Consider the following 57671-nt stretch of genomic DNA (forward strand, 5'->3'; position numbering starts at 1 on the left):
TTTCACTTGACGGTTACAGATATGATTTATTTATCATGTTTAAATGATGAAATAGTATTTTATAATATAAAATAAAAGTTTATTTCGTAAAGAAAATAAGACTGTGCTCTCCGTTTTAATAGTTGACTTCGGAGCTGAAAATTATTGTTTTTTTACTTAAATTGAAAATAAAGCGATTTCATGGTTCTTGTAAGCGGTAAAAATGGGAAAGCAATGAAGGATGAAGTTGATAATAAAAGAGTTGCAAACTCCAGCAGGCTTAAATGGAGATTAATAGAGTATGAGCACCTTTCCAAGTAAGTTGAAAAAATCGATGAAGTTTATATTCAAATGATGAAAAAGTGCAATATGTGGCATTTCTAGTTATTGTACTGGACAACCTGCCGATAAGATTTTCACCTGGAAGATTAGAGAAAGGAAAAGGATTTTTCCTCACCACTTAGTTTGTTAAATGAATAAACTAAGGTGTTAAACAGTAATTGTTTTCGATACAATCTCTGTCGAGGACCGGATTTCAAGGAAATACTGAATTACTACAGTTCAAATCTATATGCAGCTGGTAAAAAAAGAACATAAACGAATTCTTTCTGTATTAAAAACGAGAGGATGATGATCAGATGAAAATTCAAAATCCAGTATTAAGAGGTTTTAACCCGGACCCGAGCATCTGCCGGGTGGGGGATGATTATTATATCGCCGTATCTACCTTTGAATGGTTTCCCGGGGTTCAAATCCATCATTCAAAGGATCTGGTGAATTGGCGCCTTATATCACGTCCATTAAATCGGGTTTCCCTGATCGATATGAAAGGAAATCCCAATTCCGGGGGGGTGTGGGCTCCATGCTTAACTTACGCCGACGGAAAGTTCTGGCTTATTTATTCGGATGTCAAAATGCATGCGGGAGCATGGAAGGATACACACAATTACTTGACCACCTGTGACACCATTGATGGTGAGTGGAGCGACCCAATCTATTTGAACAGTTCTGGCTTCGATCCTTCCTTATTCCATGATGCGGACGGAAGAAAATATATCATTAATATGCTTTGGGACCAAAGAACGTATAAACACTCTTTTGGAGGAATCGTTTTACAAGAGTACTCCCATGAGGAAAGACGTTTGATTGGAAAGCCAAAAGTGGTTTTTGAAGGAACAGATATTAGGCTGACAGAGGGACCTCATTTATATCAGATCAACGGCTATTATTATCTGCTGACAGCGGAAGGCGGAACAAGATATGCTCATGCTGCCACTCTGGCAAGATCGAAAAATATTGAGGGACCTTATGAATTGCATCCCGATAATCCTTTGCTCACTTCCTGGCACGACCCTCGAAATCCATTGCAAAAATGCGGACATGCCTCTATCGTTCACACCCATACAGATGAATGGTATTTAGCGCACTTAACTGGCAGACCATTGCCTCACGAAGACAAACCGGTACTGGATTATCGTGGTTTTTGTCCGCTGGGAAGAGAGACTGCCATTCAAAAACTTGAATGGAGAGACGGCTGGCCATATGTTGTTGACGGGAAACAGGGGTCTGTTGAAGTAGAGGCGCCTAAAATGGAAAAAGTGAAATGGGAGCGGGATTATGACGAGGTTGACCATTTTGACAGCACAGCCTTGAACCATCATTATCAGACATTACGTATTCCCTTAACCGGGGACATTATGTCTTTGACTGACAGGCCGGGGAATTTGCGCCTTTATGGGAAAGAGTCACTAACATCTTGTTTTACCCAGGCATTGGTCGCGCGCCGCTGGCAGTCATTACACTTTGATGCTGGCACAGCCGTTGCTTTCCAGCCAAATACATTCCAACAGGCTGCAGGCCTGGTATGCTATTACAATACCGAGAATTGGACATCTGTTCAAATTACCTGGAATGAAGAAAAGGGCAGGATGATTGACATTGTAAGCTGTGATAACTTTGCTTTTTCACAGCCGCTGCAGGGTTCAGAAATCCAGGTTCCGGAATCGGCCGAATATGTTCATTTAAAAGTGAAGGTCAGGGCACATACTTATCAATTTGCTTATTCTTTTGATAACGAAACCTGGACTGATATTCCGGTAACTTTTGAATCTCATAAGCTGTCGGATGACTATGTCCGGTTAAACGGATTTACCGGGGCGTTTGTTGGCATGCATTGTCAGGATACTAGTGGAACGGGTCAACCTGCTGATTTTGACTATTTTACCTATAAAGAACTAAAGTGATTTTCATTTGAAAGGAAGGACTCTTTAAAATCAGTTTTCTCTTTTACGTCTATATTCATAAAAAGCTTTTTATCGTAAATTTAAATTTTTTTGGGGATATAATCTGGAAGCACAATCATTATTTTTGTGCTTTCCTTTGTTTTTTTAGAAAAGGTTTATTTACTGGTGAAACTACGTTTCGCGTTTTTCGCACGTTTTGCCCGGTGCATTTTAAAAGGATAGAATAAAGAAATAAGCAAAGAAGAAAGCTTCTCCATGATTATCCGGAAAAAAACTTCTGGAGAAAGGCTTTATAAAGGAAAACTGCTATATAATAGGAGCAGGTATTTTTTTATGATAATTGGCCGGCATAAATCTAGGAGATTTCTAGTATGGAGGGATTAGATGAATAATGCAGCAAATCGAGCCTACGCTGCTACGGAATGGATCGCAAAATTTGCATACATTAACTTATTATGGATTGGTTTTTCTTTGATAGGTCTGATTGTCCTTGGGTTTTTCCCGGCGACGATTTCAATGTTTACGATCATTCGCAAATGGCTGATGGGAGACACCGGCATTCCGATTTTTCGAACCTTTTGGGCTACCTATAAATCGGAGTTTATAAGAAGCAACGGTTTAGGATTACTCATAGTGATTGTAGCGGGACTTATTGTACTTGACTTGGTTTTTATGAAGAATTTGGAGCACAGTTTTATAAGCGTTATTCAAATTCCTTTATATATAATGATGTTTGCAGCAGTCCTGACTATGTTCTATCTGTTCCCGGTCTATGTTCATTATGAGTTAAAACTGGGGCAAATGATCAAAAATTCATTCTTAATGATGCTTATTAACCCGCTTGAAAACCTTACGATAATTGCTGGAATTGTTGCCGTGTTCTTTGTAGTGAGGTTCCTTCCAGGCCTGGGCTTTTTTTTCGGGGGCAGCCTAACAGCAGCTATTATAATGGCTGCATGCTATTCTGTTTTTGAAAAAATGGAAAAAAAGCGGCAGACCCATTCTTAGGCAAAGTTTTTTAAATAAATTCGTCTTAAATAAAATGAATCCCATTTTAGCAGTCTTATGAATAGAAGGGATAACAAAAAAGACAGAAAGGGAAGTTTCGCTTTGAAAAGGAAACTTCCTTTCTGTCTTTGACCTGTGTCCCGCTAATCGGCGAGTTTTCTTTCAATCGAATTAACCTTTTACAGAACCAGCTGCCATTCCCTCAACAATCTTATTGCTTAGGAATAAGAAGGTGAGAAGAATCGGGACAATACTGATGACTAAAGTGGCGCCAATCGCACCCCAGTCTGTTAAATATTGACCAACGAAGTTGTTAATTCCAACGGTCAATGTTTTCCACTGGTCAGAACTGATGAATGTATTAACAAATACGAATTCATTCCAGTTGTAAATCATGTTAATGATCGCTGTTGTTGAAAGAACCGGTATGGTCATTGGGAGCGTAACCTGGAAGAAAATCCGGTGTACCGAGCATCCATCCATAACAGCCGCTTCTTCAATTTCACGAGGAAAAGCTTTATAAAAACCTAATAAAATCATAATAGTTAACGGTAAATTAAAGGTTGTTTGAGATAAAATAATCGATAATGGATTATCAATTAAACCTACAGTGTTATAGAAATTAAACAATGGAATTAAGGTTGAATGGAGCGGAATCATATATCCTACCATGAATAATCCAAGAACAAGTCCACTTAATTTCCAGTGCATCCGAGTAATGGCAAATGTAACAAAGCTAGCCAAAATAACTGTTAGGAATACAGATAAAACCGTCATCCATACACTATTAAAGAAGTAAACTCCAATGTTTCCTTGAGTCCATACTTTCACATAGTTTCCCCATTGCGGGTCCTGAGGCAAAGAGAAAGGGGACATGCCAAATACTTCTTGATTGTTTTTTAATGAAAAGAAAACCAGCCAAATCAATGGGTAAATCTGGATAACAGCGAAGATACTTAAGATTAAGTAAAGAAGACCATATCCTAATTTACTCCAATAAGATTTTTTTGATCCTTCGCCCGCAGAAAGGTTCGGTGTTGTTCGTCTGTCTGTCGCAAGCTCGCTCATCTTAATTCCTCCCCTTTTAGTATTGAACATTGTCATTAGATTTCGTTAATCTTGAAGTCAACCATGTCATTGCAAGACAAATGACCAATAAACCAAAGCCAACTGCACTTGCATAACCAAAATTGTTAAGTTCAAACGCTTCTTTGTACATATAAGAAGCCATTACTTCACTCGCACCGTTTGGACCTCCGCCAGTCATTACATAAATTAAATCAAAATACTTTAAGGAACCGACGAGGGAAAGCATAATCGTAACTTTAAATACAGCCGAGATCATAGGCAATTTAATTTTTAATGCGATTTGAAGTGGGGTAGCTCCATCAATTCTTGCAGCTTCGATAATTTCCTCCGGGACATTTTTCAAGGCTGCGTAATAAATAAGAATGTAAAAACCTGCATACTGCCAAACAATTGGAACGAAAATAGCATATAAAGCAGTGTTTGGATCTGCCAGCCAAACTGGCGTATTTTCTACTCCAAACATCTCAAGCAATTTATTTAACATCCCATTCGAAGGGTCAAAAATTTTCAGCCAAAGCTGGGCAATGGCAACAGATGACAATAGCATGGGAATTAAATAAATCTTTCTGAAGAAGTCTGAACCTTTTATTTTACTAACTAAAACGAGTGAAACTGCTAAATAAAGCAGCAGGCTAAGCACGGAGAAAATCCCTAACAAGAAAGAGTGGCCTGCACTGGCCCAGAACTTTTCATCTTTCATCAAGTTTGCATAGTTTTCCAACCCGATAAACTGCATTTGGCCTATTCCGGTCCAATCCATTAAACCGTAATATCCTGATAAAGCAATAGGGACATAAATCAGAACAAGAAGAAGAAGTAAAGCCGGGAGTGTATAAAGGGTAATAATGTATTTATTGGACATAACGCTTCTCATGTTTTATTTCACTACCTTTCTATGAAGAAGAGGGCATATTCAGCAATATGCCCTCTCTATTACAAATTCTATTTCTCTTCAGCAGCAAGAGCTTCTTCTTGAGCTTTAACAAATTCTTTAGGGGATATCTCGCCGCCATATAATGCCTGAATCTGATTCAAGTGAACATCCGCTACCCTGGCAGACATTTGAACATCTGCGTATAATGTAATATTTGAAGCATTTCCTAGATCATTCAGAATATCAATGTACATTTGAGCAAGTTCTGTATTGGCAGTATCCACTTTTGTAGCTGGAATAACACCGGCTTCTGTTACGGAGCGCTTGCCCCATTCGTCAACTAAGTATGAAACAAACTCTTTTGTTTCATCTTTCACTTTAGAAGCTTCAGATACAAACAACCCAACTCCAGGTCCGCCAACAAAGCTGTCGATATTTCCTTTTCCGCCTTCATATGCAGGGAATTTGAAGTAACCAACTTTATCTTTAAATTCCTGTGCAACATCAGGGCTTGTTGTATAGTTTGGCAATTCCCAGGTGCCCATCATATACATAGCTGCCTGTTCATTCATAAAGTAGCCTTTTGCTTCATCATTTGAAAATCCGTTATACCCTTTAACAAATGCATCCATGTCAACCAGTTTTTTGAGTTCCTCGCCAGCTTTCACCAGAGCTGGATCTTCAAAGCTGCCTGTACGGTTAATTGCATTATTTAATGTTTCAGGTCCGCCAATACGATCGGCAAGATACATATACCACATAGAACCTGTCCAGCGGTCTTTGTTTCCTACTGTAATTGGAGTAACGTCGTTATCCTTAAGAGTCTTAACTACGTTTAAAAACTCATCGTATGTTTTTGGCACTTCAAGGTTATGCTTTTTAAAGATTTCCTTATTGTAATAAATAGGTGCGATGTTCAGTTCAAGAGGTAATCCGTAAGTCTTGCTATCCGTTTGGAAAGCTTCGAGAGTACCTGGAACAAATTGCTCCTTAAGCCCGCCGTCAAGAACATCATCTAATGGTGCAAACATATTACCTTCTACGAATGGCTGCATGTAACCAGCTGCCCAGGTGATCCCAAGGTCTGGAAGTTCATTTGATGCTGACAAAACCTTGATTTTTTCTTTATATTGTTCATTTGCTAAAATTTCTGTTTGGATATCTATATCAGGATTTTCTTTTTCATAAGTCTCGATGATATCATTCACAATAGTATACTGTGCCTTTGCACTTCCTTCAGGCCATAAATGCATCATTTTGACAACTGTTTTGTCACCGCCAGAACCATTTCCCTCTGATGTAGATGTATCAGAGGATGAAGAACAACCTCCTAAAACCAACCCGCTTAATAATGCTAAAGACGCCGCAGCAGTAAACGCTTTCTTCTTCATTTAGCAAAGCCCCCTTAATTTGTGTTTGTCTATCCTTACAACTAAGTCTACCATCGAGGGCATAATAAAAAAAGGAACTGTGATTAGGTAAAATACTATTATTTTTAGAAAGCCCTTTCATTATTCGCTTTTCGATATGCGCTTGGTGTCATTCCCTCAATTTCCTTAAAGATTTTAATAAAGTATTTAGATGTCTTATAGCCGGCTTCTTCAGCAATTTCATTTATCGGAAGATTGGTTGTAATCACTAATTCCTTTGCACGCTGAATCCTGCGTCTTGTAACATATTCACTAAAATTCATGTTCACTTGCTCCTTGAACAACACGCTAAAATAACTTGAATTTAAATGCACATGAGCAGCAACGTCTTTTAGGGTGAATTCATCCTTTAAATGCTGGTCAATATAGCTAATGGCCTTGCGAATGGTATCTTTGGCTGAATCCACTTTGGTGTTGGCATCGACTATTTTTTCATCCACTACTTTTTCGATCATCCCAGCCCGTACTTGCTTTTCCATAATCTTAACGGCTTCTTCAACCGCTTCAATCAGCTTCTTTTTTCCGATCGGCTTTAAAAGATAATTCACCACACCGAGTCTTAACGCTTCCTGAGCATACTCAAACTCGGAGTAAGCGGAAATAATAATGACCACTGGAGACATTCCTTTTTCTTTTAACGTTTTTAATAGTTGTAAACCAGTCATTTCGGGCATCCGGATATCGGAAAGCAAAATATGAATCTTTTTTTCCTCTGCAATCCGGAGGACATCCTCACCGCTTTCCGCAGTAAGGATGGTAAAGTCACCGTTATTCCAACTTTCCAGTGTTCTTTGTAAACCTTGTCTTGTTCTTGGTTCATCATCAACGATTACGATATTTTTAGAATACATTTTATTCCCCTCCATCAATTGGCAGTTCAAATGAAATCCTTGTCCCCTCGTTGACTTTACTCTCAATCAAAAGGTCTGAATGTGAAATTCCTTTGTAATATAGCTGCAGGCGCTTATAGACATTCGAAATAGCCATTCCTTTCCCGTTTACGGAGGATGTCCCGCCAGTTTTCATGGCTTGAATGATCCATTCAAGCCGCTCTTTATCCATCCCGGAACCATCATCCTGTACAGAGATGCGAATTCGTTCTTTACCTTCTCGTTTAACCGGTTCAACTGTCACAGAAATTTGGCATTTTCCAGCTTTTTTTCCGGCTCCATGCAAGGCTGCATTTTCTACCAAAGGCTGTATGATCAATTTTGGTATTCGTACAAACTCATATTTTGCAGGAACAGAGATATGCCATTGTAACCTTTCATCAAAGCGCATTTTCATAATTTCCATATAGTCACCGATATGCTTGATTTCGTCTTTCAAGAACACCCAGTCGTCATCGGTTTCTTTTGTAATGGTATAACGGAATAAATCAGACATGGCTATAACAAGCTCAGCCAGTTCCTCCTCCTCCTTTTCTTCAAGTGACCAATGAAGCGCATCCAATGTATTAAAAAGAAAGTGCGGATTTATTTGTGATTGAAGCGCTTTCAACTCACTTTGGCTGCGTAAAATCTCTTTTTGATAAACCATCTGGATCAAATGATTGGTTTCTTTTACAAGCTGATTATACGTGCTGTTCAATTCAGTAATTTCATTTACCGAAGAAATATCAGGATTCAGTGTTAATGAACCTTCTCCGGCACGCTGCATGGTTTTCGTTAATCTTATTATCGGTCTTGTAATGATCGTTGAAAGGAAAAAAGAGCTAATGGTAAAAATGAATACGCCAACAACTCCCGAAAAAATAATTCCTGTTCGGATCCCTGACATTCCTTCCGTTAGTTCACTTACGGGGGTTAAAATAAGAACGGTCCAGCCTGTCAGGCCGGAAGATTGCTTTGTCACCATATAATCCTGCTGATTTAATTCAATAATGCTTTCATTGTTTTCAATAATGCTTGTTATATCTCCCGTGAAATTCTGGATAATCGGCTTTTCGTATTGATCTAACAGAATGGAGTATTGATCGTATCCATACTTTTCATTCGCAAAGTTAAAATGATCGCGGTTAATACTAATTAAAAGATAACCGCCATTGCTGTACTGCCGTTCTATTAAATTGACTCTGCGGATGGCCAGAAAGTGGTTTTTATCGTATGGATCTTCACCGATCCAAACCATTCGTCCTCTTGCTTGATTCGCTTCTTCAATCCACCTGTCACCAATTCGGTTTTGTAACTTGTCTTCACCAAGAGGAAGAACACGTTGATGCTTTCCGGAAAAGAGTTGAAAGGAGAAGATTCCATCTGTATTCCCCATAATTCTGTCAATATATCTCGTTAATTTTTGACGGTCATTAAAGGTTACTTGTTTTCCTTCATAGACATTCGTTAAAACACGCTGGACCTCTTCATTGGTAGTTACAAGCTTTGAATTTATATTGATTTGCTCGTAAAGGGATTCAATTCGTCCGTTTCCTTCAATAGCTACCTGCTGAATTTGCTTTTCCGCATTATTTTTCAACAAAGAGGAAACTTGTCCCAGTGTAAGAAGACTGACAATCAATAAAACTATGATCATAACAAGTAAAAAAATAAACAAAATCTGGTTGCGTAATGTATTCCATTTTTTTAGCTGCTTCCGCATTGATTGTTCGCCTTTCTAAAGTGAAATAATATCCATTTTTTGTTAGTGTTAAAAAAGAACAGAGGCTTAGACTAGTACTATTTTATCTTATTTTCGGAAGTATTTATATACTCTTGTGTGTAAAACGCCAGAACCTTACTAATACGTTAATAAAGTTTTAAAGAAAAAAATTGAGCGGGCTATTGGAATTAATAACTTTTCCTGTTATTACAAAAAAGGAGCTGCCTTCATAACTTGGTGATAGTTACTATAAATTTTATATTAGATAACCTGTTTATTACTGTATTAAAAATAATTCAGTACTTTAAATGAATTATTTTACTATTTATACTGAATAACAACTTGGTTGCTTTGAAATCCTATAAAGCAATAAAAAGCGAAAGGACTACTTAAATATTATTTGTTCAACTTATATAATAACTTTTTAGTTATTCATTTCTTCCCTGAGAACAATATTTGAGAAAACAAACAAAATTCACAATAGGAGTGTTTAAAATGAAATATCGTCGTTTGGGCAGCAGCGGATTAAAAGTTAGTGAAATTGGACTTGGGAGCTGGCTGACTTATGGAGAAACGGTAGGAAATCAAAACGCCATTGACTGTATCCACCAGGCTTATGAGCTTGGTATTAACTTTTTCGATACTGCAAACGCATACAATCAGGGCGAAGCCGAAAAAGTGGTTGGTGAAGCTTTAAAATCATTTTCCAGATCAAGCTATGTACTTGCAACAAAAGTATTTTTTCCTATGGGAGATGGGCCAAACGAGCGAGGCCTTTCACGGAAACATATCATTGAGCAATGCGATGCGAGTTTAAAGCGGTTAGGTGTTGATTATCTGGATCTTTATCAATGTCACCGATTTGATGAAGAAACGCCAACGGAAGAAACATTACGTACATTGGATGATTTAGTTCAGCAGGGAAAAATCTTATATTACGGTGTTAGTGAATGGACTGCAGCCCAGATTATTGATGCTGTTCATATAACAAAAGAAAAAAATCTCCGGCCGCTTGTTTCAAATCAACCGATCTATAACATGCTTGTACGCTATATCGAAAAAGAAGTTTTACCGGTTTCTGAAAAAGAAGGAATTGGGCAAGTTGTTTTTTCTCCCCTCGCACAAGGGATTCTTACAGGCAAATATAAACCGGGACAGGAGATCCCTTCTAATACCCGTGCAGCAAATGAAAACATTAACCGCTGGATTAAAAGCTACTTAAATGATGATGTTTTAAACCGAGTTGCCCGCCTGGAAGGAATTGCGAATGATCTGGGTATTACATTATCCCAATTAGCTGTTGCCTGGATCTTAAGACAGCCCGGTGTTAGTTCTGCAATTGTCGGAGCAAGCCGTCCGGAACAGGTAACAGAAAATGTGAAAGCTTCTGAAGTTAATCTTTCTAATGATGTATTAGCTGAAACTGAATCTATTTTAAAAGAAATTGATGAATTTGTACCTATCTGGTAAAAGGGTGAACGGACTGGCATTGCTTCTAGTCCGCGTCCTCTTTTCAGGTTTAAATAAAATACTATATCAGGAGGCTGGAATAAATGGAATATCGTTATCTAGGGAAAACGGGTTTACGGGTAAGTGAGCTTTGTCTTGGAACAATGACATTAGGCCGTGAAACGAGTGAAAAGGACAGCTTCAGTATTTTGAACCGTTATGTTGAAGCAGGAGGAAATTTTATTGACACGGCCGACGTCTACACTCGGGGTGTTTCTGAAGAAATTGTCGGTAAATGGTTAAAGAATCAGAATCGTGATGACTACGTTGTTGCAACAAAGGTTCGTTTCCCGATGGGGGAAGGGCCAAATGATGCCGGTCTGAGCAGAAAACATATTATCTCCGGTGTTAAAGAAAGCCTGCACCGCCTTGGAACTGATTATATCGATCTTTATCAGGTTCATGCGTGGGATCAACGAACACCTTTAGAAGAAACGTTAAGCACGTTAAATGATCTTGTTCGTGAAGGACTTGTACGTTACATTGGAGCAAGTAACTTTAAAGGCTGGCAGCTTCAAAAAGCAGTAGATTTAAGTAAACAAAAAGGATGGGAACAATTTGTCTGCCTGCAGCCTCAATATAATTTGCTGTGTCGCGCGACTGAATACGAATTAATGGATGTTTGTGAGAATGAAGGGTTAGGAGTTATCCCATGGAGTCCGCTTCGCGGAGGGTGGTTAAGCGGGAAGTTTACACGTGACATGGTTAAGCCGCCGGAAGATTCTCGTATATCTGTTGCTGAAGAAAAAGGCTATAGTGAGACATGGGACAAATATAACAATGATTTTACCTGGAATTTGTTAGATACGTTATATAGTGTTGCAGAAGAAGCGGGCAAGACCCCAGCCCAGGCGGCAATCAACTGGCTTCTAAACAGGCGCGGTGTTACGGCTCCGATTATCGGTGCGCGCACAATGGATCAGCTTGAAGCTAACCTGGGTTCTGCTGGATGGTCTTTAACAAATGATCAACTGGAACGCTTAACTCAAGCGAGTGAATTGTTTATAAGCTATCCTTATGATATCGATGCAATCAATCAGCGCAATAGAGGCAGAGAGTAAAAGGACGCAGGGACAGGTTTCCTGTCTTAAAACAAATGTAAGGGATAGAATTATTCTAAACCCTTGATATATAAAGATTTATTAGCAAATTGAAAAAAATTTGCTGACAGTAAGAATAATTAACATAGGCTTCTCATAAGTTGAACAAACTTATGGGAAGTTTTTTTATTTCTTAGGCTTTGTTATACAGTACTCTTGATTTTCGCTTTAGGTATTCTCTTTCTTTTTATGCACAGTGACAGGATTGTTGGCGGCCCATGCAGAAAAAAACGTATATTTTTATTTATATTTGACAATGATAATCATTATCAAATATAATGATAACTACAAGTGATAATAATTCTCATTTGCTTCTTGCAAACAGAACTTGGTATCCCCCCTCTTTTATCGAGTTCAAGCGGCTGTTTCTTATTACTTCTTTTATCGAAGTAGTAAGAAGCGTGCTTTAAGAAAATGCACGCTAAACAGGATAGATGTTAGAAAGGCAGGAGAGGAACAGTGGAATTTATTGTTTGCCAGTGGTGTTTTTTATATCTATGCACAAGAACTGGCTGAAGGTGAGTATGCTGTTAATGAGGGCTGCTGTCCTTGTTGCGGTTTGGGGGAGCTTGAAAACCAATTCCTGCTTTAAATGAAAATGAACTTGGAAATGAATGGATCACACAATAAAAATTACTTCTAAGGGGAGGGCAATATATGCCTAATTACTATATTGCAGTGCAATCATTTCTTCATCAAATTGATTGCTCTTGTCCGGATAAAGAACATTCAGATACAGTAAAAATCGATCAGGGAGATATCATTAGTGTTTATTATGAGCGCACACATACCACGGTAGACGGATGGTTTGTCCTGATCGAAGTGAACCAGCGCCGTTTTTACATATCTATAAATGATTTAGAGCGATATTATTCACAGGGCTTCCTATTTTCAGGATTGGACATAGAGCTTCAATTGAATTATCTCAAATTTCATATAGATGAGTCGCTTGACCATGCTGATGAAGGAAAATTCAAAGAGACGTCAAAGAAATGGACAGAAGCAAAAATGTATAACGAGAAGCTGGAAGCAGCGGCGAAAAGCAGTATGGAAGTTTCTTTGTAATCATCGTAAGTCTGCAGTCTTTGACTTTATCAAAAGGTAAATGAACACACAGTATGGAAATGGAATGGCCGTTCTCTTAAGCCAGAGAACGGCTTTACTATTACTTTAGAAGCGGATTTTGTGTTAAGGAAAGCTTTTCGTTTAAAATAACTTTCAATACTGCAAAGCAGCTTATTCTTTTAGCCTGGAACAGCAATGATTACACAAAGGACGGGCCCTGGACTTTTTCTAAAAAATCCAGGGCCCGTCCCGTATACCCGATGCCTTTTTATTTATTGTTTATCCCAATCGCCGCTAAGAGCTTCCGGAATCATTGTAAAGCCTTCAATAACCGTATCTTCTTCCACTTCGATCATAAGGTAGCGCTTGCCGTTGAAAAGAATTTGTTTTACATAGCTCAAATCCTGAGGGCTGATCGAAATGTTCGCTGCTTTCGTGCTGATTTTGATTGATTTTGAGTTGTATTTCGGCAGGATGCTGGTGGCTTTGATTTCATATTTGTCATCATCGATGATTTTCTGGTAAGCTGATTCAACCTTTTCCGAATTTACGTCTTCGAGGCCGCTCATTCTTAAAACACGTTCTACGTCTTTGGAATCCAATTTCGGCGGTTCTTCCTCTTCATTTTCCTCGATCATCCGGTGAATTTCTTCATACACATTGGAGAGTGAGGATGTGCTGAGCTGATCTCCTGTTACGTCTTTAATAATTTCCTCGAAAACGATTTTATCGTCTTTTGCCGTCATCGCTTCTTCGCCATTTAATACTTCCTCTATAAACTGGTAATCGGGCTCATGAACCTTGCCTGCCGAATACAAAATGTGATTCACATCTGTGGCATTATCGGTGAAGCATGGAAACAGAAACCCTGAGAGGGGGGCATTAAGGTTGATAATGGGATCAACGACAAAATGATATTTGAATTCTTTTTCGACATAGTCAAAAAGCAGTTCTTTTTTCGGCTCTTGTGTATTGTTGATGCTGCATACAATAAACGGGTGCGAATACACGGTATCCCGTTCGCTTTCCTCAGATTCTGCGCTTCGGCGTTTCATTGGCTTAAAATATTCTCCGCGAATAAATGTTATGACGATATCCTTCTCATATTGCCGGAGTGCCAGCATTTTGCCGACGATTTGAAGCATCCGTTCCTTCCAGCCCTCTGTATCACTGCTGAGCAGCCCCTGATGCAAAATGAGCTGGCTGCTGTTCTGGGCTTCCCGCTGAAAGGTTAACTCAAAAAGCTTCTCATCGAGCTGGCCGGAAAGCATTTTTTTGAAGTTGTTCATAAACAACTCCTGCTGATCCTGGTCCAGCATTTCAAAGGGCTGGCTTTGATGGTGATAAATATCACTCGATTCCTTCATAATATAAACGTTAAAAATGTCGGAAATCTTGAGCAAATCATTGCCCGGTTTAAATTGTTTTCGAATATGTGCTATGTCTTTTTTATTCATGGTTACATCCACTCCTAATCCACCCTGATCTGGCTATGTACTAGAATAACAAATAACCTTTGCTTTTACATTATTGATTCAGCCATTCTCTATGTTCGGGCACATTTGTATGTTTAATTTTTTTCTGAGCGTGAAGAGAATATATATAAAACAATTTAAAGGAGAGGATCAGCATGGCAGTAGTTCAAGAGTATAACACGGTGAATGAAGCAGTACGGGCGGCGAACAGTTTATATACGCAGGGCATTGCAGAAGAAGAAGTGTATGTGCTGGCTCATGATGCAGAAACGACGAATGCAGTCGCTGACCAATCGAATGCCGAAAAGATCGGCATGGATGAAACAGGAGTTGGGGCAACGGTGAAAAATATGTTCCGCAGCAAAGGCGACCAGCTCCGCTCCAAAATGGAGGAAATCGGCCTGAGCGCTGCAGAAGCGGACACATATGAAGAACGTCTGGACCAGGGCAAAATTTTATTAATCTCCAAAAATGATGGAGCTGCTTTTTAATCAGGTGAAAAAACGATTCTCAGTATAAACAGGAGCAGTTTAAAATACGCAGGATCTTGAAGCGGAAAGCTGCTTTTAGAAACTGAAACAAATAAAAACACCTTCAAGCTGAAAAACTTGAAGGTGTTTTTTATGCTGAAATAAAAAAGCTGCCGCACCGGAAATATTTGGGGTTTTGTTCAAAGCGGCAACGTGCGGTCCGTTGAAGCAATCGTTAAGAATTAATGAACAATAACAATGAGCTTAATACGGCCGCTCAATAGTAATAATCAGGAAGCCATATTCATATGCTAGGGCGAAAGAAAGAGCTGATCCGTTGCCGCATGTCCAGTATAAAAAAGCGGATAACTGTTAGGGGTGTGCCTATGCCTGCGATAACTGGCAATGAATATGTTGAACGGATTGACAGGATGAAGACAAGAATCTGGGTAGACGGGACGCTTGTATCAGGCAGGATCTCTGAGCATCCAGTATTTAAAGGAGTCATGAAAAGCCAGGCAGCATTATATGATTTACAGCACAATAAATCAATTAAGACGGCTATGACCTACGAGTCACCGTTAACGGGAAATAAAGTAGGACTGTCTTATTTACAGCCAAAAACAAAAGAGGATTTAATAAAAAGACGGGCAATGATCCAGGAATGGGCGCTTTCCAATAACGGGATGATGGGAAGAAGCCCGGATTATATGAATACAATGCTAATGGCCTTTGCCTCGTCTGCAGGGTTTTTAAAAGGAAAGGAAAACTGCTTTCCTGACAATATCATAAGCTTTTATGAATACGCCCGGGAAAAAGATATATCGATGACCCACACCTTTATTGATCCTCAGGTAAACCGGGCCAGATTTTATTTTGAAACAGCCGATGAGCCGATCGCCGCAAAAGTAGTGAAGAAAAACAAAGAGGGGATTGTTATAAAAGGTGCCCGCCTGCTGGCAACACAGGGCGGGATAACGGATGAAATTGTTGTTTTCTCAGCAGGAGGCATTCAGGATAAAGCGAATGGGTTTGCTTTTTCGATACCGACTGACAGTAAAGGACTGGCGTTTATTTGCAGAAGCTCTTTTGTTGAAGGAGATTCGTCTTTTAATTATCCGCTAAGCTCCCGGTTCGAGGAAATGGATACCCTGGTCGTTTTCGATAATGTACTGGTTCCGTGGGAGCGCGTTTTTTATTATGATAACCTGCAAGTATCAAACAGTTTCATGGCATCAAGCTCTGTATTGCCTTTTGCCCTGCACCAGGCTGTTTCCAGGCAGATTATTAAAACAGAATTTCTTTTAGGTGTTGCCCAGTCTATTATTGAGGCTATTAACATTATGGAATACCAGCATGTTCAGGAAAAAGCCTCCGAAATGATTGCCTCCTTAGAAACAATGAAGGCGCTGATCATGAAATCAGAAGCAGAAGCAGAAGCAGATGAATGGGGATTTATGCGGCCCGGCCAGCTCCCTTTGCAAGCCGCCGTTCATTTTTATCCGCGGCTTTATCCGCGCTTTATTGAAATCATCCAGCTCTTAGGGGCAAGCGGATTGATCATGATTCCGACAGAGAGCGCTTTTCAATCCAGTATAAGAAAAGAGCTGGATCGATATTTACAGGCCAAATCCGCAAATGCACAGGATCGTGTAGCGCTTTTCCGGCTGGCATGGGATATCACAATGAGTTCATTCGGCACGCGGGAAACGCTCTATGAACGGTTTTTCTTTGGAGATCCTGTTAAGCTTTCAAGCCAGCTTTATTTTGCGTGTGATAAGAAACCATATATAAGGCGGGTAAAGGATTTTTTACAAAAAGGGTAAAGCGGACAAAAAAACAAAAAGCAAAAAGTGCCAGTTTCCCGCGGCCTTGATGCATAAAGCAACGGAATAAAAGAGATTGCAAAGCCAATACCTCTTAGTCTTTGGATTGAAACGGATACTTGTGCTTGGGATGCTGGAAGAATGAAAAGTATGCTTTTTCGTTACCTGGAAATGGGGGAGTTTACATGCATTGGCTGCGTTTTATTCCGGTTATTTTTTTCTCTTTATCCGCTGTATCATTGCTGCTGTTTCAAGTTGAAGGGATTATCTACTCTATTCGGGAGTACATGGAGTTTTACAAGCAAAAATAACGATGACATTCCCTGGAGGAGGTATAGAGAGTATCTTATTTTAACAGAATGAAAAAGACTGCTGAGATCAAGTCGGCGGTCTTTTTATAAGTGGTGTGAAAGATAAAGCTTATCTTAGCCCGTGATGTAGTTAATCGTTATTGCGGGCTTCTCCGCCTTTTTCCCCGATCTTTTGATAAAATTCTTTATCATGATTTTCAGCTGTAGCTTCTCCGCCTTTGCGGCCCGCTTCTTCACGGCGCATTTTATCGTTATTGTTAGCCATAACTAATTCCTCCTTCAAAAGACTATCCTGGTGTGGCTGCGGTATTCATATTACCCGGCCATTTTATTTAAAACAGCTTTATTGGAATTGAACCGAAAGAACCATTATTATATTTCGAAAATAAAAAAGAGAAAAAAACGGATTTATTTGCGTTTATTCCGGGTATAAAACATATGAAGTAATAAAAGAATATAATCGAAACCCGGGCAGGATGGCAAGAGTGGCCGTCAACGTATCTGGCGTAGGTGGGGCCAATACACAATATAGAAAGAGTGAATTATATTTTTTTATTACTTAACAAATAATTTTATAATCACTGGCTTGTCCAGTATGTAAAAATAATAAACGAGCCCCTGTCTTCCATGAAGCCGGGGGCTCGCTTTTATATGTTACTGGGAAAATGATAGAGCTTCTTTTCAGGAAAGAAGCGTCCATTCTAAAGAAGGGTATATAAAAAGAACTAATGATTTTGAATGCGTTTTCTAATTGAATGGACTTCATAAAAGAAGCGAAAAAATCATGTTTACTCTTCTGGAAAGTGGGAACAAAATTGACAAAGGAGGGATTTTTATGGACCATCCAAAAGAAATTGACAACAAAGCAAAGGAAAACATGAAAGAAATCCGAAAACAGGAAGAGCAGAAAGCAGCAGATAAAAATCGAATTCCTGATAACCAAAACAGACTGAAAGACACTGAAACCCGGCTTCCGTAAATACGGAATAAGCCAGCATAACAAAGTGATTTGGCGCGGCATTTGATAAAGTAATTGCTTCTGGCTTTGAAACATAAAGTTATTGAAGCGTTCGTACCGGCCAAAAAACCAGCCGTTTTTTAACGGCTGTTTAAATAAAGGAACGGCCTCAAAAATTTGAGGCCGTTCTTTTATGCGTTTTGCCATTTTTATTTAGAAGAAAAGCATATTCAATACAATCGTAAGAACAATGGAAATAATAATAGAAAAAAGAATGCTGCCCAGACAAGAAATACGCATACCAATCCCGCCTTTTTAAGAGATAATGTACCTTACCCTGTTCAGCAGTACGGCTAAACAGACTGGCTAAAGTCATTTGCTCAGCTTATACAGTTGATCAACCAATAAAAAGTATGTAAAATAGTTAAGTGAAGTTAACTATTTAAAAAAATAAACTTTTAATCATTATAAAAAAAGTGGTGTAAAAATGGACCTTATGAATATTCTCACAGAAACGAATCGTTATTCGGAAGAGATTAAATCTGTTTTTATCAAAGAATATAAAAAAATACTCGATGAACACGATTTATCAGCCAAGCAGTCGCTGCTGTTAAGCCTTTTGGAGAAAAAAAAGAAAATGAATATGAATGAAGCCGCTGAAGCACTTAACGGAACACGAAGCGCTGCCAGCCAGTTTATTCGAAAGCTGGAAAATAAACGATATGTAAAAAGAGAGACCAATAAAGAAAACAGAAGAGAAGTGTTTGTTTTATTGGATTCAAACGGCGAGAAACTTTTTAACGAAATGAATGCTGTTGATGAAATGGTGCTGGAGAAGTATTTTATGAAATTGCCCCGGGAGGATATTTTAAAATACCATGAAATCTTGAAAAAGCTTCACAACATTGTCGTACAGGAAGGACTGTAACGTTAAGGCAGCAGGATTTATTGGCCGGATAACTAAAAACGATCCTATACCGCTTTAGCAGGAGGGAAACAAAATGGAGATCTGGTATTGGCTGGTGCTTGTTTTTCTTTTAACCTATGAACCCGTTTACGGCTTCTTTGATTATCAAAAATTCAAACACAGAGTGCAGAGGAATCCAGGAGAACGGGTTACATACTATAAAAAAGTAATGGCTGGTCTCTGGCTGCCTGCTTTATTTATATTGGGGCTGGCTGCTATAGGTCCGCCTTCGCTGGAGGATATAGGGCTAAAAGGCGTTTCACTCGATACACAAACACTGGGAAAGTGGCCCGTATATATTTCGCTCAGCCTGGCGGCTTTGTATATTGTGAGCCTCATTTATTATTTGATTGGCTCGAAAATAAGTGGAAAAATGAAAAATGAGATAGTGAAAGTGAAGCAGAGTGAATTAGAAAAAAGCAAATTCGCCGATATTCTGCCTGTTACAAAAAAGGATAAAACCGTATGGACCTATGTTTCATGGACGGCTGGAATTACGGAAGAAATTATTTACCGCGGATTTTTAATTTTTGCGCTGCCTCTTTTGTTTCCATCCTTATCGACATGGGCTGTCCTGCTCGTTTCAGCTGTTTTATTCGGCCTTGCCCATACATATCAGGGGGCAGCCAATGTAGTGAAAACCGCTATTTTCGGCCTGTTTTTTGCTGTTTTGTATATAGGGCTGGATTCTGTTATTCCGCTTATTCTCCTTCATTTTTTTATTGATTATATAGGGAAAATTGGAGATGAAGGCAATGAAAATCAGGTGTGATTTTCTTCTGGAAAATTAAAAGCACGTAAAATAAAAAAGAATGACCTTTAAAGTGTTTTCAAGTTGAGGGGCTTCTCCGGTCATCCTTTTTGGAAATGGCGGGGATATAACTAAAATTGATTTTCCCGCATAGCGCCCAGGACAATATTGTACCCATCAGGGTCCTTTACACAAACGTTTTTAAACTCCCAGCCTCCATGAGTTTCGGTAAACGGATCGACGGCAACATGACCGCCATTTTCTCTTATTTGTTCGATAATGAAGTCAAGGTCTTCCCAGGCAACATGAATAAATGTATCCCATCCGTAGTCCGGGCCTTCCCAGTCAGTTGGGTAGTCCCGGCGCTTTTGCGAGGCAGGGTTTGGCCGAATGTCATCTGTCGAAGCGGCCTGCTGCAGAATAACGCACATTTCATCCCGTTCTGCATGTCCCCAGCCATCCACTTTGCATCCCAGCACATCGCGGTAATAATCCTGTGATTTTTTTAAGTCTGAAACTAATCGGACCTGGATCGTCTGGCCCAGCTTTCCTTTTTTTCGTGTCTGGCCTGCTTGTTCGCTCATTTTCATCCTCCTTTGAGATTTGTTTTAAAAGAAAGTACCTTATGAGTCATTCGACAGCCTGAAGGTATATTCCTATTTTTATTTAACTTGTTTTACTATAATATCCAGCAGCCACTTTAACATAAAGTCATTGATTAATTTGGAAAGAGGTATGTGAATATGGACCGGATTTATTTTTTGGACAACCCCTGGCCTCAGGGACACAGAATTATTGATTTTAAATGGAATGCCCATTTTAAATATGAGGAAGAGATAAGTGAAAAAAATGGCCTGTATTTTGATTTCCATTTAGAAACTGCTGATTATTACGAAGAGGATGCAGACGAGGAAGACATGGAGGAAGGGGAGGAGGAGAGTGACTGGAAAGCAAAAATTGTTTGGAACAATTATCATAGCTGTACTTTATCATCAGAGGAATGGAGCTATAAAGGCTTTTTAGCAGGGAATGATAAGGCGCCTTTTAACCTCGAAGAACTGGATGGAAAGAAATACAAGGTTGATTTTTTATCGGAGGAGGAGCAGGAAGAGTGGGATCCCGAGCTGACCGCATTTGATGTTTATTTGCTTGGCCACGATGCGGCAGCTTTTCACACCATCAGGTTTACCAAAAACGAGAATGGGGCATACCGGGTTGATTGGAAGGGGAAACTGGCGCTTGCTTATGTAGGTGATTATGAGTTTAAATACGATTTTCAGGCCTTTGTTTCCTCTGTGTCATTTAGAGGTATTGCGGTTCCTGATGAATTAACAGACCAGGAGGCCTGCGGGCTTTTAAAGCGCTTTGTCCGCGATCCGGCTTTGTTTGAACTGCAAAATCAAAACGGGCAGAGACGGTTTGTTCTTAAATGATTATAGCCAGGGAGGGGGCTCCAGGTAAAATGAAGAATGCGAGAGGGCGGTCCCTCTCGCTGGATTAATTTCTTTAGAGAGTTATTTATCCAAACTCTGCCCTGTCTTTTCATTGAAGAAAGGCAGACAGATGTATCGAAAAGGAGTCCGCCGGCTTAAGCTGGAAAAGCGGTTAAAGAATATCCAGCTTGGCTACGACAGCTAGAAGAATTTGAAGTAATGCCTGGATGTTAACAGCCAGATCAATGTCTGTCGTTGTTACTTTTACATGCTTGGACCCTTCAATGACTGTTTTTTGAGTGTTTCGCTGTTTTGTCTTCATAAACTGTTTAAGATCCTGGACAACTGCCTTGCTCTGGTCGTTGTCACCAAGCGTAAGACTGATAACCACCGCAATGGCTACCTGGATTCCGACCTGTAATGAAACAGCTGCCTGTGTATCCGTTGTCTGGACTTCCACGTCTTCGGAATCTTTTACAATAATCCATTCAAACGAATCTTGCTTTGTAACAGCCTCTTGATCACCTTCCTGTAAAACCTCTGCATCCTGCTTCTCAGTATCACAATGATCAAGTGCTCTCCATTTTTTTTCACTCATGTTATTCACCCCTTTCGCTTTTAAGTAAAGAGTGTCAGGTTACAGCACATCTAATCTAACAACCAGTGCAACCAGAACTTCAAGAAGTGCCTGGATATTGACAGACAGGTCCGTATCCGTTGTTGTGACAGTTACATCTTTGGAGTTGTCAATCAGAATTCTCTGTTTGTTTGTTTGATCTGCATCAAGATACTGGAAGAGATCCTGGGCAACCGTCTGACCTTCATCTGAATCACCGATAGTAATGCTGATGACTAACGCAATCGCCAGCTGCAGGCCTACTTGAAGAGAAACAGCCGCTTGTGTATCTGTTGACTGAACGTCAATGTTGCAAGAATCTTTGATCCATACAAGTTCGTCAGATTCCTGATCGATAATGGAAGCCTGAGTGCCGGGCTGCAGAACCTCTGCATCATCCCGCATATCTTCCAAAACCCGCATTTCCTCTGCATCCTGTACATCCTGGCGGCTTTTGCGCTCACACTTTTTGCACTGGCATTTATGCTTATGCTCATCAGAGTATTTTGCCATAGTTCTAACCCTCCTTTTCTACGTTATACAATACTTTATGAGGTTCTTAGTCTCTGGGTAACGGCGTATGTAACTATTTTCAGAAATAAAAAAAACGTCTGTTTATAGACGCTTTAAAGAGAAAAATTGTTATTTTGGCTTTTTCTGCTGGGAAGGCTGCTCTTTAACAAAAGAATTCACCTGGCTGGTCAAGTCTGTCACTAAATCTTTAAGCATCTGCTTCTGTTCGTCAGATAATTTTTGTTTTGCTTTCTCTACATTGACGCCATTTTTTTGAAAAGTATTACTGACAAGCAGGTCAATGATTTTATCGGATAATACTTTTGGATTTTTTTGAGAATCACTCATTATGCCGTTTGCTCCTTTTCGTAAAGTTCATTCTTCATACCAGCATATGCAGGTGCCGGCGGGAAGGAAACTGGAGCAATGGCGGGACGATTCATTTTATTTTATATAAATTGAATGAATAAGTTTACATACTGCTTCTCAGAAAAGCGTATAAAAACAGCGCTTAGTCCAGGTAAGTGAAGCGGCATTCGCGGGGCTCCGCGTTCCATGGGGCAGGCGTTGAGCTCGTTTCCGCCTGCCTGCTCCACCGATCTCAGCTGCCCTGCAGGAAAGCGAAGCCGCCAGCCCGCAGCCCACTATACTGTTTTTCAAAAGAATTCTAACAGGACAGTAAACTGACAATGTAAAAAGCTGCATTCAACTTATATACATAAAAACTACGAAAATAAATAAAAAATATCTGGCAGCTTTGTATATGCTGCAATAAGAACTGTATTTTTTCTTATTTTTTCCGCGAGAAAAAGTCGAATGTTACGAGGTTCCTAGGAAGATACATATTGTATAGCCAGGTAATCACTCTAGTAGAAAGCCACTGGCAGATAACAGCCTGAACAACAATTTCCCATACGATAACATAAGCCGTTATTAAAAAAATAACGCCATTAATCCAGAACAGAGGAGTGCCGGGATTAACATTTTTGTATTTGGAAATAATTAAAGCGATAATGCCCATTCCACCGTTTGAAACTCCCTGTCTGAGAAGAACCGAAACGCCTGTCCCAAAAAAAAGAGAACCTAATAATAAATCAATCCAAACATTTGAAAAGGGCGAGTTCAAGTATGTGTCAAAGATATTAACTGAAACAGAAGTGATCGTGATGCCGAGGAGAGTGCCGAGAGCACTAATGCCCCCTAAATAGTGAACAGCAAATAAAAGCATAGACGAGTTCACAATCCATAAAGCAATACTCAGCGGAATATGAAACCAATAATTCAGCAGTACAGTAAGGCCGGCTCCTCCCCCGGAAGGAATGAAATTAGGAAATAAAAACACACCCATAGCAAATCCCTGTATGACTGCTCCAAACGTGACAAGAGAATACTTCCTGAATAAACCGCGATAGGCCGGCGCCGGCGCGGCATATTGGTTTCCGCTGATTTTCAAATAAATCATCCTTAATTAAGTATGGAGTGGCGTGCTGGTCCCGCCTTATAGTGTATGCTTTGTTGCATAAAAACAATACATCAGGAAACCATACATTTAATGAACGAAAACAGATCAAGTGATAATTGAGGTGCTGATGTGGGAAAAAGTGCAGCAAAAGTAAGCAGATGGTGCGTTCTTAGTATGGCATCGATTCCTCTTGTTATGACGCTGGGGAACTCTATGCTGATTCCGGTGCTTCCAATACTGGAAAAAAAAGTAGGGATTTCTCCCTTTCAGTCAAGTATGGTCATTACAAGCTATTCCGTTTCCGCTGTTTTTCTTATTCCAATAGCAGGATACTTATCAGACCGGCTGGGGCGAAAAAAAGTCATTATACCGAGTTTAATTCTGGCGTTAATAGGGGGGCTAATTGCCGGATTTGCTTCCTGGAAAATAGATGATCCGTACACATGGATTATTATCGGGAGGATTTTGCAGGGGATCGGGGCATCAGGAGCAATGCCAATTATTTTGCCGCTGGTAGGGGACCTTTACAAAAATGACGATGAACAAGCAAGTACCTGTCTGGGAACCATTGAAACATCAAACACATTTGGGAAAGCATTAAGCCCTATTCTTGGTTCTGTATTTGCCGCTTTCTTATGGTTTCTTCCGTTTTTTGCGATTTCCGTTTTTAGTTTAATTTCTATTGCCATGATTTTTTTCCTGGTGAAGGAACCAGAAAGAGAAGATCCTGTGAAGTTTAAAGTATTTTTGAAAAACACAATGAAAACACTTAAAAAAGAAGGGAAATGGCTGTTTACTCTGTTTACTCTTGGCTTTTTTACGATGCTTGTTCTATTCAGTGTTTTATTTTATTTATCCGATATTCTTGAAAAAATTCATGATATTAACGGCATCAAAAAAGGCTTTGTGTTAGCTATTCCACTTACTGTGCTTTGTATCGTTGCTTATATAACCGGCCGGAAAATCAAAGGAAATCTGCCAACGATGAGAAAAATCATCATCGTATGCTTAATTGTTTGGGCTATCAGTGTTGTTTTTGTCGGCTTTGTGAGCAAGCAGCTTATTCTTCTTCTTATTGTGACCAGTATTTTGGGAATGGCAATGGGAGCAATCATGCCGGTGCTTGATGCCATTATTACCGAAAACACGAAAAAAGAAGAACGGGGAACCATTACCTCCTTTTACAGCGCGGCGCGGTTTGCCGGAGTCGCAGCAGGTCCGCCATTAATGTCGCTTCTTATGAAAAAATACCTTAACACGGGTTACATTACAGCAGGTGTACTGGCACTGCTCCTTTTATTTGTTGTTATCAAATTTATCAACGTCAAGGAAATTGAAAATTAATCGAAGCCCTTCTTAACAAAAAGGACCAGACAGCAGCTTTGCTGAACAGGTCCTTTTTTAGTTATTTTGCTTTGTTTCCTTCCTTAAACAAAACAGGTTTTGTAAGGCCGATGGGCTTAATCAGGCTGATTGATCCGATGGTAGCGATAAAAACGGATACACCGACAACGACTGCATAAATATCAAAGTCCAAAAACAATTTGACAAGATTATATGAAATAACCAGGGAAAAAAGCGGTGATACGAGCCATACCTTCAGCAGCCGGCTGATAATGCCTTTTTCAAAAATTTGAAATCCTTTATCGGAAAAGCCGATTCCAAGAATACTGCAGGTGGTAACCTGCGTTTGAGGGACGGGGATACCGAAAAGAGAAGCAATAATAACCAGTGTAGCACCCAGGCCCGAAACGGCACTGCCTTGAAGCAGGCTCAGCTCTGTAATCTTTTTTCCATTTGTTTCAATTACCCTGCTGCCGAGCAAGACAGCGCCTATGGCTACAAACAGTCCGCCAATAACAATTCCGTTTTGAATAGAAATGAGCCCGGATGCGGCAAGCGGACCGATAGAGTTGGCCACATTGTTCATGCCAGCTGAAAAGGCTTCAAGAAACCCGGTGAAAATCACTAAAATAGACAAGATTTTTATCCATCGCGCTTCTTTTAAAAACAGGAAGCGGGATTCCGCGTATTTTACAGCCCTGTTTAAAGCCAGGGTAAGAAAAAAAGCGATAACCGGAATCAGGATCCAATAGGTCATGATCGATAATAATGTGCCAACGAATATCTTTTTATACGCAATACCAACGCCGACGATCGCTCCTACGGTTACTTCACTTGTTGAAAGTGGGATACCGGAAATATTTGCAATAAAAAGGGAAAGAGCGGCAGAGCTGAGAATAATAAGCGAAATATTGATGCTGATTAATTCCTGGGGAATGAGCCCTGATCCGAGTGTTTTCGCCACTTCGCCTCCACCCAATGCAGCCCCCAGCAGAACACCGGCTGCACAAATCAATAAAGCGATCCGTCTCGTTTTCACCGCGCCGGAACCATAGGCAATGCCCATAGAAGCAGCGGCCCCGCTTGCCCCGATATTCATCGCGAAGAAAAAAGACACAGTGAAAGCCAATAAAATAATCATACTAGTCTCCAGCTCCTATCAATCCGAGTGAGGCCCAAATCTATCCGTTGACCATGTAATCAGCTTACCTGTCCGCATCCAAGCGGCCTCATGAAATTGGAAAAGAAGTGCTGCACTTTTTCCCGCTCCATACATAAGAAAGTGAAAATAGGTAAAGTCCTAAAGGCAGTTTATTCAGTTCCAGAAAAATAGTTCAAGGAAAAGGATTCCTGTACGCAGGATAAAAAAATCAAGAACCATCCCAAAAGTGGGAGAATAAATTGGGTATATGCTGATAAAGCGAGATGGGGGGACGTTCTTATCTAGATTTAAAGAGAAAATGGATGAATATGTAAACAAGAAAGGAGCACATGATGGCAGTTGAAATTTATCAGGGCCATTCTCATCAGTTAACCCGTGCTGATGTGAATATTGTCATTGATGTGATACGTGCTTTTACTTTTGCCCATTATGCGTTCATAAAGGGAGCAAAAGAAATTTTGCTTGCAGAAACAATTGAATCAGCTTTTGAATTGAAAAAAAATTATCCGGAGTACATGCTCGCAGGTGAAGAAAAAGGGCTGCATATCCCCGGATTCGATTTTGATAATTCTCCTATGAGCCTCCTTGAAGCGGATCTGGCAGGAAGGGTGCTTGTCCAGAAAACAACCAACGGGGTAAGAGCGGCATTAAACGCGTTAAATGCGGGCCATGTATATGTAACGGGTTTTTCCAATGCAAAAACCACTGCACAATACATTCAAAAAACATTTGGACCCGGTCAAAAAATCCAGATTATTGCTTCGCATCCAACAGGAGATGATGACCTGGCCTGTGCGGAATATATGAAGAGTATTATTGAGGGCTGCGGCTCTGAGTCTGCAGGCAGCACAGAGCTGCGAATAACAGGATCAGAGGCTGCACAGAAATTTTTTGACAGCAGCCGGCCGGAATTTAAAGCCGGGGATATAGCTGTTTGTGTGAAGGAGCTGGAATCGGATTTTGTCATGGAAGTGAACCAGGAGCATAGCCTGCCAAAAATCGTGGAGGTGCAAATATGATTTACACTGGGCTCAATTTGCCGGAAAGAACGAGCAAACCAAGAATGGACGGCATTACCGTGCTGATTGACAATGGGGTTCCATTACATTTTTTTGAAGATACCCTTAACAGCTCAGGGCAGTATATTGACTTTGTTAAATTTGGCTGGGGCACATCGGTGGTAACAAAGCATTTAGAGAAGAAAATTGCCTGTCTTCATGAAAACGACGTCAATTTCTTTTTTGGCGGAACATTATTTGAGAAATTCGTAAGCCAGGATAAAGTAAGTGACTATGAAAAGCTGCTTCGGAAATTTGACTGCAGGTATATGGAAATATCCAATGGCACGATAGATATGACTAATAAAGAAAAAGCTTTATACATTAAAAGGTTTTCCAAGGATTTTATTGTGTTCAGTGAAGTAGGAGCCAAAGACAGTATAAAAGCAATGCGCCAGAATGCATCTGAATGGGTTGAATGGATTTTAGAGGATCTGGATGCAGGTTCCGCAAAGGTTATCACAGAAGCAAGAGAAAGCGGCACAAGTGGAATTTGCCGGGGGAATGGAGAAATCCGCCCGGAAATTATTGATAAAATCATTGAAGCCGGCATCGATATGAAAAAAATTATTTTTGAAGCGCCATCCAAGCAAATGCAGACGACTTTTATCAATATTGCCGGACCTAATGTCAACCTTGCTAATATTTCTTTCACTGACCCGATTCCACTGGAAACGCTGAGACTGGGGCTGAGATCCGATACGTTTTACCTGGGGAAAGAACATGTCGCAACTAAAACATATGAAGTGAAATAGGGAGGGACTGCAGCACATTCCCTTCTGCGAAGTGAGGCAGGTTTGTTTATGATATTAAATCGAACAGCGGGCCGGAGATTTCCGGCTTTTTGCTTTTCCGGAAGGCTTTGCGCAAAGTAGCGAAGTAAAAGATACGGATTGAGGTCTGAATGGTTATGTGGAAGCGGGCATTTTTTAGTTGAAAGTATAATAGTTTTAAGGAAGGTATTGTTTCTGTCAGGTATTGTAGGAATTTGATGAACGATTGATGTAGGTTTATCCTTTTTCATCTAGAAATATGTAGGGGAAAAGGGGGGAATCAAATGGAAGAATGGAAATCATTGTTGGTGGAGCGGGTAAGCAACATTATTACAAGCAAAAGAACGACGAACTTTGAAGAAGCTGTTTTGCTGTTTGAAATGCGGTTTAATATGTTAACCAGGGAAATCGTAGAAAAAGATGCTTCCGTTGTAAAGATTAATAGATATGATGGAAAAAAGGCGTTTTTCTCAATCCTCAATTATCAGTTGGATTTGCTGAAAAAGGAGAAGGCAATTGAGGTCAGAACCGGTACGGAAAGCAAGCTGGAATTGATAGGTGAAATAAAATTTGAGAATGGCTTTGCTGTTATTGAGGTAAACTCTGTCAACAAGAAGCATTATTTAAGCGAGAAAAGCATTGATGCCCTGTTTAAAAAAGCTTTCTCGGCACTGGCCAAAGAATAAAAGCACCCTTGCTTTTAATAAGGGTGCTTCCACATTACTGAAAAACAGATCTATCAAGAAGATATTCGTTTTTGGACTGTTTTTTTCTTATCAGCATCCAAAATAAGCTGTTTTCTTCTAAAGTCAGGATCCGTGGCTGCAGTCTGCCGGCTGCGCTTTTCTGTGGGGCGAACAGTGAACCAGCGCCACTGCGTGCCGTCTGTTTCACCTGTCCGCTCGTCCCACGGAAGTCTCCGCCGTCAGCCCTCCGCCCGTTGTGTTTCTGAAAAAGCGGGCGTGAAAGCTTTTTGTCTATCCATGTCTTATAGGTAAAAGAAAATCAATCGGTTGTTTCTAGCTCAATTCCCCTACCCACATCCATATATGGAGAAAGCACAGTGATCCATATATGCACCGGGGTCCCGAACACTCTTAGATGCTTTCGATTTAGCCTGGAAAGTATTTCTTTTTTTTACAGAATGATAAGAGCATACCTAATAAGAATGCTTCAGTGTAAGCCAGAGCTGCTTACAGCTTTCAGATTAGTTATCCTGCTTCACCTTTTTGGCGCAGTCCATCAAGTAGCGTACAAAGGCTTCATCTCGGACCAGCCATGCGGCATGGGTGCGCTTTAGAAAGGTTTCTCCTTCCTGGAAGCTTGCAAAGGTTTCGGGAAGGGAAGCCTGATTATGTTCAATTTTCCACTCCTGTTCACTCACTGGAGAGAGAAGAAAGAATTCTCCCTGGCGGTTTTCGTACAAAGTGCCAAACGAGCTGCTTTTTGTATTATACCGGTTCCGCTTTGCATCCTCTTTTAATGGCTCCAATTCAAATGTCTCGGTAACAAACCGCCGGAAAGCGTCGGCAGTCAGCGGAGAGCCAGCTGCCTTCGCATGGCCGCCGCCGCCAAAAAAGCCTGCCGTTTCTGAAACATCGACTGAATCATGGATCGTTCGAAAGCTGATTCTCCGGCTGCCGGCATTAATAATAGCAATGTAATCCAGGTGAGGGCAGTCCTTGCTCAACTCATTTCCAAGCTCAGAATGATATGACTCAGCAAATACGATGCCGGCAAACTGATTTTCAACAGGCGCCTGGATAAGCTCACGTCTTTTTCGCCGAATATATCTCTCTGTTTTTCTTTCCTCCATATCGAGTATTTTTTCTTCCAGCTCGTCAAAGAAAAAGTGATCGCTTGTTTTGAGCCGGTTTATCATTTTTTCTTCAAATTCATCAATGGAAATTAAAAAGAAAAGAGCATTCAGCCTCTGGGCCTGCCGGTTTCCATGCTTTTCCCACTCCCAAGTATCGTATTGCCGGACGAGTTCTACAAATTCATCAGCTGCGGGAGAAGGAGTTAAATATTCGTACGTAATTAAATAGTTGTACAGCAAAGAAGCAGCCGAGGCTAAGCGGCCTTCTTCCTCTTCTATAACGACATGCCCCCAGTCATAGTTGTTTAAATGAAGGGCGGTTTTATGATGGTCAAGCAGCTGGACCTTTCCGCCTGACTGATAAAAATCATTAAGCTTTTGTTCGTTTTCTTCATTCACAGATAAATCCGTAATAAAAAGAAAGGTGCCTGGATCGCCATTTTCCAGGAACCATTGGACTTCCTGGTTTAAGCCGGAAATGGAGTTGTAGCGGACAGCAGCGTCCGATCCAAAAGCAAGCTTTGCCAAAATTCCACAGGAAACACCATCCAAATCGTTATGAGACAATAATTTGTACATGCTTTTCACCTCAAAATGTAGTATGAGGACAAAGAGCGAAAAATATTGAAGTGCAGCTCCTCTTTCCACGCAGTATGCCGCTTTTTATTCTGGGCAAAATAGAAAGAAAAGGAGTGAAGAGATGACTTTAGTCCGTCTTGGCTATGCCGCTATGAGCATGAACGTAAAAAACGGTTCTCCGTCGCAGACAATGACACATGCCCAGTTTTCAAAAATCAAGGACAGGGAAGCAGCCATTCATAAATTAGAACGTATTGCTATATCCAATATAACCAACTGTCTTCGCCTGCTCCGCCACAATGCGGCACATGATATCAATTTCTTTCGGCTGAGCTCTAAAATTATCCCAATGGCCCATCACCCCGATCTTCCTGACTGGAACTATATGCCGCCTCTTAAGGAAAGCCTCGGTAATATTCGTTCTTATTTAAAGGAACACCCGGAAATGAGGGTTGATTTTCATCCGGATCATTTTGTGGTGTTAAACACACCAAAAACAGATATTTTAAAAACAGCCGTCCGAACGCTTCATATGCATAAACTGCTTTTAAAAGAAATGGGCATTGAGCCGGAACAGCGGTGCGTCATTCATGTAGGCGGTGCTTATAACAACAAGGAGAAGGCATTAGAGCAGTTTTTAACCAATTGGGGCCGGATTTCTGTTTCCCTACAGAAAATGATTATGCTTGAAAATGATGATAAAACATTTACGCTCAGTGATGTGCTGTATCTTTGTGAAAAAATCGGCCTGCCGCTTGTTTTTGATTATCATCATTACCGGGCAAACCATGAAGAAGGAGAAAATTGGGAAGAAAAGTGGGAGCGTGTTACAAAAACATGGAGTTCTTCAAAACTGCCTGTGAAAATGCATATATCGAGCCCGAAATCCGAAACGGATTTCAGGGCACATGCAGATTTTATTGATGCAAAAGAGTTTCTGGATTTTCTTCAGCGCATAAAGGGGAGTGTACCGCAAATTGATGTAATGATTGAAGCAAAGCAAAAAGATAATGCGCTTTTCGCGTTAATGCGGGAAGTGAAAAAAGCCGGAGTGGAGCAGGCAGACGGCGCCAGTTTTTATATAAAGGGGTAAGTCAAATGAATGACAGCATAAATCCGTATTTATGCTGCTTCAGCGTGTATCCGTGGAGCCGCCTTTCCATCTGGCAGGCGATAGGCCCGCTTGCCTGCCAGAAGCTTTCATAAAAAAAAGGCTGGCGACTTTGTCGGCAGCCTCAAGCAAAAGCAATTATCCTTTTGTCCAGTCGATTTCCAGTTCAATTCCGGCTGCTCTCATCATTGTCAACACAGGGCAGCGGGCATCTGTTTTTTCTTTTAATTCAGCGATTCGTTCATCCGATTCAGTCGTGTTGACGATTACTTTAAACCACACTTTTTCAAAAAAAACACGCGCTCCTGTTTCTCCTCGCATACCTTTCGGGTCTAACTGGCCTTTGACATCAAATTGTAAAGATTGCAGGTCAAAATCCATCTCCTGTGCCACCATAACAGCAATAATGTTTTCACAGCCTGCCAGTGAAGCGAGAAGGTAGGAAAGTGGATCGGGACCTGCATCGCTGCCGCCGATCTCTTTCGGTTCATCCAAAATAATTTCATGCTGCTTTGATTTTATGGTTGTTTTAAACTTTTCTGAGGCTCCGGACACATGAAAAGTCATTTTATCCGTTAAATTCATTTCAATATCCTCCTGTTCATGAGTATTGCTTATATAGCTTGCCGCAGTTATTAAAAATTAACCGTGTTAGATAAACAGCAGGTGCCAGCCCGCAGCTCACCACGCTGCGTTTTAAAAGAAATTCTTATATATAGGAAACGGCGGAGGCAAAAAGCGTAATTCTACCCTTATCGCCGCAGCAATGACAGTGTTATTTATATCTTTACGGAGTTCTCTGGATAGGAAACTATTCCTAATGTGACAGAAAATCCAGTCCTTTCAGCGAGGACTGGATTTAATTAAGCATTCATTTGTTTTTATTGAAAAATTATTTTCTTTTGCTTTTCTTTTGTTTTTCTTTTCCCTTTGTACCGGCAGGCTTTATCGTTATTTCTGAGCCGGCCTCTGTTTTATACTGGTCAACAGCAATGTTTTTCTTCTTATTGGAGCCGTTAGAAGAGCCCTGGTCTTCGGTAATAAGGTCTTGAATAGCAGCCCTTATCGCCATATCGGCCGCAGCTTCTGTCTGGTATGGATCTGCCACGGAAATAGTGTTTTGTACATTTAACTGTCCTGCTTCGTTCTGTTCATCGGTTACAGGAGCCTTTTTGGCTGTGCGAGTACCTGCTATGTCAGCTCCAGCTTCTGCCAGGTACAGACCATCAACATTATTTTTTGTTTTTCCCGACTGCCCTGGCGAGCCCTGGCCGCCATTTGCATTGGAGCTTTTAGCAACAGGCTTGACTGACATATCAGACCCGGCTTCCGCCTGGTACGGATCACCAGCATTGTTTTGGGATTTACCGGACTGTCCCGCCGAGTACTGGCTGCCGTTTGTGTTGGAGCTTTTGGCTTCAGGCTTGACTGACATATCAGACCCGGCTTCTGCCTGGTATGAATTACTGGCATCGTTTTTTGTTTTGCCGGATCGGACCGGTGAGCCGAGGCCGCTGTTTATGCTGGTGTTTTTAACTGCTGGATTCACTGACATGTCAGAGCCGGCTTCTGCCCGGTATGGATCACTGGCATTGTTTTTGGTTTTATTAGACTGTCCCGCTGAGACCTGGCTGCCGTTTGCATTGGTGTTTTTGGCAGGTTTAACCGCCATATCAGACCCGGCTTCTGTTTTATACTGGGTGACAGCAATATTTTTCCTCTTGTCCAGCTGGGCATTGGAGACTTGTTTGCCGTTTGCTTTAGCATTTTTGGTTACAGGCCGGACTGCCATGTCAGAGCCAGCTTCTGTCTGGTATTTAAAGGTGGACACAGTTTTAGAAGTATTCGCCTTATTATTAGCAGAACTTTTTTGTCCTTTTTGCAGTCCTTTTGTAAGTCCCTGCTTCTGCAGGTACATATGGAAAAAGAATTCGCCAGCCATAATGATAACAGCAGACAAAAAAGCAGCGGTTCCTAATGGAATGGGGCCTTCAAACAAAAGAGCTCCCAGTGCCCACACGACCAGCAGTGCTAAACCGAAATCCGCAAGTGTGGAAACGGTGTTTTTGAATCTGGGCAAAAGAAACAGATCTCCGATAAGGAAGCCCACACCGGTCAGCAGAACGCTGGTCGTCAGAATATCGCCAATAGAAACGTTATACAGTCCGCCCAAGACAATCCAAAGAACAAATGTGACCATTACAAATTTTATTAACAGAGCTGTTACATATTTTATTGTCATGTTCGTTCCTCCTTCGTCTTTAAAATCTTTGCAGAGCGCGTTTCACACAATATCTTCTCCCTTTTTCGATATTTAACCCGTGTAATGAACAAAATAATGGTCAGATGGTTTGCTGGACCGCGTAATGCTGCCTTGCTGTTGTTTTGTTTACAGGCAAAAGTACGGATTACTATGTTGTTTTTAACTGTTAAGCCGGTGAAACAAAAAAAGCCGGCTTCTTTGTGGAAAAGAAACCAGCCATTTTTTATTTAGGAAAACATGTTTTTATTCAACAAAAACAGCCATATGGTAGATAATTAAGGAAAAGAGAAGGATTTTTCCAGCGCATTAAAAGGCTGATGAAATAATTGCCTGAACAGCAGAAAGGGGTATTATTATTTTCTGTTCTTTCTTTATGGAAATAACGGTTACGGCTTCCTGGTCTACTTCATGGATAACGCCGGTAATAACCTGGCCAGGAAGAATTACTTTTACGTTTTTATGCAGATAGCCAAGCAAAAAAATGGGCAGTGTTATTTTGAAGAAAAGGTGAAGCAGCGCAGGGGAAGAAGCGACCGTTTCGCCGAATTGAAACATAAGTAACCGGCGGAGCGCAGGATCAATATTGAGCAGCGCCGGCTCTTTATCCAGTCCAGGATGGCGTGTAAAGGATTTTACCACCTGTATTTTTAAAAATGGAATGATAATTTCCTGTTCTTTTTTCTTTAAAAGCACGAAATCACGTCCAGCGACTTCAACACGTCCAGACTGCTTATAAAAAAGGGCAGTGCTTTTTCGTGCAGCTTTTTGACTCAGCTTTTTTCGGCGGATATTTGCTTTTGGAGAAACGGCACGGCTTTTCGCTGTTTGTCGGACTGCCAGGTTTTTTTTTAGTAAAATACTTTTTCTGATATTGGATTTTGTAGCTTGATCTCCTGTTTCTTCAGCAGCTGCCATGTCTTTTTCCGCTTCACGTATAAGAATGACTTCTGCCCACTGGCCGATTAAGCCCTCAAATGAAACTCTTCTTCCTTCTTCCGACTGCTCGTTTGATAACGCAAGATTCAGCAGCAGATCATTGGCTTCCTCAATCTTAGCCTCGAGTTCTTCCTGTTCTTCTTCGGGAAGACAGGAGGACGGAGAAGGAAAAGCCGGCTTTTTTATATCATTCAAATGGTTTTCCTCCATATGGATACTTCCTTTCCAAATCAAACGTAGTATTTTTGCCGTGATTGGAAAACGGTCTTGGTTTTTCTTCATATTGTATGTGAATGGTTTTTACTTGTGATTTAAAAGAAAAAATTCCATTTTTTCACGGAAAAGGGCAAGGGGTTTATTCGTATCTAGCAGTCAAGCATAAAATAATAGCAAGCTGTAAGAAGCAAAACAAAATCGCCACGCAGCTTTTCTGTATGCTTTTTCGGTGGATTGGCGTTCATTTTAAAGAAAAAGGAGGAAAGAAAAATGAGTACACTAAACTGCCATTGTCATGATTTCCGAGAACATCATGATTTCTGCAGCTGCAAGGACCGATACCGCCATAGCGATTCCAATCGGCATGCCCGCCACTCGTATTTGGACGATTATCGTTTTGGCCGGCATCATAATAGATGCAGCCGTTGTTTTCGCAGCCGCCTTTCCTATCATGATGGGTACAGCCATGATTCACATGGACGATTTCATTACTTCGCAGACAGCTGTTTATGCGATGACAATTTCCGCGTCCGCCTAAGCGGATTAAGAAGCGGCATGGCGTTTCGCCTGCGGCAGCTGATAGATTGCCGTGTGAGAATGGTTCTTGAAGAAAACGTTAGAGTGCATGGGAAAATTACCTTTATAGGAAGCGATTTTGTTGAAATTGTCAGCGCAGTGAAAAAAGACAAAAACAAGCACGAGTTTACGAAAAAAGTGCTGCTTGTTCAATTCGATCAAATCAAGATGGTCGAACATGTAGACAAAATGTAATTTTTTAGTCGAAAGCGGTTCGGAAAAATCGGTGCTCCGGTGCAGAGCACCGATTTTCAGCTTGACCTGTTTTGTGTCAATAGTCCAGAGGAGGCAAATGAGGCTGTGGTTTGCTGTGAACGCGGATAATGCCCCACATGCCCTGCTCAATATCCCAGCGAATGTTGCCCGAACGGTACATATAGTCACCTGGATAATTGAAAGTGCCTCCTGCACCGCCCAGCAAATACAAATCGTGTGCTTCACCCGCAACCATGTGGCCGACAACTGAAACATCACTGGAATCCAGCTCTCTTGGATCCTGTTTCCAGTTATGGCCGTGTAAATGAAACGTGTGGGTTCTTCTCCGTTCTGATGGATTGGTGAGCCGGATGATAACAGGATCACCGGCGTATGCTTCAAAAACAGGAGTGGCCGGATCGCCGTGTACCGTTGAACTGAACAAATCGCCTAAAACCGGATGCTTTTTAAAGCGGTTGATCAGCCGCTCCGTTCGGTAATTAAAGCCGCGCGAGCCGAAATCATACGTGTCGACTTCGTCATCGGGGTCGGATTCCAAAAGGACGCCGTCAACCGGATCAATAATGACTTTGCCCTGCTGATCTTCCAGGCGGACACCATCATGCATAATCAAAACGAATTCTCTGGATGAACCGGCAAGCGGATTTTTAAGCACTACATCTGTGCCGGTGACCACGGGCTCCATCGTACGAGGATCATGGTACGTTGTGAAACGGGGTTCCGCAATGAAAGCGCCGAACGTTCCAAATGAGCGGTGGTTCCGCAGGTCAGCCATATCCCACATGGCACAGGTCCCCAGTGCTGACTGCACATGCCAGCGGTACGTAATTGTTTCACCAGGGCCCACTGTCTGGTCCGGGTTAAAGCCGACGGTGTCCCCACTCGAAGTTGTTACGTCATAATCAAGCAGGCTGGCGTGCAGGGAAATTCGCAGAGAAGGCGGATAAAAGCCCTGCTCCTTCACTGGAGGGTATGGGTGAACGCCGTCTGTAAATGGAAACAAATCCAATTGCAGCCGGCTTGTTAATGTCACTTCCACAAGATCTCCAATATTGCCTCGAAGCACAAGAGGCTCAGGATTTTTTTTGCCCGATAAAATGTCCTCTACATTTTCTTCCAAAGCAAACACGATGCCGTACGGATCATGGTCGCCAAATGAGTTATATAAAATCGGCGTTTGAAACGCGACTACGCTGTATTGCCGGACGGGCGGATCATGCGCCAATTCTGGCGGCAGCGTGCACTGCGGATCGGCAGGCGCCGGCGGTTTTCCGGTTACTTCCGGCAGCGGTCTTGTTCTCGGTTCGGGCAGCGGCTGGTCAGCCAATGGAATTAAGTGCTCCACTTCCTGATCATAGGCCCGGATCAGTCCCCATGTGCCATTCCACACATCTTCTTCTGTTTCAAAAGCCCATAAATAGTCTCCGGATTTTGGAATATACATTTCAAATGTAAAGGATTCTGAAATACCGATATGCTGCTGCGAACGAAGCTCGGAATCTTCGCTCGGACGATCCTGCGGCCACCTTAATCCATGAACGTTAAAGCTGTGGGATTCTTCATGGGCACCCTGCAGCAGTCGAATCCGGATCGGGTCTCCTTCATAAGCGTATAAGATGGGGGTAACCGGGTCGCCGTTCACATAAGAGCTGAATGAATATGCCGGATCACAGTTCTTGCCGAGCCGGAATTGCAGCGGCTCATTTTTAAAATTAACCGCAAAAATGCCGGGGTCATCCAGAGAACCGGGGTACTGCGGCGGCTGGATCGGACAGCCGTCTTTATCAAACAAATAAACGAAATCCTGGACGAACAGGGAAAAATCACGGTAGTCAGGGATAAGCGGGTTATGGACAGTAATCTGGGCACCGCATTCTGTTTCTTCACCGGTTTCAGAATCAAGGAACCTGGAAAAGCGGGGCTGAACGACAATCGCTCCGAAAACACCGTGCTGCTGATGCGAAAGAGCAAATAAATGATCATGAACGAAAAAAGCTTTTAATTCGGTATCAGCAAAATATTCATAGCGGATTGTTTCATTCGGCAGAACAGAGCTGTCATAATTCCAGCCAACATTGGAACCATCGGCAACCAGAACATCAAATTTGACAAAATGAACATGAAAAGCCGACTCATAAGTGCGGGTGACCAGCTGGAATGCATCACCATCAAGTATATGGGGCAGCCGATTGGTAAAATTTAAACGAATACAGGTATTAGCCGGCACATGCAACACAAGCGGCTCGGGCTCTTTTTTGCCAGACAGCACATCATCCACTTCTTCATCGAGCACATATATTCTTCCTTTTGGGTCATACCAGCTCTGCTTGTTATAAACAATGGGCAATTCGATAAGAGATACATTAAATTCTACGACAAACGGATTACCCAGGCTCGTATCAACAAAAACAGCGCCCGGCCTGGCATCTGGTATGGCCGCATTTTTTTCAAGTTCGGTCATTTCCCGGCCGCCGACAATACCGAGAGGAGGCCTTGGCGCCTTGCAGCCCACTTTTCCCGGAATAAAATTGGGGAACCCCGGCTGTTCTTTTGTTGGAAGCGGAGGAAGGGGGCGGTCCGGCAGAGGCTGGAGCGGCGCAATCGGCCTGCCGTTCGGGTAGCACTGGCTTCCATCCTGGAGTTTATCGAAAATACGGTTCATTCCCCACATTCCTACTTCAAAGTGAGGATATAAATGACAGTGAATGATAACATCGCCAATGGAACCGGGCAGGCTGCCAAGCCCGTATAGTGGCTGGACATTGTAGTGCGTCTGCGGGCTGATTGACTGGGCATCAATAATTTCTGACTGCACATTCCCCGGATCCCTGAGCCACTGATGTGCATGGTAGTGGAATACATGCGTTTCTTTGGCAGCTCCATGAATAAGGCGGATAATAGCCGGATCATCCCGGTAGCCGCGCAGAATAGGAGTGGCGGGATCACCAAATGTCCAGGAATCATGATGAACTTCCTCGCCTTCCACTTCAGGTGACACGACTCCTTCCTCCACCAGCCTCAGGCGGTTCTCAAGAGGTTCATAGCGGTAGTTTACACCGTGAAATGATTCGGCTTCCTGGTTTGTGACGGGATTAAGCGGGCGGTTGCCAGTTAAATCATTGACTTCCATTTCATCATGGAAAAACCATGCAAACTCGCGGAAAGAGGGAAGAAAAGGGTTATGGATATCCGCGTAAACGCCGCTGCTCAGTGGTCCGCCCGTTACAGGATCAGTCCACCAGGAGCCTCTTTTTTCAACGAGCAATGTACCGAAAAGGCCCTGAATGCTGGAGCCTTCTTCACTGCTCGATACGTTGCCGACATCCGTGAAAAAACAAATTCCTTCATGAGTAGTCTGTAAGCGGTACAGAAGGCTTTCCCCGCATTCTGCCAGGGAGGGCGGATTGTACCCGACATTGGCACCATCTGACGTCAGCACGTTATAATCGAGATCTTGAAAGTGCATGCCGGCTGCAAAGGGAAGCTGGTTTTCAAAGAGAATCTCAACTGTGTCTCCCTCGTTGGCCCTGATCGTCAGCGGCTGGACAAGATCCACCGGAGTAAACGGGTTTTTTCGTACCAGTTCTTTTACGGCTTCTTCATTTTCTTTCAGTACGTACATTCTTCCGTCTGGGTTGTGGTCGCCAAAATTGTTGACCACAATCCGGATTGGAACCGCCACTACATGATAACGCCGTATCATCGTTTTCCCTCCCTTGTTACACCATGTCGTTTAACTCTGGAATCCGCGGTTCACCGGGAAACTCAATATAAAATACTTCAATATGAGGGATATGAATGAGCCAGATCCGCTTTTCTAATGCAGCAAAATGGGTTGTTTCTACAAATAACTCCACATTGTTTTCTTTTAAAGAAATAATTTTACCGATAAACAGAAAAGGATAGGAGGGTGTCAGGATAAAGATTTTATGGCCAATCGCTCCCTTAAACTGGTCGATAAGCGCCTGTTCTTCTGCTGTACTAGAGTGAGGAAAACTGGATGAATTAAGTGTCATTTTTTAACCTTCCTTTCCTGTTTTTAAACGAGCGGGAACCGGGCATCGCAATCAAAGCAAGGAGTCAGGTGAGATATTTTTCCCAAAGGAAAGGACAGCGGCGTTGGAAACTGAAAGAATGGGGCGTTTAAAATTTTAATTGTAACTGGATCAATTGTCAGGTGGCCTTTGCCGACCTCAACAATAGGTCCGCAAAAAATAGGCCTGAACGTCTGGCCGAGTAAATTTAATTGAGGTGACTCTGTAACAAGAAGCACACTTTCTCCTAATAAAACATTCAGTTCCTTAAAGAAGCTGTCGGCTTTCCTGTCATCGTCCTCATCTTCCTCTTCATCATCGTAGTCCTCTTCATCCCCTTCATAATCATCATCATAGTCCTCAACTTCATCACTGTTAATATTCTTATCGTCCTTACTCTCATCAATATTGTGAGAAGTTTCGTTCTCACCCTGGTTTGTAATGGTTTGTTCTTTTATTTCCATTTCCGTATTTGTAATTTCGTTTTCATCGCTAACCGTTTCGCCGATGCCGGCTTTTCCTTCATGCTCTCCGGCTATTGTTTCTTCTCGCTGTTCGTTTTTTTTGTTTTGTGCTTCGCTCATTTTAACTCTCCTTTACTGATTGAGTAATTACCAGTCAAGCTTTTTAATTATTCGTCGGCCAATTAATGGAAGGAGACTCAAGTAAGGTATGCTCCGGATCAGAACAATATGAGCCAGATCAATATCGTTTTTTTCGTTAAAAAAAGAAACATAGAGAATTTTTTTTCTGGTTTCTTCAATCTTTCCGGTGACCGCGTTTTTTTCTGTTTCAACCCGCACCCATGATGACTTCCAGGAATTCAAGCTGCTAGCAAGCGTTTCTTCATAAAACTGCTGAATTAATGTCTCGCGTCGGGCAACTGTTTCACCAAAGTTCGAAAGAAGGCGCTCTTTTAGCTGATTGTCATAAATAATATTCTGGTGTGTTGTAGAGTAGAGAGGCACACCAGAGGGAATGTTCGCCGATTCAATTGCGTGAAAAGGAATCCACATTCGTTCCTTTGGAGTGGTAAGCATGACAAAATCACGGCCAATAGCGTTTACCCTGCCCGTTGTTTTAACAACTTCATTGCCGTTCTGCAAAAAAATGATCACCTGCTGGTTTCGCCGCATTTTCAGAAACTTTTTTAGCATTAAAACCTTTCTTTTTTCGGGAGCAGCTTTTGCAATCTGCAGCAGATTTGCCTGCTCCTTATATTCGGCAAACAGCCGTATTTCTTCTGTCGGTACCGGCCCAGCGGGGGAGCTGAAGCCTTCCTTTGCTTCAGGAAACTTATCTTTATTTCGTGGTTCACGTTGTCTTTTTTCAAGCAACAAGGAAATATATTCATCCAGTCTTATACCGGTTTTCATCTGCTTCCCCCTCACTCAGAACTACAGGAAATTTATATGTGGGGGAATTTTGATTATTCTTTCAGAAAAGCTGAAGGCTTGATTGCTTTGTGAGGTTAAGTGTTGAAGGAGAAATTGCTGCCAGCAAACTTAGCAAAATTAGTTAGACGCATTATACGGGCCCGGGCACATCTTCATACGATATAAAACCGGGTGAAAACTTGAGATCAAAAAGAAGGAGCTGAACGGGCGAATAACTCATCGGGAATACGAGCAGTGCAGCACTGAAAAGAACTGATACGCAAAAAATTTCCTGAATGAACAATTCGGATCACAATGGAAAGGAGGAGAAGAAGGTGAACTTCAAAAAAAGAAAGGTTAAAAAATTATATACGTCAGGACCTGTGATAAATGCCACAAATGCTCAAGCGGCGCAAGAGCTGTGGGTATCGGTTATGAATTTTGATCATTCTGAAGTTAAAGTAGAAGTAGAAGTATTGAATTGGGGCGATCCCGCTGTTTCTTCTGGCCTTGTCACAACACCGGCTGGTATGGCCATACCGATGAAAGCGATGGCTGTACCAGTTATGCCGGCAGAACAAGTAAAAGTTCCTGCCTGGCAGACACAGCACTTTTTTGCGGATTTATTAACAGGAGCCCCTTTAGCAGGGCCTGTTCTTTCATTTGAAATTCGCGTAACAGTCATTACTGATGACCCTCAGGCGAATGTGGTCTTTAACGCAGCCATCCTTGCTGCAGAAGCAGAAGAACTTCCAGAAGCTGAAGAGGCTGATGAAGATGAAGCAGAAGCTGCTGAGCTGACTGAGCTTGTGGCAGAGGAAGAAGAGGAAGAGGCTGAGGATGAAGCAGAAGCCGAAGCAGCTGCTTCTGTTACAGCTGCTTTTGTGCCGTTTAAAGATTTTGTTTTATTAGAACTGAAGAAGCTGAAGTAAAAGCGGCTGTGCCTGTGCCGCTCAGAGAAGGTTTCATGTCGGGTAATAAAGTAAAGCAGAAGATGTTTTTTGAAAAGGCTCCCGGCCAGCCCGAGGGGCTTTTTCATTCTGTTGAAATAAGAGAGAAGCTGTCTCGCGCTTCTGCAGGTTCAGTTCAGCCTGTTTGCGATCTTTTGAAAGAAACTAGCGCATTTCTGGCTGATAGAAGAAATATTGGCTCAAAGAACTGCATATTGATAACAGCGAAAAAGCAGCCGCTTCTTTGGCTGATAAAAGTGAGGTGCCAGGAAGGTTATGCCTGCGCTGTTTTATCTGTTAACAATAGACGTATTATTCTATATAGGCGCTTTTGTATATGCGTTTAATAAGAAAAAGCTTATCGGCATTCAACTCGGCATGAATATCAGCCAGATAATGGGCGGAACCGCGGCACTGCTTTCGGGGATCGTGCTTATCTCAGAGTTCCCCTTTCATTTTACAGTGGTCACCTTTATTTCCGCAGTAATCGGCATTCTGGCAGGAACGCTGTTTGGGCTGCTTTTTGATTATCAAACCGCCTTAACAGGAGTAACGAATGGCTTTATGATGGGGCTTATGTCTCCGATGCTGGGATCAATCATAAACACATCCAGCCTGGTTATCTGGTTTGTTCACGTCGTCTTTTTTTCTTGCCTGCTTTTCATTATGATTTCTATTCAAAGGTCGTGAAACCATTGCTCTTAATTATACTGTTAAGCAGCTGGAATGGCGTGGGCGGATACAGGCTTTACCGTGTATTTAAGAAGAAACAGGTGCTTTTTGATGATCATTTTACTCTGGCCGCCTGCATGGCTGTTACAATGCTTACATCGTTTTTGGCCGGATTGTATCTCATTTTACTTTTTCCTGATTTTTATATAATCCCGCTGCTTTCAGGTTTATGGATCGGCTGGAGGTTTGGTGCTGTTTTAAGGAGCCCGGCTCTTTTAAGCGGACTTTATAACGGGGCAGCCGGGGCGCTTACGGGGACAATGCTCGGTGCGGTCCTGCAAAATCCCGCTTTATGCAGGCTTCCTGCTGAAGCCGCCGGCATGGCGGATCTTTACAGCATTCCAGTGGCTGCCGCCTGCTTTTACATGTGTATTTTAGCCTCATTGCGTTATTCTTTACGAATGTAGGAAGGAGAGTGGCAGATGAAGAAAGCTGGAGCTGCTGTTCTGGCCGGTGCGGCGTTATTACTTCTTTATTTTGCTGTTGTCTCTTTATCAGACCTTCCCAAGCTCGGAAAAGTAAAAGAAGCTTCTTTAAAAGAAGTAAGCGGAAATACATTTTCAACAGAGGGCAAGCCGGTGCTAGTCACTTTTTTTTATACGAAATGCCCCGATGTTTGCCCGCTTACAACGCAGGACTTAAAAAAGCTTCAGAATGTCTTAAAGGAAAAAGGAATATCGGAGAATCAGTATGCGATCCTGTATGTTACGCTTGATCCTGAGTACGATACCGTTCAAACGATATTAAAGTATAAAGAAGCATTTGATATTTCTTCACCTAACTGGCTGTTTATGCGGGGTTCTGAAAAAGAAACAAAAAAATATGCAGAGCAGTTTAACATGGTGTATGAAAAAGAGGAGGAGGGCTTTATTACTCACTCAACCTCCATGTATATACTGGATGCCAGCCGGAATATAAGAGCTGTTCATGATATGGCAGCAGGGAACAAAAGGGTGAATATTGAAGAAACAGCCGGGCATCTCATGGAATTAATCAAGTAAATAATACGGGCGGCAGGCATAAAACGAGAAGAACGCCGCTCAGGTCAATCCTTTATCCCAGTTTTCCGCGGCGAAATCGCCATTTATTTTCACGGCCGCTTCATATCCCTGGCTTGCAGCGCCGATTAAGCTGGTAAACGTATTTTTGGCATCGCCAATAATAAATAAACCGTTAATATTTGTTTGTCCATGGCTGCCGGTTTCGTATTCATTTCTGTCATTTACCGGGACGCCAAGACGGGCAGGAATGGCAGAGCCCTGTCTTTCACCTGTTGAAGCCAGAAACCCGCCTGTCCGATTAAAAGTCTCTCCGGTTTCTAAAAGAACCTTCTCCAGCTTTCCGTCGGTTGACTGCAGTCCGGAAACCGGGGTTTCAACCAGCTGGATCCCGTGCTGGTCCAGCTGTTGTTTTTCTTCTGTGCCAATATGGGCAGGTCCGTTTGTGAAAACGATTAAATCCTTGCTCCAGTTAAAAATAAGTTTTACAAAAGGCAAAAGGGCTGCTCCGCTGCCAAACAGCGCGAGCGGCTCGTTTTTTCTTTCCCATCCATCGCAGTAAGGGCAGTGAAAAACCGTTTTTCCATAAACTAGGTCTAAGCCCGGAATGGCCGGTAAATGATCTTTCATGCCGGTAGCAAAAATCATTTTTTGGCTTTTTACGATTTTTCCATTTTTTGTTTTAGTAATAAAAAAACCGTTGTGCCGCTCGACATCTTCTACCACATCTTTTACTACTGTCACGCTTTTGTATGTTTTTAGCTCTTCGTGTGCAATTTGCCGGAGAGCAGTAGGGCTTATTCCATCTCTCGTTAAAAAGCCGTGTGATTTAATCGTTACCTCATTTCGGGGATGGGCCTCATCAATTACCATTACTTTTTTTAACGACCTCCCTAACACAAGCGCTGCATTCAGTCCGCCGGGCCCGCCGCCTGCAATAACAACATCCAACAAATCCGTATCCATTTTTGCATGCCCCCATAATCAAGTTGTCGTTTCGCTTCTTCCCCCAACGCTTCAGAGTCAAACGTTTAAAATGGAAAGTATTATTCGTGTTCCGCCTGCTCATAATAAAGCGGAGGAGGTGGGAGGCAATGGCGAAGGATGTTCTTTGTGAAGTGAACAACTGCAAATACTGGAGCCCGGGGAATAAGTGCAGAGCAGAGGCTATTTATGTCGTCAGCCATAAAGGAAAACAGGCATCCAGAAGCGAAGAAACGGATTGTAAAACATTTGTACCGGAATTATAACTTTTGTATGACGGCCATTTCTTTTTGGCCGTCTTTTCTAGGGCTGCGTGCAATGCAGCCAGCTCTCGATCAGTAGTATGGATAATGTTTTCATTTTTATGCGTATTACGGAATTACATAAGCTGAATAAATGGGTTTACAGGCTGCTTTTCGGAAAAGAATGAGAGCAGCTTTTATTCCATTACACTGCTTTTTTAAAAGATTATGCTTTTTAAGCAGGGCATTGAGCTTTTGTGCTTTTGTTGGTTCATTCACATACAGAAGTGGTATGATACAAGAAAGAAACAGAATGAAAGGAGAATTCTTGTATCATGCGTGAACTACAAAAAGAAATTATTGAAGAACTGCAGGTGCAGCCGCAAATTGATCCGCAAAAAGAAATTCGCCGCAGTATTGATTTTCTCAAAGACTATCTCCAGCACCATTCATTTTTAAAAGGATTTGTACTCGGTATTTCCGGTGGACAAGACTCAACGCTTGCCGGCCGCCTCGCCCAGCTGGCAGTAGAAGAGCTTCGGAAAGAAACAGGCAGAGACTATCGATTTTATGCAGTGCGCCTTCCTTATGGGGTACAAAAAGATGAGCAGGATGCCCAGGATGCAATGAACTTTATCGGGGCGGATGAGCAGCTCACTGTCAATATTAAAGGAGCTGTCGATGCAAGCGAGCAGGCGTTGGAATCTGCAGGGATCAACATATCTGATTTTATCAAAGGAAATGACAAAGCGCGTGAGCGGATGAAGGTCCAATATGCGGTTGCCGCAGCCAAAAGTGCTGTTGTGATTGGCACCGATCACGCGGCTGAAGCGGTGACTGGGTTTTACACAAAATATGGAGATGGAGCGGCGGATGTAGTGCCATTATTCCGTTTAAACAAACGCCAGGGCCGGTCTATGCTGAAAGAACTTGGAGCGCCCGAGCATTTATACTTGAAGGTGCCGACAGCCGATCTGGAAGACAACAAACCACTGATTCCAGATGAAGCTGCATTGGGTGTTTCCTATGAGTATATTGATGATTATTTAGAAGGAAAAGAAGTTCCGGCTGAAGCCGCTGAGAAAATTGAAAGCCACTTTACCAAAACACGTCATAAACGTCACTTGCCTATAAGTGTATTTGATGATTTCTGGAAAAACTAACGCTTTCCGGCGCAAGCCGGGAAGCTTTTTTGATAAGCAGGGAATGTTTAAAGGAATACAGTTGCTCCTATCATAAACCAGGCGGGCTTAAAGCCCTTTAAAGAAATGAAGCGCTTCAACTGATGACCGCCGCCAAAGAACAAGCTGTTTGAATTATTATTTGAATTTTCAATAAAAAAGGCAACGCCTTGACCGTCTCCGGTGAACCATATAAAATGAGGTCAAAATGTGTGAAGACGAACAAAAATAGACAAAGGTTTCCGATAATACGGAATTGAAGGGAAGAGAGTAAAAACATGACAGGGAAATCAGAATTGCAACACCAGGAAATGATTCTTGTACTTGACTTTGGAAGCCAGTACAACCAGTTAATTACACGCCGTATCCGTGAGTTTGGCGTCTATAGCGAACTTCATCCCCATACAATCACGGCAGAAGAAATCAAAGAGATAAACCCGAAAGGAATTATTTTTTCGGGAGGCCCAAACAGTGTGTATGCAGATGATGCCTTTCATTGTGACGAACGTATTTTCGACCTGGATGTGCCGATCTTTGGCATTTGCTACGGCATGCAGCTGATGACAAAACACTTTGGCGGTACGGTTTCAAAAGCATCACACCGGGAATACGGCAAAGCGGCTATCAACGTCCAAAATGAATCTGCCCTGTTTACAGATCTTCCAAATGAGCAGGTAGTCTGGATGAGCCACAGTGATCTTGTGACAGAAGCGCCGGCTGGATTTACTATTGATGCTGTCAGCCCATCCTGCCCGATTGCGGCTATGAGCAATAAAGCGGAAAACCTGTATGCTGTTCAATTCCATCCGGAAGTAAAGCATTCTGTATACGGAAACGAACTTTTGAAAAACTTTGTGTTTGGCGTATGCGAGTGTACAGGCGACTGGTCAATGGAAAACTATGTAGAAATCGAAGTGGAGAAAATCCGCCAGATCGTCGGAGACAAAAAGGTACTTTGCGCTATGTCGGGCGGCGTGGATTCATCAGTAGTTGCTGTATTGATTCATAAAGCAATCGGCGACCAATTAACGTGTATTTTTGTGGATCACGGCCTTCTTCGCAAAGGCGAAGCGGAACAGGTAATGGATACCTTCGCAAATGGCTTTAATATTAATATCATTAAAGTAGATGCAAAAGACCGGTTTATGAATAAACTGGCCGGTGTATCGGATCCGGAGCAAAAGCGGAAAATCATCGGCAACGAGTTTATTTATGTATTTGATGATGAAGCATCCAAACTGGAAGGCATCGAATTTTTGGCTCAGGGAACGCTATACACGGATATCATTGAAAGCGGCACAGCAACTGCCCAAACAATTAAGTCCCATCATAACGTGGGCGGGCTGCCGGAAGATATGCAGTTTAAATTGATTGAGCCGCTCAACACGCTATTTAAAGACGAAGTTCGTGCGCTTGGCACAGAGCTCGGCATTCCAGATCATATCGTTTGGCGCCAGCCGTTCCCGGGACCGGGTCTTGGCATCCGTGTACTTGGAGAAATTTCAGAAGAAAAGCTGGAAATCGTTCGTGAATCAGATGCCATTTTACGTGAAGAAGTGGCGAATCACGGCCTGGAACGCGAAATTTGGCAGTATTTCACAGTTCTTCCCGACATCCGCAGCGTCGGTGTAATGGGAGATGCACGTACGTATGATTACACGGTCGGCATCCGTGCCGTTACGTCAATAGACGGTATGACTTCTGACTGGGCCCGTATTCCATGGGATGTGCTCGAAGTGATTTCAACACGGATTGTAAATGAAGTCGCTCATGTAAACCGCGTGGTGTATGATATTACAAGCAAGCCGCCTGCAACTATTGAATGGGAATAAAACGAACGAAATGAAATAAATGAAACATTTTGTTCGTGTTTTATATTGACGTATCAATAATATATCGCTAAAATGAAAGAGAACTTTATTACTTTTACATGCATCGTATATCGTCGAGAATAAGGCTTGACAGTTTCTACCGGACTGCCGTAAATGGTCCGACTACGAATGAATGGAAGGAGATAAGCCTCTTTCTAAATTCTTTTGTTAGTCGTACCCGGAGCATCCCTGCTCCGGGTATTTTTCGTTCGAATATAAGATCGAAGGGAGAAAAAAGAATGAAAAAGTTTTTCCGTATGGATGAACTCGGAACTACGTACAGCCGTGAGTTTATTGGCGGCCTGACAACATTTTTGTCAATGGCATATATTCTGGTTGTCAATCCGCTTACCTTGTCACTGGAGTCCGTACCAGATTTGCCCGATGCAATGCGGATGGATTACGGAGCGGTCTTTACAGCAACGGCGCTTGCCGCGGCGATCGGCTCGATTATCATGGGGCTTCTGGCGAAATATCCAATCGGGCTTGCCCCGGGTATGGGATTAAATGCCTTTTTCGCTTATACAGTTATTTTAACATACGGTATTCCGTGGCAGACGGCGCTGACAGGGGTTTTATTCTCCGGGCTTATCTTCATTATATTGACATTGACCGGGCTGCGCGAAACAATTATTAACGCGATTCCAGCTGAATTAAAGTACGCAGTCAGCGCCGGGATTGGCCTGTTTATTACCTTTGTCGGCTTTCAAAATGCCGGTATTATTGTTAATGATGATGCGGTGCTTGTCGGTCTTGGAGACTTAAGCGCCGGTCCGACGCTGCTGGCGATTTTTGGTTTAATCGTTACTGTTATCATGATGGCGAAAGGGATCAGCGGCGGAATTTTTTACGGTATGCTGGTTACAGCAGTAGTGGGCATGATCTTTGGACTGGTTGCTCTTCCGGAAAAAATCGTTTCAGGGGTTCCAAGCGTGGCCCCAACTTTTGGGGTAGCACTTGAAAATATTTTTCAAACGCCGGGTGAAGTGTTTACGCTGCAGATGCTTGTAATTGTATTAACATTTTTGTTTGTAGACTTCTTTGATACAGCAGGTACGCTTGTAGGCGTCGCAAACCAGGCGGGCTTGATGAAGGATAATAAGCTTCCGCGGGCAGGAAAAGCGCTATTCGCCGATTCATGTGCAACTGTGGCAGGCGCTCTTCTTGGGACATCCACCACCACTTCTTACGTTGAATCATCAGCAGGAGTGGCCGCCGGAGCCCGAACAGGACTTGCGGCGGTTGTAACGGGAATTTTCTTCCTGCTGTCGCTGTTTTTCTTCCCGTTATTGTCGGTTATCACTTCGCATGTAACAGCTCCGGCAATCATTATTGTGGGAGTGCTCATGGTGTCATCGCTTGGTAAAATTGACTGGTCGAAATTTGAAATTGCCGTTCCTGCCTTCCTGACCATTATTACAATGCCGTTAGCTTACAGCATTGCAACAGGAATTGCGATGGGCTTTATTTTCTACCCTATTACGATGATCGTAAAAGGCCGTTCGAAAGAAATTCACCCAATTATGTATCTTTTATTTGTTGTATTCGTTCTGTACTTTATTTTCTTAAAATAGTGAGTAACACCTCTCTGCAAAACAGAGAGGTGTTTTTTTTATCGGGCATCATGCTATACTGTTAAAAAAAGAACAACGAGGATGTGCTATGGAGAAATTTTTTGTGAGAAAAGTACTAAATAATAATGTGCTTATCGCGGCCACGCAGGACGAGACAGAAGTGGTCCTGATCGGAAGGGGAATTGGTTTTGGCCGCCAGAAAGGGGACAGCATTATCCGCAGTTCCGTTGAGAAGCTGTTTGTTTTAACCGATCGGAGCGAGCAGGAGCAATACAAAAAATTGCTGCCGCAGTTAGATGACGAAACGCTGAAAGTCATTATTGCGGCTGTTGAATTGATCCGCGAACGAGTGGGGGAAACGTTGAACGAGCACATTCACGTCGGCTTAACGGATCACTTATTATTTGCAGTAAACCGGATGATGCGCGGCATGGGAATCAGTAATCCATTTTTATTAGAAACGAAAGCGCTCTATCCGTTTGAATATGAAATCGCAGTTGAAGTAACAAAATTGATCAACAGCAAGCTGACAATCAGCCTGCCGGAAGGAGAAACCGGATTTATTGCTCTTCATATTCACAGCGCCATCGCGAATAAAAATGTCCGGGACTTAAGCCGCCATTCAGAATTAATAGCAAAGCTGATTAGAATGATTGAATCTCAGCTCGAGGTAGAGCTTGATAAAGAAAGTATTGATTATATGCGGCTTGTGCGTCATATCCGCTACACAATTGAACGGGTAGTGCGGGGAGAAAAAGTCGAAGAACCAGAAAAAATCGCAAATCTGTTGAAAACGGAATATCCCGTATGCTATAATTTGTCGTGGAAGCTGATCAAGATAATGCAGCAGACATTAAAACATCCAGTGTACGATGCGGAAGCGGTTTATTTAACGATGCATTTGCAACGGATTCAGACAAAAATGAAATAATTACATTGTTCTTTACGTGTTACTGATACGATCAGGCATGAGTAAAGGAGATACAGAGAAAATAGGGGTTTTTAGGACTTCTGTTTTCTGATGTCTTCTTTTCTCATGCCTTTTTTCGTTTATGTCTGGCTGATTCATCTTTGAGATGCACATACTATCCTTAAATAGAGGAGGAAAACACATGTTTAAAAAGCTTTTCGGTGTGCTTCAAAAAATCGGTAAAGCGCTTATGCTGCCGGTTGCGATCCTGCCGGCTGCCGGTCTTTTGCTTGCAATCGGCAACGCGCTTCAAAACCCGACGCTGACTGATCTGGCACCGTTTTTAACAGCCGACTGGGTTGTTAATATTGCAGGGGTTATGGAAAACTCCGGTGATATTGTTTTCGGTAACCTGCCGATACTTTTCGCAGTTGGGGTAGCCATAGGACTTGCAGGAGGGGACGGCGTTGCCGGTCTTGCTGCGATCGTTGGTTATTTAATTATGAATGCAGCTATGGGCACAGCCCTTGGCCTGGAGAAAATTGCCGTTTTAGAAGGCGGCGATCCGGCTTATGCCTTGATTCTAGGTATTCCATCCCTGCAAACAGGTGTATTTGGCGGGATTATTATCGGGGCTGTAGCTGCTTACATGTACAATAAATTCTTTAACATCGAATTGCCGTCATATTTAGGTTTCTTTGCCGGTAAACGGTTTGTTCCAATTGCAACGGCTGCTGCCGCTGTAGTAATCGGCTTATTGCTGATTGTGATTTGGCCGCCAATCCAAAACGGTTTGGACGCTTTCTCTCATGTATTATTAGGCGGAAACGTTGCTATTTCAGCGTTTATCTTTGGTGTAATTGAACGCAGCTTGATTCCATTTGGCCTTCATCACATTTTCTATTCACCATTCTGGTATGAATTTGGCCAGTATACAACAGCTGCAGGCGAGCTTGTCCGTGGTGACCAGCCTATGTTTATGGCTCAAATTCGTGATGGAGTACAGGACTTGACAGCAGGTACGTTTATGACAGGTAAATATCCATTTATGATGTTCGGCCTGCCGGCTGCCGCGCTTGCCATTTACCATGAAGCGCGTCCGGAGCGTAAAAAAGTTGTTGCCGGCCTTATGGGTTCTGCGGCATTAACTTCGTTCTTAACAGGTATTACAGAGCCGCTTGAGTTCTCGTTCCTGTTTGTTGCACCTATTCTGTTTGGAGTGCACGCAATCTTTGCGGGTCTTTCATTTATGACAATGCATCTTCTAGATGTAAAAATCGGTATGACGTTCTCTGGGGGTTTGATCGATTACACATTGTTTGGTCTTTTAAACCCGCAGACAAATGCGTGGATTGTTATACCAGTCGGCCTTGTATTCGCGGTTATTTACTATTTCGGTTTCCGCTTTGCGATTCGCAAGTTTAACCTGGCAACACCGGGACGCGAGCCGGAAGATACAGAAGATGACGATGCACCGGCAGTGGTTGCCGGAGATCTTCCGTATGAAATTCTGGAAGCAATGGGCGGTAAAGAGAATATTTCCAATTTGGATGCGTGTATTACACGTCTTCGTGTATCCGTCAATGATATCGGCAATGTTGATAAAAAACGCTTAAAGCAGCTTGGAGCGGCGGGTGTCCTTGAAGTCGGAAACAATATCCAGGCCATCTTTGGACCTAAATCAGACGGCCTTCGCCATCAAATGGCGGATATTATGAAGGGCAAGTCACCACGTCCAGCAGCAGCCGTAAAAACGGATCAAGAAGTACAAAAAGAAGTGGAAAATGCCACACCGGCTGCAATCCGCAATGACGTGGAAAGCAAGTTTGTTGCTCCAATTTCTGGTGAAATTCTGCCAATCACAGAAGTGCCTGACCCTGTTTTCTCTGGAAAAATGATGGGTGATGGTTTTGCAATCAAGCCGAATGACGGCACAGTTGTATCTCCGGTAAACGGTAAAATCATCAATGTATTCCCGACGAAGCATGCGATTGGTATTACGGCAGATAACGGCCGTGAAATACTGATTCACTTCGGTATTGATACAGTGAAATTAAACGGTGAAGGATTTGAAGCGCTTGTAGCGGAAGGCGACGAAGTAAAAGCAGGCCAGCCGCTCTTGAAAGTTGATTTAGATTATATTGCAAACAATGCAACATCAACGATCACGCCAATTATTTTCACAAACCTTGCAGAAGGACAATCGGTGACGGTTGAAAAGCCGGGCACAGTGAAAAATGGCGATGCAGACGTCATTACTATTAAATAGGAAACAATCCGCCTCAGCTGATTCGTCAGCTGAGGCTTTTTTAATTGCTGGCGGTATGATAAACTGCCGTCAAAGAGGGGTGAAAAATTTTGCTGGATAACGCTTTATTTATGGTTGTTATTATTTTGCTGATTAATATTGTGTATGTGTCGTTTTTTACGATCCGCATGATATTGACACTAAAGGGATACCGCTACACAGCGGCTTTTGTCAGCACTATCGAGGTAGTTATTTACGTAGTCGGCCTTGGGCTTGTGCTCGATAACTTAAATGAAATTCAAAATCTGATTGCGTATGCTGTCGGATACGGTCTTGGGGTTATCGTCGGCATGAAAATTGAGGAAAAGCTGGCTCTTGGTTATATTACAGTAAATGTGATTACGAAAGAATATGATAAAGATCTGCCGAAAACACTTCGTGAAGAAGGATACGGGGTAACGAGCTGGGCAGCGAACGGGCTTGAAGGCGAACGGATGGCGATGCAGATTTTAACGCCGCGCAAGTATGAGCTGAAGCTTTATGAAAGAATTAAAGAGCTTGATCCAAAAGCGTTTATTATTGCCTACGAACCGAAGTCGATTCACGGCGGCTTCTGGGTAAAACAAGTGAGAAAAGGAAAGTTAATGCGATGAGCAAAAAGAGAAATTTTCGAGTGGAAGAAAATGAAACCATTGATGACTGCCTGGCACGAATGAAGCGGGAAGGCTATATGCCAGCCCGGCGTATCGAAAAACCGTTGTTTGAAGAACGGAAAGAGAATGGAGAGACAATTTATGTCCCGATCGGCCGTGAAATCGTCTTTGAAGGAAAAATAATGACGTAAATACGAACATTAAAATATAAGTGATAAACATCGTTCGATTTTTTGTTGACAGCCCTTCTTTGGATTGTTAATATGTAGATGACAATAAAGCACCTCATATAATAGCGGGAATATGGCCCGCGAGTTTCTACCGGCTGCCGTAAACAGCCGACTATGGGGAAAGCATTCGAAATCTCGAACGACTGCGGGCGGATCGCTTTCTCCTATTTACTAGAAGAAGCGGTCTGCCCGTTTTTTTATGTAAAATAATCTCACAAAATGGAGGATCAAGATGGCGATTGAAGTAGGTGTTATTATGGGCAGCACATCTGACTGGGAAACGATGAAACACGCCTGTGACGTGCTTGACGAGCTTGAAATTGCATATGAAAAAAAAGTGGTTTCCGCCCACCGGACACCTGATTTAATGTTCGAATATGCGGAAACAGCCCGTGAGCGCGGGATTAAAGTAATTATTGCCGGAGCAGGCGGAGCGGCCCACTTACCGGGAATGACAGCGGCAAAAACAACGCTGCCGGTGATTGGTATTCCTGTTCAATCAAAAGCGTTAAACGGACTTGATTCTCTTCTGTCCATCGTTCAAATGCCTGGAGGCGTGCCAGTTGCAACAACAGCGATCGGCAAAGCCGGTGCTGTAAATGCAGGTTTGCTTGCAGCGCAAATTTTGTCGATTGCAAATGCTGACGTAGCAGAGCGATTAAACAAGCGCCGGAAGGAAACAGAAAAAACAGTTCTAGAAAGCAGTGATCAGCTTGGCTAGAGAGATGATTAAACCGGGAAAGACCATTGGCATCATTGGCGGAGGACAGCTCGGCCGCATGATGGCAATGGCCGCAAAAGAAGCGGGTTTCCGTATTGCCGTTTTGGAGCCGGCAGAAGGAGCGCCCTGCACGCAAACGGCCGATATTGTTATCCAGGCCCCTTATAACGATAAAGAGGCATTAAAGCAGCTGGCTGATGTAAGTGATGTTATCACATACGAATTTGAAAATATTGATTACGAAGGCTTAAAAGAGCTGATGAATACAGCTTACATTCCACAGGGTGCGGAATTAATCCGTATTACGCAAAACCGGGTGCATGAAAAAGAAGCCCTGACAAAAGCAGGCGTTAAAGTAGCCCCATACCGAGTCATTCGTACGATGAAAGAGCTGAAGCAGGGGATAGAAGATCTAGGCCTGCCGGCTGTTTTAAAGACAGCAACCGGCGGCTATGATGGAAAAGGGCAGTTTGTGCTGCGGAATGCAGAAGAGGCGGATCAAGCAGCTGTCCTGCTTCAGCACGGCGAATGTGTACTCGAACAATGGCTTACCTTTGACAAAGAAATATCCGTTATTGTGACACGCAATCCGGAAGGGGAAACAACATATTTCCCGGCGGCGGAAAACATTCATGTCGATAACATTCTTCATCAATCCATCGTGCCGGCGCGTATTTCAAAAGAAACAGAGGAAGCGGCAAAAGAGGCGGCAGAAAGAATTGCTTCTGCCCTGTCTCTTGTCGGCACGCTTGCTGTAGAAATGTTCGTTACACCGGAAGGCGGCCTGTACATGAATGAAGTAGCACCGCGCCCTCATAATTCGGGACACTATACGATTGAAGCATGCGGCATTTCCCAGTTCGGACAGCATATTCGTGCAGTGTGCAACTGGCCGCTGAAAAACACTTCGCTTTTAAAACCGGCCGTTATGGTCAATATCCTTGGCGAACATGTAGAAGGTGTGATCAGCGCTATTCCTGAAAAGCCAGAGTGGTCGATCCATTTGTACGGAAAAGATGAAGCGAAAGAAAAACGGAAAATGGGGCATGTTACCATTTTAACGGAGAATCTCGAAGAAACACTTTCTGAAATTGATGAAAGCCGTATTTGGCAAAAATAAATTGATTGATTAATCGGAGGATGACAACTAATGATCGAACGCTATACACGACCTGAAATGGGCAGCATCTGGACGGAAGAAAACAAATTTAAAGCGTGGCTTGAAGTAGAAATTCTAGCCTGCGAGGCATGGTCAGAGCTTGGCGAAATTCCAAAAGAGGATGTACAGAAACTTCGCGAGAACGCAAGCTTCGATATTAACCGCATCAACGAAATCGAGCTGGAAACACGCCATGACGTTGTTGCTTTTACCCGCGCCGTATCCGAAACGCTTGGAGAAGAACGCAAATGGGTCCATTACGGATTAACGTCAACAGATGTTGTAGATACAGCCCTTTCTTATCTATTAAAGCAGGCGAACGACATTTTACGTAAAGACATCGAAAACTTTATTGACATCCTTCGTGATAAAGCCATTGAACATAAACACACGGTAATGATGGGCCGCACACACGGTGTTCATGCAGAGCCGACAACATTCGGCTTGAAGATGGCGCTCTGGTACGAAGAAATGAAACGGAACCTGGAACGCTTTAACGATGCCGCAGATGGCGTCCAGTATGGGAAAATTTCCGGAGCGGTCGGTACTTATGCGAATATTGATCCTTTCGTTGAAAAATATGTGTGTGAAAAACTCGGCACAAAGCCGGCACCTGTTTCAACGCAGACTCTTCAGCGTGACCGTCATGCACACTATATGGCCACTCTTGCTCTTGTTGCTGCGTCGATTGAAAAATTCGCAACAGAAATCCGCGGCCTGCAAAAGTCCGAGACACGCGAAGTAGAAGAAGCATTTGCAAAAGGACAAAAAGGCTCGTCTGCGATGCCGCATAAACGAAATCCAATCGGATCTGAAAACATGGTTGGCCTTGCGCGTGTAATTCGCGGCCATATGGTCACAGCGTATGAAAATGTATCGCTCTGGCATGAGCGCGATATTTCCCATTCATCTGCAGAGCGCGTAATTCTGCCGGATGCAACGATTGCTTTGAATTACATGCTGAACCGTTTCGGCAATATTGTGAAAAACCTGACGGTATTCCCTGAAAATATGAAACGCAATATGGACCGTACGCTCGGCCTTATTTACTCACAGCGCATTCTTCTTGCCCTGATCGATAAAGGCATGGCGCGTGAAGCAGCTTATGATACTGTTCAGCCGCGGGCCATGGAAGCATGGGACAAGCAAGTTCAATTCCGTTCACTGGTAGAAGCGGATGAAACGATTACATCGAAGTTAACGCCGGAAGAGATTGCCGACTGCTTTGACTACAACTACCATATCAAGCATGTCGACACGATTTTTGACCGTATTGGCCTTAACTAAACCGGAATCTGAGGGGGATCACATCATGCAAAAAGGCAAGCAGCTCTACGAAGGAAAAGCAAAACGCATTTATGCAACGGACCAGGAAGGCATTGTCTGGATTGAATATAAAAATTCGGCTACCGCATTTAATGGAGAAAAAAAAGCTGAGATTGACGGAAAAGGCCGCTTAAACAATTTGATTACAGGGCTGTTATTCGAAAAGCTTGCTGAAAAAGGCATTGCCTCTCATTTTGTCAAGCAGCTGTCCGAAAACGAACAGCTTGTGAAGCATGTTGATATTATTCCGCTTGAAGTTGTTGTTCGCAATATTGCCGCAGGCAGTATTGCGAAGCGGCTTGGCTTTGAAGAAGGTGTCCGGTTTAGTGAGCCGATTGTTGAGTTTTATTTCAAAAATGATGACCTTGGTGATCCGCTTCTGACGGAAGACCATATCCGCCTGCTGGGTGCAGCGGCACCTGAAGAAGTGCAAATTTTGAAAAAAGAAGCTCTTCGCGTCAATGAGGTGCTGATTCCGCTGTTCAGTGAAATGGGCGTTGATCTCGTTGACTTTAAAATTGAATTTGGCCGCCAAACGGATGGAAGCATTCTCCTGGCTGATGAAATTTCTCCGGATACATGCCGCCTATGGGAAAAAGGCACAAACCGCAAACTCGATAAAGACTTATTCCGCCGGGATCTTGGCGGACTGACAGAAGCATACACCGAAATCTACAATCGACTTGGAGGAACTCTATAATGTATAAAGTAAAAGTTTATGTAACTCTTCGTGAAAGTGTACTAGACCCGCAAGG

At 42.4% G+C, this 57671-nt stretch carries 57 protein-coding genes, 1 pseudogene and 2 riboswitches (1 of these 60 running past the window's edge); of the genes and pseudogenes, 36 read left to right on the plus strand and 22 right to left on the minus strand.

Going from position 1 to position 57671, the window contains the following annotated elements; all coding sequences use genetic code 11:
• Positions 1–617: 617 nt before the first annotated feature.
• Together VP98_RS12270 and VP98_RS12275 are read left to right on the plus strand one after the other, a co-directional pair.
• The gene (locus VP98_RS12270) at positions 618–2222 is read left to right on the plus strand and encodes a glycoside hydrolase family 43 protein (RefSeq protein ID WP_046175693.1); all 1605 of its coding nucleotides are present in this window, start codon (positions 618–620) and stop codon (positions 2220–2222) included.
• A 384-nt stretch (positions 2223–2606) separates the two neighbouring features.
• Positions 2607–3230 (plus strand): YesL family protein, encoded by a 624-nt coding sequence (locus VP98_RS12275; RefSeq protein WP_046175694.1) that lies wholly within the window; start codon positions 2607–2609, stop codon positions 3228–3230.
• A 171-nt stretch (positions 3231–3401) separates the two neighbouring features.
• On the opposite strand, the gene VP98_RS12280 is transcribed toward VP98_RS12275, so the two are convergent.
• From VP98_RS12280 to VP98_RS12300, 5 genes are all read right to left on the minus strand, one after another.
• The gene (locus tag VP98_RS12280; RefSeq protein ID WP_046175695.1) at positions 3402–4298 is read right to left on the minus strand and encodes a carbohydrate ABC transporter permease; all 897 of its coding nucleotides are present in this window, start codon (positions 4296–4298) and stop codon (positions 3402–3404) included.
• 16 nt (positions 4299–4314) lie between these two features.
• On the minus strand, positions 4315–5193 hold the full coding sequence (locus tag VP98_RS12285; protein ID WP_046175696.1) for a carbohydrate ABC transporter permease: 879 nt from the start codon (positions 5191–5193) through the stop codon (positions 4315–4317).
• A 68-nt stretch (positions 5194–5261) separates the two neighbouring features.
• The gene (locus VP98_RS12290; protein ID WP_046175697.1) at positions 5262–6584 is read right to left on the minus strand and encodes an extracellular solute-binding protein; all 1323 of its coding nucleotides are present in this window, start codon (positions 6582–6584) and stop codon (positions 5262–5264) included.
• A 104-nt stretch (positions 6585–6688) separates the two neighbouring features.
• Entirely contained in the window at positions 6689–7474 is a 786-nt protein-coding gene (locus VP98_RS12295; RefSeq protein ID WP_046175698.1) for a response regulator transcription factor, read from the minus strand.
• A gap of 1 nt (position 7475) precedes the next feature.
• Positions 7476–9218: a sensor histidine kinase gene (locus VP98_RS12300; RefSeq protein ID WP_046175699.1), complete on the minus strand. Its 1743-nt coding sequence runs from the start codon at positions 9216–9218 to the stop codon at positions 7476–7478.
• A gap of 495 nt (positions 9219–9713) precedes the next feature.
• Here VP98_RS12300 and VP98_RS12305 point away from each other — a divergent pair, with 495 nt between their 5' ends.
• The 3 genes from VP98_RS12305 (at position 9714) to VP98_RS12315 (ending at position 12892) form a co-directional block, all read left to right on the plus strand.
• Positions 9714–10688: an aldo/keto reductase family protein gene (locus VP98_RS12305; RefSeq protein ID WP_046175700.1), complete on the plus strand. Its 975-nt coding sequence runs from the start codon at positions 9714–9716 to the stop codon at positions 10686–10688.
• Positions 10689–10771: 83 nt separating this feature from the next.
• On the plus strand, positions 10772–11788 hold the full coding sequence (locus VP98_RS12310) for an aldo/keto reductase (protein WP_046175701.1): 1017 nt from the start codon (positions 10772–10774) through the stop codon (positions 11786–11788).
• Between the two features lie 696 nt (positions 11789–12484).
• On the plus strand, positions 12485–12892 hold the full coding sequence (locus tag VP98_RS12315; protein WP_046175702.1) for a hypothetical protein: 408 nt from the start codon (positions 12485–12487) through the stop codon (positions 12890–12892).
• A gap of 272 nt (positions 12893–13164) precedes the next feature.
• On the opposite strand, the gene VP98_RS12320 is transcribed toward VP98_RS12315, so the two are convergent.
• The gene (locus VP98_RS12320) at positions 13165–14349 is read right to left on the minus strand and encodes a DUF4317 domain-containing protein (protein WP_046175703.1); all 1185 of its coding nucleotides are present in this window, start codon (positions 14347–14349) and stop codon (positions 13165–13167) included.
• Positions 14350–14522: 173 nt separating this feature from the next.
• Here VP98_RS12320 and VP98_RS12325 point away from each other — a divergent pair, with 173 nt between their 5' ends.
• The 3 genes from VP98_RS12325 to VP98_RS19350 all read left to right on the plus strand — a co-directional run bounded on the left by VP98_RS12325 (position 14523) and on the right by VP98_RS19350 (position 16974).
• On the plus strand, positions 14523–14858 hold the full coding sequence (locus VP98_RS12325; RefSeq protein WP_052712232.1) for a general stress protein: 336 nt from the start codon (positions 14523–14525) through the stop codon (positions 14856–14858).
• A 365-nt stretch (positions 14859–15223) separates the two neighbouring features.
• Entirely contained in the window at positions 15224–16663 is a 1440-nt protein-coding gene (gene hpaB / locus VP98_RS12330) for a 4-hydroxyphenylacetate 3-monooxygenase, oxygenase component (RefSeq protein ID WP_046175704.1), read from the plus strand.
• A gap of 185 nt (positions 16664–16848) precedes the next feature.
• Entirely contained in the window at positions 16849–16974 is a 126-nt protein-coding gene (locus VP98_RS19350) for a hypothetical protein (RefSeq protein ID WP_269431505.1), read from the plus strand.
• Positions 16975–17107: 133 nt separating this feature from the next.
• Here the strand turns inward: VP98_RS19350 and VP98_RS12335 are convergent.
• Positions 17108–17239, minus strand: a pseudogene (locus tag VP98_RS12335) (KGG domain-containing protein); the annotation flags it as partial.
• A 570-nt stretch (positions 17240–17809) separates the two neighbouring features.
• Here VP98_RS12335 and VP98_RS18940 point away from each other — a divergent pair.
• The 3 genes from VP98_RS18940 (at position 17810) to VP98_RS12345 (ending at position 19671) form a co-directional block, all read left to right on the plus strand.
• Entirely contained in the window at positions 17810–17953 is a 144-nt protein-coding gene (locus tag VP98_RS18940) for a hypothetical protein (RefSeq protein ID WP_156151386.1), read from the plus strand.
• Positions 17954–18419: 466 nt separating this feature from the next.
• Positions 18420–18860: a MarR family winged helix-turn-helix transcriptional regulator gene (locus tag VP98_RS12340; RefSeq protein WP_046175706.1), complete on the plus strand. Its 441-nt coding sequence runs from the start codon at positions 18420–18422 to the stop codon at positions 18858–18860.
• Between the two features lie 73 nt (positions 18861–18933).
• Positions 18934–19671, plus strand: coding sequence for a CPBP family intramembrane glutamic endopeptidase (locus VP98_RS12345; protein WP_046175707.1), 738 nt, complete (start codon positions 18934–18936; stop codon positions 19669–19671).
• Between the two features lie 110 nt (positions 19672–19781).
• On the opposite strand, the gene VP98_RS12350 is transcribed toward VP98_RS12345, so the two are convergent.
• Entirely contained in the window at positions 19782–20234 is a 453-nt protein-coding gene (locus VP98_RS12350) for a VOC family protein (protein ID WP_046175708.1), read from the minus strand.
• 159 nt (positions 20235–20393) lie between these two features.
• Here VP98_RS12350 and VP98_RS12355 point away from each other — a divergent pair, with 159 nt between their 5' ends.
• The gene (locus VP98_RS12355; protein ID WP_046175709.1) at positions 20394–21083 is read left to right on the plus strand and encodes a hypothetical protein; all 690 of its coding nucleotides are present in this window, start codon (positions 20394–20396) and stop codon (positions 21081–21083) included.
• Positions 21084–21255: 172 nt separating this feature from the next.
• On the opposite strand, the gene VP98_RS12360 is transcribed toward VP98_RS12355, so the two are convergent.
• From VP98_RS12360 to VP98_RS12375, 4 genes are all read right to left on the minus strand, one after another.
• The gene (locus tag VP98_RS12360) at positions 21256–21681 is read right to left on the minus strand and encodes a spore coat protein (RefSeq protein ID WP_046175710.1); all 426 of its coding nucleotides are present in this window, start codon (positions 21679–21681) and stop codon (positions 21256–21258) included.
• 39 nt (positions 21682–21720) lie between these two features.
• Complete coding sequence (locus VP98_RS12365; RefSeq protein WP_231584176.1) at positions 21721–22212, minus strand: spore coat protein; 492 nt, start codon at positions 22210–22212, stop codon at positions 21721–21723.
• 129 nt (positions 22213–22341) lie between these two features.
• Positions 22342–22560: a hypothetical protein gene (locus tag VP98_RS12370; RefSeq protein WP_046175711.1), complete on the minus strand. Its 219-nt coding sequence runs from the start codon at positions 22558–22560 to the stop codon at positions 22342–22344.
• 442 nt (positions 22561–23002) lie between these two features.
• Positions 23003–23665: a YitT family protein gene (locus VP98_RS12375; RefSeq protein ID WP_269431506.1), complete on the minus strand. Its 663-nt coding sequence runs from the start codon at positions 23663–23665 to the stop codon at positions 23003–23005.
• Between the two features lie 183 nt (positions 23666–23848).
• Here VP98_RS12375 and VP98_RS12380 point away from each other — a divergent pair, with 183 nt between their 5' ends.
• On the plus strand, positions 23849–25018 hold the full coding sequence (locus tag VP98_RS12380) for an MFS transporter (protein WP_156151388.1): 1170 nt from the start codon (positions 23849–23851) through the stop codon (positions 25016–25018).
• A gap of 61 nt (positions 25019–25079) precedes the next feature.
• Here the strand turns inward: VP98_RS12380 and VP98_RS12385 are convergent, their stop codons facing one another.
• Positions 25080–26159 carry an inorganic phosphate transporter gene (locus tag VP98_RS12385; RefSeq protein ID WP_046175713.1) on the minus strand — a complete coding sequence of 360 codons (1080 nt, stop codon included), beginning with the start codon at positions 26157–26159 and terminating at the stop codon, positions 25080–25082.
• Positions 26160–26512: 353 nt separating this feature from the next.
• Between VP98_RS12385 and VP98_RS12390 the strand changes: the two genes are divergently transcribed.
• From VP98_RS12390 to VP98_RS12400, 3 genes are all read left to right on the plus strand, one after another.
• Entirely contained in the window at positions 26513–27199 is a 687-nt protein-coding gene (locus VP98_RS12390; protein ID WP_046175714.1) for a 2-phosphosulfolactate phosphatase, read from the plus strand.
• Entirely contained in the window at positions 27196–27993 is a 798-nt protein-coding gene (locus VP98_RS12395; RefSeq protein ID WP_046175715.1) for a phosphosulfolactate synthase, read from the plus strand. The genes VP98_RS12390 and VP98_RS12395 overlap by 4 nt, the downstream gene beginning before the upstream one ends.
• 302 nt (positions 27994–28295) lie before the next feature.
• Positions 28296–28697 carry a hypothetical protein gene (locus VP98_RS12400; RefSeq protein WP_046175716.1) on the plus strand — a complete coding sequence of 134 codons (402 nt, stop codon included), beginning with the start codon at positions 28296–28298 and terminating at the stop codon, positions 28695–28697.
• Positions 28698–29218: 521 nt separating this feature from the next.
• Here VP98_RS12400 and VP98_RS12405 read toward each other — a convergent pair.
• Positions 29219–30409 carry a DHH family phosphoesterase gene (locus VP98_RS12405; protein WP_046175717.1) on the minus strand — a complete coding sequence of 397 codons (1191 nt, stop codon included), beginning with the start codon at positions 30407–30409 and terminating at the stop codon, positions 29219–29221.
• Positions 30410–30530: 121 nt separating this feature from the next.
• On the opposite strand from VP98_RS12405, the gene uvsE reads away from it, so the two are divergent.
• Positions 30531–31502 carry a UV DNA damage repair endonuclease UvsE gene (uvsE, locus tag VP98_RS12410; protein WP_046175718.1) on the plus strand — a complete coding sequence of 324 codons (972 nt, stop codon included), beginning with the start codon at positions 30531–30533 and terminating at the stop codon, positions 31500–31502.
• Positions 31503–31658: 156 nt separating this feature from the next.
• On the opposite strand, the gene VP98_RS12415 is transcribed toward uvsE, so the two are convergent.
• The 3 genes from VP98_RS12415 to VP98_RS12425 all read right to left on the minus strand — a co-directional run bounded on the left by VP98_RS12415 (position 31659) and on the right by VP98_RS12425 (position 34914).
• A complete protein-coding gene (locus tag VP98_RS12415; RefSeq protein WP_046175719.1) occupies positions 31659–32105 on the minus strand; it encodes an OsmC family protein in 447 nt (148 codons plus the stop codon).
• A 307-nt stretch (positions 32106–32412) separates the two neighbouring features.
• Positions 32413–33762 (minus strand): YndM family protein, encoded by a 1350-nt coding sequence (locus VP98_RS18320; protein WP_052712233.1) that lies wholly within the window; start codon positions 33760–33762, stop codon positions 32413–32415.
• A gap of 327 nt (positions 33763–34089) precedes the next feature.
• Positions 34090–34914 carry a hypothetical protein gene (locus VP98_RS12425; RefSeq protein WP_197076594.1) on the minus strand — a complete coding sequence of 275 codons (825 nt, stop codon included), beginning with the start codon at positions 34912–34914 and terminating at the stop codon, positions 34090–34092.
• A 334-nt stretch (positions 34915–35248) separates the two neighbouring features.
• On the opposite strand from VP98_RS12425, the gene VP98_RS12435 reads away from it, so the two are divergent.
• Both VP98_RS12435 and VP98_RS12440 read left to right on the plus strand, forming a co-directional pair.
• Positions 35249–35473 carry a hypothetical protein gene (locus VP98_RS12435; RefSeq protein ID WP_156151387.1) on the plus strand — a complete coding sequence of 75 codons (225 nt, stop codon included), beginning with the start codon at positions 35249–35251 and terminating at the stop codon, positions 35471–35473.
• Between the two features lie 17 nt (positions 35474–35490).
• Positions 35491–35706, plus strand: a complete 216-nt coding sequence (locus VP98_RS12440; RefSeq protein ID WP_046175723.1) for a hypothetical protein — start codon at positions 35491–35493, stop codon at positions 35704–35706.
• 76 nt (positions 35707–35782) lie between these two features.
• On the opposite strand, the gene VP98_RS12445 is transcribed toward VP98_RS12440, so the two are convergent.
• From VP98_RS12445 to VP98_RS12460, 4 genes are read right to left on the minus strand one after another with little or no spacing between them, the layout of a single operon-like run.
• A complete protein-coding gene (locus VP98_RS12445; protein WP_046175724.1) occupies positions 35783–39430 on the minus strand; it encodes a multicopper oxidase domain-containing protein in 3648 nt (1215 codons plus the stop codon).
• A gap of 16 nt (positions 39431–39446) precedes the next feature.
• Positions 39447–39743 carry a hypothetical protein gene (locus VP98_RS12450; RefSeq protein WP_046175725.1) on the minus strand — a complete coding sequence of 99 codons (297 nt, stop codon included), beginning with the start codon at positions 39741–39743 and terminating at the stop codon, positions 39447–39449.
• 23 nt (positions 39744–39766) lie between these two features.
• Entirely contained in the window at positions 39767–40345 is a 579-nt protein-coding gene (locus VP98_RS19265; RefSeq protein WP_231584177.1) for a hypothetical protein, read from the minus strand.
• Positions 40346–40372: 27 nt separating this feature from the next.
• A complete protein-coding gene (locus VP98_RS12460) occupies positions 40373–41137 on the minus strand; it encodes a hypothetical protein (protein ID WP_046175726.1) in 765 nt (254 codons plus the stop codon).
• A 335-nt stretch (positions 41138–41472) separates the two neighbouring features.
• On the opposite strand from VP98_RS12460, the gene VP98_RS12465 reads away from it, so the two are divergent.
• From VP98_RS12465 to VP98_RS12480, 4 genes are all read left to right on the plus strand, one after another.
• Positions 41473–42069 carry a hypothetical protein gene (locus VP98_RS12465; RefSeq protein WP_046175727.1) on the plus strand — a complete coding sequence of 199 codons (597 nt, stop codon included), beginning with the start codon at positions 41473–41475 and terminating at the stop codon, positions 42067–42069.
• 294 nt (positions 42070–42363) lie between these two features.
• The gene (locus VP98_RS12470) at positions 42364–42777 is read left to right on the plus strand and encodes a hypothetical protein (RefSeq protein WP_046175728.1); all 414 of its coding nucleotides are present in this window, start codon (positions 42364–42366) and stop codon (positions 42775–42777) included.
• A 5-nt stretch (positions 42778–42782) separates the two neighbouring features.
• Entirely contained in the window at positions 42783–43226 is a 444-nt protein-coding gene (locus VP98_RS12475) for a hypothetical protein (protein WP_046175729.1), read from the plus strand.
• A gap of 15 nt (positions 43227–43241) precedes the next feature.
• Positions 43242–43820, plus strand: coding sequence for an SCO family protein (locus tag VP98_RS12480; RefSeq protein WP_046175730.1), 579 nt, complete (start codon positions 43242–43244; stop codon positions 43818–43820).
• A gap of 39 nt (positions 43821–43859) precedes the next feature.
• On the opposite strand, the gene VP98_RS12485 is transcribed toward VP98_RS12480, so the two are convergent.
• Complete coding sequence (locus tag VP98_RS12485) at positions 43860–44783, minus strand: NAD(P)/FAD-dependent oxidoreductase (RefSeq protein ID WP_046175731.1); 924 nt, start codon at positions 44781–44783, stop codon at positions 43860–43862.
• 128 nt (positions 44784–44911) lie between these two features.
• Here VP98_RS12485 and VP98_RS18590 point away from each other — a divergent pair, with 128 nt between their 5' ends.
• The 13 genes from VP98_RS18590 to purS form a co-directional block, all read left to right on the plus strand.
• Entirely contained in the window at positions 44912–45067 is a 156-nt protein-coding gene (locus VP98_RS18590) for a DUF1540 domain-containing protein (RefSeq protein ID WP_082087928.1), read from the plus strand.
• A 311-nt stretch (positions 45068–45378) separates the two neighbouring features.
• Entirely contained in the window at positions 45379–46206 is an 828-nt protein-coding gene (gene nadE / locus VP98_RS12490; RefSeq protein WP_046175732.1) for an ammonia-dependent NAD(+) synthetase, read from the plus strand.
• A 296-nt stretch (positions 46207–46502) separates the two neighbouring features.
• Positions 46503–48056, plus strand: a complete 1554-nt coding sequence (gene guaA / locus VP98_RS12495) for a glutamine-hydrolyzing GMP synthase (RefSeq protein ID WP_046175733.1) — start codon at positions 46503–46505, stop codon at positions 48054–48056.
• A gap of 84 nt (positions 48057–48140) precedes the next feature.
• Positions 48141–48241: riboswitch (purine riboswitch) on the plus strand.
• Between the two features lie 93 nt (positions 48242–48334).
• Complete coding sequence (locus VP98_RS12500; RefSeq protein ID WP_046175734.1) at positions 48335–49669, plus strand: NCS2 family permease; 1335 nt, start codon at positions 48335–48337, stop codon at positions 49667–49669.
• Positions 49670–49757: 88 nt separating this feature from the next.
• The gene (glcT, locus tag VP98_RS12505; protein WP_046175735.1) at positions 49758–50600 is read left to right on the plus strand and encodes a glucose PTS transporter transcription antiterminator GlcT; all 843 of its coding nucleotides are present in this window, start codon (positions 49758–49760) and stop codon (positions 50598–50600) included.
• Positions 50601–50781: 181 nt separating this feature from the next.
• The gene (gene ptsG / locus VP98_RS12510; RefSeq protein ID WP_046175736.1) at positions 50782–52848 is read left to right on the plus strand and encodes a glucose-specific PTS transporter subunit IIBC; all 2067 of its coding nucleotides are present in this window, start codon (positions 50782–50784) and stop codon (positions 52846–52848) included.
• A gap of 89 nt (positions 52849–52937) precedes the next feature.
• Positions 52938–53480, plus strand: coding sequence for a DUF2179 domain-containing protein (locus tag VP98_RS12515; RefSeq protein ID WP_046175737.1), 543 nt, complete (start codon positions 52938–52940; stop codon positions 53478–53480).
• Positions 53477–53671: an NETI motif-containing protein gene (locus VP98_RS12520; protein WP_046175738.1), complete on the plus strand. Its 195-nt coding sequence runs from the start codon at positions 53477–53479 to the stop codon at positions 53669–53671. The genes VP98_RS12515 and VP98_RS12520 overlap by 4 nt, the downstream gene beginning before the upstream one ends.
• Positions 53672–53745: 74 nt before the next feature.
• A riboswitch (purine riboswitch) is annotated at positions 53746–53845 on the plus strand.
• 97 nt (positions 53846–53942) lie between these two features.
• Positions 53943–54431 (plus strand): 5-(carboxyamino)imidazole ribonucleotide mutase, encoded by a 489-nt coding sequence (gene purE / locus VP98_RS12525; RefSeq protein WP_046175739.1) that lies wholly within the window; start codon positions 53943–53945, stop codon positions 54429–54431.
• On the plus strand, positions 54424–55551 hold the full coding sequence (gene purK / locus VP98_RS12530; protein ID WP_046175740.1) for a 5-(carboxyamino)imidazole ribonucleotide synthase: 1128 nt from the start codon (positions 54424–54426) through the stop codon (positions 55549–55551). The genes purE and purK overlap by 8 nt, the downstream gene beginning before the upstream one ends.
• A gap of 30 nt (positions 55552–55581) precedes the next feature.
• Positions 55582–56877: an adenylosuccinate lyase gene (gene purB, locus VP98_RS12535; protein WP_046175741.1), complete on the plus strand. Its 1296-nt coding sequence runs from the start codon at positions 55582–55584 to the stop codon at positions 56875–56877.
• 25 nt (positions 56878–56902) lie between these two features.
• Positions 56903–57616 (plus strand): phosphoribosylaminoimidazolesuccinocarboxamide synthase, encoded by a 714-nt coding sequence (gene purC / locus VP98_RS12540; protein ID WP_046175742.1) that lies wholly within the window; start codon positions 56903–56905, stop codon positions 57614–57616.
• Positions 57616–57671, plus strand: partial view of a phosphoribosylformylglycinamidine synthase subunit PurS gene (gene purS, locus VP98_RS12545; protein ID WP_046175743.1) — the start only. The gene runs 199 nt beyond the window's last position; 56 of the gene's 255 nt are visible here — the first part of the coding sequence; it begins with the start codon at positions 57616–57618; the stop codon falls past the right edge of the window. The genes purC and purS overlap by 1 nt, the downstream gene beginning before the upstream one ends.

Origin of the sequence: Domibacillus indicus (genome assembly GCF_000970685.1) — a bacterium.
Lineage (GTDB): Bacteria > Bacillota > Bacilli > Bacillales > Domibacillaceae > Domibacillus > Domibacillus indicus.

Excerpts from the sequence above, each read along its gene's own strand:
- VP98_RS12460 (WP_046175726.1), bottom strand. The coding sequence starts at position 41,137 with ATGAAAACCGGTATAAGACTGGATGAATATATTTCCTTGTTGCTTGAA.
- VP98_RS12295 (WP_046175698.1), bottom strand. The coding sequence starts at position 7,474 with ATGTATTCTAAAAATATCGTAATCGTTGATGATGAACCAAGAACAAGA.
- VP98_RS12395 (WP_046175715.1), top strand. The coding sequence starts at position 27,196 with ATGATTTACACTGGGCTCAATTTGCCGGAAAGAACGAGCAAACCAAGA.
- VP98_RS18320 (WP_052712233.1), bottom strand. The coding sequence starts at position 33,762 with ATGACAATAAAATATGTAACAGCTCTGTTAATAAAATTTGTAATGGTC.
- VP98_RS12390 (WP_046175714.1), top strand. The coding sequence starts at position 26,513 with ATGGCAGTTGAAATTTATCAGGGCCATTCTCATCAGTTAACCCGTGCT.
- VP98_RS12500 (WP_046175734.1), top strand. The coding sequence starts at position 48,335 with ATGAAAAAGTTTTTCCGTATGGATGAACTCGGAACTACGTACAGCCGT.
- VP98_RS12345 (WP_046175707.1), top strand. The coding sequence starts at position 18,934 with ATGGAGATCTGGTATTGGCTGGTGCTTGTTTTTCTTTTAACCTATGAA.
- VP98_RS12325 (WP_052712232.1), top strand. The coding sequence starts at position 14,523 with ATGGCAGTAGTTCAAGAGTATAACACGGTGAATGAAGCAGTACGGGCG.
- VP98_RS12415 (WP_046175719.1), bottom strand. The coding sequence starts at position 32,105 with ATGAATTTAACGGATAAAATGACTTTTCATGTGTCCGGAGCCTCAGAA.
- VP98_RS12520 (WP_046175738.1), top strand. The coding sequence starts at position 53,477 with ATGAGCAAAAAGAGAAATTTTCGAGTGGAAGAAAATGAAACCATTGAT.
- VP98_RS18940 (WP_156151386.1), top strand. The coding sequence starts at position 17,810 with ATGGACCATCCAAAAGAAATTGACAACAAAGCAAAGGAAAACATGAAA.
- VP98_RS12315 (WP_046175702.1), top strand. The coding sequence starts at position 12,485 with ATGCCTAATTACTATATTGCAGTGCAATCATTTCTTCATCAAATTGAT.
- VP98_RS12470 (WP_046175728.1), top strand. The coding sequence starts at position 42,364 with ATGCCTGCGCTGTTTTATCTGTTAACAATAGACGTATTATTCTATATA.
- VP98_RS12340 (WP_046175706.1), top strand. The coding sequence starts at position 18,420 with ATGGACCTTATGAATATTCTCACAGAAACGAATCGTTATTCGGAAGAG.
- VP98_RS12320 (WP_046175703.1), bottom strand. The coding sequence starts at position 14,349 with ATGAATAAAAAAGACATAGCACATATTCGAAAACAATTTAAACCGGGC.
- VP98_RS12370 (WP_046175711.1), bottom strand. The coding sequence starts at position 22,560 with ATGAGTGATTCTCAAAAAAATCCAAAAGTATTATCCGATAAAATCATT.
- VP98_RS12275 (WP_046175694.1), top strand. The coding sequence starts at position 2,607 with ATGAATAATGCAGCAAATCGAGCCTACGCTGCTACGGAATGGATCGCA.
- VP98_RS12380 (WP_156151388.1), top strand. The coding sequence starts at position 23,849 with ATGGCATCGATTCCTCTTGTTATGACGCTGGGGAACTCTATGCTGATT.
- VP98_RS12440 (WP_046175723.1), top strand. The coding sequence starts at position 35,491 with ATGGCGTTTCGCCTGCGGCAGCTGATAGATTGCCGTGTGAGAATGGTT.
- VP98_RS12450 (WP_046175725.1), bottom strand. The coding sequence starts at position 39,743 with ATGACACTTAATTCATCCAGTTTTCCTCACTCTAGTACAGCAGAAGAA.
- VP98_RS12290 (WP_046175697.1), bottom strand. The coding sequence starts at position 6,584 with ATGAAGAAGAAAGCGTTTACTGCTGCGGCGTCTTTAGCATTATTAAGC.
- ptsG (WP_046175736.1), top strand. The coding sequence starts at position 50,782 with ATGTTTAAAAAGCTTTTCGGTGTGCTTCAAAAAATCGGTAAAGCGCTT.
- VP98_RS12280 (WP_046175695.1), bottom strand. The coding sequence starts at position 4,298 with ATGAGCGAGCTTGCGACAGACAGACGAACAACACCGAACCTTTCTGCG.
- hpaB (WP_046175704.1), top strand. The coding sequence starts at position 15,224 with ATGCCTGCGATAACTGGCAATGAATATGTTGAACGGATTGACAGGATG.
- VP98_RS12350 (WP_046175708.1), bottom strand. The coding sequence starts at position 20,234 with ATGAGCGAACAAGCAGGCCAGACACGAAAAAAAGGAAAGCTGGGCCAG.
- VP98_RS12485 (WP_046175731.1), bottom strand. The coding sequence starts at position 44,783 with ATGGATACGGATTTGTTGGATGTTGTTATTGCAGGCGGCGGGCCCGGC.
- VP98_RS12300 (WP_046175699.1), bottom strand. The coding sequence starts at position 9,218 with ATGCGGAAGCAGCTAAAAAAATGGAATACATTACGCAACCAGATTTTG.
- VP98_RS12360 (WP_046175710.1), bottom strand. The coding sequence starts at position 21,681 with ATGAGTGAAAAAAAATGGAGAGCACTTGATCATTGTGATACTGAGAAG.
- purB (WP_046175741.1), top strand. The coding sequence starts at position 55,582 with ATGATCGAACGCTATACACGACCTGAAATGGGCAGCATCTGGACGGAA.
- purE (WP_046175739.1), top strand. The coding sequence starts at position 53,943 with ATGGCGATTGAAGTAGGTGTTATTATGGGCAGCACATCTGACTGGGAA.
- VP98_RS12310 (WP_046175701.1), top strand. The coding sequence starts at position 10,772 with ATGGAATATCGTTATCTAGGGAAAACGGGTTTACGGGTAAGTGAGCTT.
- purC (WP_046175742.1), top strand. The coding sequence starts at position 56,903 with ATGCAAAAAGGCAAGCAGCTCTACGAAGGAAAAGCAAAACGCATTTAT.
- glcT (WP_046175735.1), top strand. The coding sequence starts at position 49,758 with ATGGAGAAATTTTTTGTGAGAAAAGTACTAAATAATAATGTGCTTATC.
- VP98_RS12365 (WP_231584176.1), bottom strand. The coding sequence starts at position 22,212 with ATGGCAAAATACTCTGATGAGCATAAGCATAAATGCCAGTGCAAAAAG.
- guaA (WP_046175733.1), top strand. The coding sequence starts at position 46,503 with ATGACAGGGAAATCAGAATTGCAACACCAGGAAATGATTCTTGTACTT.
- VP98_RS12435 (WP_156151387.1), top strand. The coding sequence starts at position 35,249 with ATGATTTCTGCAGCTGCAAGGACCGATACCGCCATAGCGATTCCAATC.
- VP98_RS12480 (WP_046175730.1), top strand. The coding sequence starts at position 43,242 with ATGAAGAAAGCTGGAGCTGCTGTTCTGGCCGGTGCGGCGTTATTACTT.
- VP98_RS18590 (WP_082087928.1), top strand. The coding sequence starts at position 44,912 with ATGGCGAAGGATGTTCTTTGTGAAGTGAACAACTGCAAATACTGGAGC.
- VP98_RS12285 (WP_046175696.1), bottom strand. The coding sequence starts at position 5,193 with ATGAGAAGCGTTATGTCCAATAAATACATTATTACCCTTTATACACTC.
- VP98_RS12445 (WP_046175724.1), bottom strand. The coding sequence starts at position 39,430 with ATGATACGGCGTTATCATGTAGTGGCGGTTCCAATCCGGATTGTGGTC.
- VP98_RS19350 (WP_269431505.1), top strand. The coding sequence starts at position 16,849 with ATGCATTGGCTGCGTTTTATTCCGGTTATTTTTTTCTCTTTATCCGCT.
- VP98_RS12355 (WP_046175709.1), top strand. The coding sequence starts at position 20,394 with ATGGACCGGATTTATTTTTTGGACAACCCCTGGCCTCAGGGACACAGA.
- VP98_RS19265 (WP_231584177.1), bottom strand. The coding sequence starts at position 40,345 with ATGAGCGAAGCACAAAACAAAAAAAACGAACAGCGAGAAGAAACAATA.
- VP98_RS12400 (WP_046175716.1), top strand. The coding sequence starts at position 28,296 with ATGGAAGAATGGAAATCATTGTTGGTGGAGCGGGTAAGCAACATTATT.
- uvsE (WP_046175718.1), top strand. The coding sequence starts at position 30,531 with ATGACTTTAGTCCGTCTTGGCTATGCCGCTATGAGCATGAACGTAAAA.
- VP98_RS12405 (WP_046175717.1), bottom strand. The coding sequence starts at position 30,409 with ATGTACAAATTATTGTCTCATAACGATTTGGATGGTGTTTCCTGTGGA.
- VP98_RS12385 (WP_046175713.1), bottom strand. The coding sequence starts at position 26,159 with ATGATTATTTTATTGGCTTTCACTGTGTCTTTTTTCTTCGCGATGAAT.
- VP98_RS12270 (WP_046175693.1), top strand. The coding sequence starts at position 618 with ATGAAAATTCAAAATCCAGTATTAAGAGGTTTTAACCCGGACCCGAGC.
- nadE (WP_046175732.1), top strand. The coding sequence starts at position 45,379 with ATGCGTGAACTACAAAAAGAAATTATTGAAGAACTGCAGGTGCAGCCG.
- VP98_RS12305 (WP_046175700.1), top strand. The coding sequence starts at position 9,714 with ATGAAATATCGTCGTTTGGGCAGCAGCGGATTAAAAGTTAGTGAAATT.